The 55,571-nt window shown below is 64.0% G+C and carries 45 protein-coding genes, 3 tRNA genes and 1 riboswitch (1 of these 49 only partly in view); of the genes, 29 read left to right on the top strand and 19 right to left on the bottom strand.

The genetic code is table 11. The features are described 5' to 3' along the window. Window positions 1–334 precede the first annotated feature (334 nt). Entirely contained in the window at window positions 335–2,071 is a 1,737-nt protein-coding gene (gene dauA / locus BGO64_RS11785; protein ID WP_261999457.1) for a C4-dicarboxylic acid transporter DauA, read from the bottom strand. Window positions 2,072–2,538: 467 nt separating this feature from the next. Between dauA and BGO64_RS11780 the strand changes: the two genes are divergently transcribed. The 17 genes from BGO64_RS11780 (at window position 2,539) to BGO64_RS11700 (ending at window position 20,581) form a co-directional block, all read left to right on the top strand. Next, window positions 2,539–2,614 (top strand) — tRNA-Asn (locus BGO64_RS11780). A gap of 3 nt (window positions 2,615–2,617) precedes the next feature. Next, window positions 2,618–2,692, top strand: a tRNA-Asn gene (locus tag BGO64_RS11775). A gap of 2 nt (window positions 2,693–2,694) precedes the next feature. Then, window positions 2,695–2,770: transfer RNA gene (locus BGO64_RS11770), tRNA-Asn, on the top strand. A 237-nt stretch (window positions 2,771–3,007) separates the two neighbouring features. Then, on the top strand, window positions 3,008–4,720 hold the full coding sequence (locus tag BGO64_RS11765) for an acyl-CoA dehydrogenase family protein (protein ID WP_286700713.1): 1,713 nt from the start codon (window positions 3,008–3,010) through the stop codon (window positions 4,718–4,720). Window positions 4,721–5,078: 358 nt separating this feature from the next. After that, window positions 5,079–6,515: a circularly permuted type 2 ATP-grasp protein gene (locus BGO64_RS11760; RefSeq protein ID WP_010674397.1), complete on the top strand. Its 1,437-nt coding sequence runs from the start codon at window positions 5,079–5,081 to the stop codon at window positions 6,513–6,515. Next, a complete protein-coding gene (locus BGO64_RS11755) occupies window positions 6,509–7,435 on the top strand; it encodes an alpha-E domain-containing protein (RefSeq protein WP_039038937.1) in 927 nt (308 codons plus the stop codon). The genes BGO64_RS11760 and BGO64_RS11755 overlap by 7 nt, the downstream gene beginning before the upstream one ends. Further along, a complete protein-coding gene (locus BGO64_RS11750; protein ID WP_010674395.1) occupies window positions 7,432–8,232 on the top strand; it encodes a transglutaminase family protein in 801 nt (266 codons plus the stop codon). Before BGO64_RS11755 ends, BGO64_RS11750 begins: the two co-directional genes overlap by 4 nt. Before the next feature lie 31 nt (window positions 8,233–8,263). Further along, window positions 8,264–8,965, top strand: a complete 702-nt coding sequence (locus BGO64_RS11745; protein WP_048207451.1) for a proteasome-type protease — start codon at window positions 8,264–8,266, stop codon at window positions 8,963–8,965. 82 nt (window positions 8,966–9,047) lie between these two features. Beyond that, a complete protein-coding gene (locus BGO64_RS11740) occupies window positions 9,048–9,533 on the top strand; it encodes a YqhA family protein (RefSeq protein WP_010674393.1) in 486 nt (161 codons plus the stop codon). Window positions 9,534–9,651: 118 nt separating this feature from the next. Next, on the top strand, window positions 9,652–10,101 hold the full coding sequence (locus BGO64_RS11735) for a hypothetical protein (RefSeq protein WP_039038940.1): 450 nt from the start codon (window positions 9,652–9,654) through the stop codon (window positions 10,099–10,101). A gap of 4 nt (window positions 10,102–10,105) precedes the next feature. Continuing rightward, a complete protein-coding gene (locus tag BGO64_RS11730) occupies window positions 10,106–13,066 on the top strand; it encodes a YncE family protein (RefSeq protein WP_286700712.1) in 2,961 nt (986 codons plus the stop codon). Next, complete coding sequence (locus BGO64_RS11725; protein WP_124244849.1) at window positions 13,066–13,905, top strand: FTR1 family iron permease; 840 nt, start codon at window positions 13,066–13,068, stop codon at window positions 13,903–13,905. The genes BGO64_RS11730 and BGO64_RS11725 overlap by 1 nt, the downstream gene beginning before the upstream one ends. 75 nt (window positions 13,906–13,980) lie before the next feature. Further along, window positions 13,981–15,408 (top strand): NAD(P)/FAD-dependent oxidoreductase, encoded by a 1,428-nt coding sequence (locus tag BGO64_RS11720; RefSeq protein WP_286700711.1) that lies wholly within the window; start codon window positions 13,981–13,983, stop codon window positions 15,406–15,408. A gap of 142 nt (window positions 15,409–15,550) precedes the next feature. Next, entirely contained in the window at window positions 15,551–16,111 is a 561-nt protein-coding gene (locus BGO64_RS11715) for a hypothetical protein (RefSeq protein ID WP_286700710.1), read from the top strand. A 200-nt stretch (window positions 16,112–16,311) separates the two neighbouring features. Further along, window positions 16,312–17,574: a hypothetical protein gene (locus BGO64_RS11710; protein WP_286700714.1), complete on the top strand. Its 1,263-nt coding sequence runs from the start codon at window positions 16,312–16,314 to the stop codon at window positions 17,572–17,574. Between the two features lie 69 nt (window positions 17,575–17,643). Next, window positions 17,644–19,332, top strand: a complete 1,689-nt coding sequence (locus BGO64_RS11705; protein WP_286700709.1) for a putative glycosyltransferase family protein — start codon at window positions 17,644–17,646, stop codon at window positions 19,330–19,332. A gap of 52 nt (window positions 19,333–19,384) precedes the next feature. After that, window positions 19,385–20,581, top strand: a complete 1,197-nt coding sequence (locus tag BGO64_RS11700) for a Bcr/CflA family multidrug efflux MFS transporter (RefSeq protein ID WP_010674385.1) — start codon at window positions 19,385–19,387, stop codon at window positions 20,579–20,581. 59 nt (window positions 20,582–20,640) lie between these two features. On the opposite strand, the gene BGO64_RS11695 is transcribed toward BGO64_RS11700, so the two are convergent. From BGO64_RS11695 to BGO64_RS11685, 3 genes are all read right to left on the bottom strand, one after another. Beyond that, window positions 20,641–21,207, bottom strand: coding sequence for a pyridoxamine 5'-phosphate oxidase family protein (locus BGO64_RS11695; RefSeq protein ID WP_219604682.1), 567 nt, complete (start codon window positions 21,205–21,207; stop codon window positions 20,641–20,643). 33 nt (window positions 21,208–21,240) lie between these two features. Beyond that, complete coding sequence (gene nhaD / locus BGO64_RS11690) at window positions 21,241–22,665, bottom strand: sodium:proton antiporter NhaD (protein WP_286700708.1); 1,425 nt, start codon at window positions 22,663–22,665, stop codon at window positions 21,241–21,243. Between the two features lie 135 nt (window positions 22,666–22,800). Beyond that, window positions 22,801–23,274, bottom strand: coding sequence for a DUF4357 domain-containing protein (locus tag BGO64_RS11685; RefSeq protein WP_010674381.1), 474 nt, complete (start codon window positions 23,272–23,274; stop codon window positions 22,801–22,803). 152 nt (window positions 23,275–23,426) lie between these two features. Here BGO64_RS11685 and BGO64_RS11680 point away from each other — a divergent pair, with 152 nt between their 5' ends. The 5 genes from BGO64_RS11680 to BGO64_RS20820 all read left to right on the top strand — a co-directional run bounded on the left by BGO64_RS11680 (window position 23,427) and on the right by BGO64_RS20820 (window position 28,867). Beyond that, complete coding sequence (locus tag BGO64_RS11680) at window positions 23,427–24,107, top strand: ABC transporter ATP-binding protein (RefSeq protein ID WP_286700707.1); 681 nt, start codon at window positions 23,427–23,429, stop codon at window positions 24,105–24,107. A gap of 21 nt (window positions 24,108–24,128) precedes the next feature. Beyond that, window positions 24,129–26,555 (top strand): FtsX-like permease family protein, encoded by a 2,427-nt coding sequence (locus BGO64_RS11675; protein WP_286700706.1) that lies wholly within the window; start codon window positions 24,129–24,131, stop codon window positions 26,553–26,555. Window positions 26,556–26,740: 185 nt separating this feature from the next. Then, window positions 26,741–27,781, top strand: a complete 1,041-nt coding sequence (locus BGO64_RS11670) for a lipocalin-like domain-containing protein (protein WP_286700705.1) — start codon at window positions 26,741–26,743, stop codon at window positions 27,779–27,781. A 243-nt stretch (window positions 27,782–28,024) separates the two neighbouring features. Next, the gene (locus BGO64_RS11665; protein WP_286700704.1) at window positions 28,025–28,612 is read left to right on the top strand and encodes a hypothetical protein; all 588 of its coding nucleotides are present in this window, start codon (window positions 28,025–28,027) and stop codon (window positions 28,610–28,612) included. Window positions 28,613–28,624: 12 nt separating this feature from the next. Next, a complete protein-coding gene (locus BGO64_RS20820) occupies window positions 28,625–28,867 on the top strand; it encodes an HNH endonuclease (RefSeq protein WP_353743881.1) in 243 nt (80 codons plus the stop codon). A gap of 206 nt (window positions 28,868–29,073) precedes the next feature. On the opposite strand, the gene BGO64_RS11660 is transcribed toward BGO64_RS20820, so the two are convergent. From BGO64_RS11660 to BGO64_RS11635, 6 genes are all read right to left on the bottom strand, one after another. Continuing rightward, window positions 29,074–29,631, bottom strand: coding sequence for a hypothetical protein (locus BGO64_RS11660; RefSeq protein WP_069785691.1), 558 nt, complete (start codon window positions 29,629–29,631; stop codon window positions 29,074–29,076). Window positions 29,632–29,765: 134 nt separating this feature from the next. Further along, complete coding sequence (locus BGO64_RS11655; protein WP_286700703.1) at window positions 29,766–32,558, bottom strand: FAD-binding and (Fe-S)-binding domain-containing protein; 2,793 nt, start codon at window positions 32,556–32,558, stop codon at window positions 29,766–29,768. Then, a complete protein-coding gene (locus BGO64_RS11650; RefSeq protein WP_286700702.1) occupies window positions 32,558–33,202 on the bottom strand; it encodes a LutC/YkgG family protein in 645 nt (214 codons plus the stop codon). Before BGO64_RS11650 ends, BGO64_RS11655 begins: the two co-directional genes overlap by 1 nt. A gap of 1 nt (window position 33,203) precedes the next feature. Further along, window positions 33,204–34,640 (bottom strand): LutB/LldF family L-lactate oxidation iron-sulfur protein, encoded by a 1,437-nt coding sequence (locus BGO64_RS11645; RefSeq protein ID WP_286700701.1) that lies wholly within the window; start codon window positions 34,638–34,640, stop codon window positions 33,204–33,206. After that, window positions 34,633–35,454: a (Fe-S)-binding protein gene (locus tag BGO64_RS11640; RefSeq protein ID WP_010674372.1), complete on the bottom strand. Its 822-nt coding sequence runs from the start codon at window positions 35,452–35,454 to the stop codon at window positions 34,633–34,635. Before BGO64_RS11640 ends, BGO64_RS11645 begins: the two co-directional genes overlap by 8 nt. A gap of 12 nt (window positions 35,455–35,466) precedes the next feature. Beyond that, window positions 35,467–37,164 (bottom strand): L-lactate permease, encoded by a 1,698-nt coding sequence (locus BGO64_RS11635; RefSeq protein ID WP_201934893.1) that lies wholly within the window; start codon window positions 37,162–37,164, stop codon window positions 35,467–35,469. Between the two features lie 61 nt (window positions 37,165–37,225). Here BGO64_RS11635 and BGO64_RS11630 point away from each other — a divergent pair, with 61 nt between their 5' ends. Then, window positions 37,226–38,203 (top strand): LysR family transcriptional regulator, encoded by a 978-nt coding sequence (locus tag BGO64_RS11630; RefSeq protein WP_286700700.1) that lies wholly within the window; start codon window positions 37,226–37,228, stop codon window positions 38,201–38,203. 15 nt (window positions 38,204–38,218) lie between these two features. Here the strand turns inward: BGO64_RS11630 and BGO64_RS11625 are convergent, their stop codons facing one another. After that, window positions 38,219–39,013, bottom strand: a complete 795-nt coding sequence (locus BGO64_RS11625; RefSeq protein WP_010674369.1) for an alpha/beta fold hydrolase — start codon at window positions 39,011–39,013, stop codon at window positions 38,219–38,221. Window positions 39,014–39,119: 106 nt separating this feature from the next. On the opposite strand from BGO64_RS11625, the gene BGO64_RS11620 reads away from it, so the two are divergent. Genes BGO64_RS11620 through BGO64_RS11610 form a run of 3 tightly spaced genes read left to right on the top strand, consistent with a single transcriptional unit; the run spans window position 39,120 to window position 40,370 of the window. Further along, a complete protein-coding gene (locus BGO64_RS11620; RefSeq protein ID WP_045525146.1) occupies window positions 39,120–39,491 on the top strand; it encodes an MmcQ/YjbR family DNA-binding protein in 372 nt (123 codons plus the stop codon). 3 nt (window positions 39,492–39,494) lie between these two features. Continuing rightward, entirely contained in the window at window positions 39,495–39,974 is a 480-nt protein-coding gene (locus BGO64_RS11615) for a GNAT family N-acetyltransferase (RefSeq protein WP_286700699.1), read from the top strand. 60 nt (window positions 39,975–40,034) lie between these two features. Next, window positions 40,035–40,370, top strand: a complete 336-nt coding sequence (locus BGO64_RS11610) for a DUF3802 family protein (protein ID WP_010674366.1) — start codon at window positions 40,035–40,037, stop codon at window positions 40,368–40,370. Window positions 40,371–40,673: 303 nt separating this feature from the next. Here BGO64_RS11610 and msrA read toward each other — a convergent pair whose 3' ends face one another. Next, window positions 40,674–41,306: a peptide-methionine (S)-S-oxide reductase MsrA gene (msrA, locus tag BGO64_RS11605; RefSeq protein ID WP_010674365.1), complete on the bottom strand. Its 633-nt coding sequence runs from the start codon at window positions 41,304–41,306 to the stop codon at window positions 40,674–40,676. 252 nt (window positions 41,307–41,558) lie between these two features. On the opposite strand from msrA, the gene argA reads away from it, so the two are divergent. Together argA and lysC are read left to right on the top strand one after the other, a co-directional pair. Then, a complete protein-coding gene (argA, locus tag BGO64_RS11600; protein ID WP_041215931.1) occupies window positions 41,559–42,887 on the top strand; it encodes an amino-acid N-acetyltransferase in 1,329 nt (442 codons plus the stop codon). Between the two features lie 109 nt (window positions 42,888–42,996). Then, window positions 42,997–43,221, top strand: a riboswitch (Lysine riboswitch). Window positions 43,222–43,308: 87 nt separating this feature from the next. Next, window positions 43,309–44,661 (top strand): lysine-sensitive aspartokinase 3, encoded by a 1,353-nt coding sequence (gene lysC, locus BGO64_RS11595; RefSeq protein ID WP_010674363.1) that lies wholly within the window; start codon window positions 43,309–43,311, stop codon window positions 44,659–44,661. A gap of 105 nt (window positions 44,662–44,766) precedes the next feature. On the opposite strand, the gene BGO64_RS11590 is transcribed toward lysC, so the two are convergent. Next, window positions 44,767–45,861 carry a protein kinase family protein gene (locus BGO64_RS11590; RefSeq protein ID WP_010674362.1) on the bottom strand — a complete coding sequence of 365 codons (1,095 nt, stop codon included), beginning with the start codon at window positions 45,859–45,861 and terminating at the stop codon, window positions 44,767–44,769. Between the two features lie 251 nt (window positions 45,862–46,112). On the opposite strand from BGO64_RS11590, the gene BGO64_RS11585 reads away from it, so the two are divergent. Next, the gene (locus BGO64_RS11585; protein WP_286700698.1) at window positions 46,113–48,383 is read left to right on the top strand and encodes an LTA synthase family protein; all 2,271 of its coding nucleotides are present in this window, start codon (window positions 46,113–46,115) and stop codon (window positions 48,381–48,383) included. Between the two features lie 479 nt (window positions 48,384–48,862). On the opposite strand, the gene BGO64_RS11580 is transcribed toward BGO64_RS11585, so the two are convergent. From BGO64_RS11580 to BGO64_RS11555, 6 genes are all read right to left on the bottom strand, one after another. Then, window positions 48,863–49,180, bottom strand: coding sequence for a heavy metal-binding domain-containing protein (locus BGO64_RS11580; RefSeq protein ID WP_286700697.1), 318 nt, complete (start codon window positions 49,178–49,180; stop codon window positions 48,863–48,865). A gap of 379 nt (window positions 49,181–49,559) precedes the next feature. Next, window positions 49,560–50,852 (bottom strand): NAD(P)/FAD-dependent oxidoreductase, encoded by a 1,293-nt coding sequence (locus BGO64_RS11575; RefSeq protein WP_041212859.1) that lies wholly within the window; start codon window positions 50,850–50,852, stop codon window positions 49,560–49,562. Window positions 50,853–50,926: 74 nt separating this feature from the next. Next, a complete protein-coding gene (gene ycfP / locus BGO64_RS11570) occupies window positions 50,927–51,466 on the bottom strand; it encodes an alpha/beta hydrolase YcfP (RefSeq protein WP_005331594.1) in 540 nt (179 codons plus the stop codon). A gap of 184 nt (window positions 51,467–51,650) precedes the next feature. After that, window positions 51,651–53,459 carry a M3 family oligoendopeptidase gene (locus tag BGO64_RS11565; RefSeq protein WP_286700696.1) on the bottom strand — a complete coding sequence of 603 codons (1,809 nt, stop codon included), beginning with the start codon at window positions 53,457–53,459 and terminating at the stop codon, window positions 51,651–51,653. A 78-nt stretch (window positions 53,460–53,537) separates the two neighbouring features. Further along, window positions 53,538–55,328, bottom strand: coding sequence for a M3 family oligoendopeptidase (locus BGO64_RS11560; RefSeq protein ID WP_286700695.1), 1,791 nt, complete (start codon window positions 55,326–55,328; stop codon window positions 53,538–53,540). Window positions 55,329–55,497: 169 nt separating this feature from the next. Next, window positions 55,498–55,571: the end of a DUF808 domain-containing protein gene (locus tag BGO64_RS11555; RefSeq protein ID WP_286700694.1), read on the bottom strand. The gene runs 838 nt beyond the window's last position; the window shows 74 of its 912 coding nt (coding positions 839–912); its start codon lies off the right edge, out of view — the gene reads right to left on this strand; its stop codon occupies window positions 55,498–55,500.

The raw sequence follows: 55,571 nt of genomic DNA, 5'->3' as shown, positions 1-55,571 counted from the left end.
CCTCGATACGTTGCCGTATACACACTTTCCAGGCGTGCTCCTTCAGCCACTCGGACACCTCACCAAATTTTTACTTCTTTGAAGTGGCTTTCGGAGCACGTAAACGTACATCTTGCCGACTTCGTCGGTGGGCAGCCACTCGGACACCGCACCCAATTTTGGTCTGTGCTTTAACGTGTTCAGCCAACACGAATTCGCTGCGCCGTTGCGCTGGAACGGGGCGTAATGTAAGGGATAGGCGCGAGGCGGTCAATGCAATTTTTTATCTTTTGCCACTGTTTGCTCAATAAGCGAACCAAGTGACTAAAAATATGCCATTTCCTATCCCTTTCCATCAATTTTCAACCGCTTCGTGCAAATGTTCTCCTCGAATTGCCTCTTCCAGCGAGCCGTAGAACTCCAGCTCTCCCGCCACCGGACGCACCTTGGCCCGCGCCAGGGTCTTGAGGGGCTGGAATTGCAATTCAGCCACCTTGAGACGGACCCCCGCCTTGGCCATGCGTTTTGCGAACTGCTGGAAGGCGGTGAGACCGCCAGCATCCAGGATGGAGACCGCCTCCATTTGCAGGATCAACTCCTTGTGGTCCTTCACCTGGGCAAGCAACTCGTCAAAGACCCGCTCGGCGGCGGCAAAGAACAGTGGCCCGTTGATCTTGTAGACAAGGGTCGAGGGGGACACCTCGCTGGCATAGCGCTTGTGATCCGCCAGGTTGTGCAGCCTGGTCATCTTGGCTATCTCGCGCATGAACAGCAAAGAGGCCAGGATCACCCCGAAGGTGATGGCGATGACCATGTCGAAGATGACGGTCAGCGACAGGCAGACCAGCAGCACCAGTACATCGGATTTGGGCGCCCGGCGCACCAGATCCACCACCTTGTGGGCCTCGCTCATGTTCCAGGCCACCAGCAGCAACAGGGCCGCCATGGCAGAGAGCGGCAACCAGGAGAGCCAGGGAGCCAGCACCAGGATCGCGGCCAGTACCACCAGCGCATGGACAATACCGGAAATGGGCGAGGTGGCACCGGCCCGCACGTTGGCGGCGGAGCGCGCGATGGCGGCCGTCGCCGTGATGCCACCGAAGAAGGGGGCCAGGATGTTGCCAAGGCCCTGCCCCACCAGCTCGCCGTTGGAGCTGTGCTTGCGACCCGTCATGCCATCGAGCACCACGGCGCAGAGCAGGGATTCGATGGCCCCCAGCATGGCCATGGAGAAGGCGGCGGGCAGCAGCCGCTCGATGGCGGCGAGGTTCCACTCCACCGGAGCCCCGTCCGGCCCCGGCAGCGCCCAGGGCATCACCAGCGTCGGCGCGATGGGGGGAATACCCATGCCCTGGGTTCCATCGGCCAGGGTATAGCTGAACTTGCTGCCGATGGTGGCGACGTCCACCCCGAACTGGTGCAGACCAAACCCGAGCCCCACCCCCACCAGCACCGCGGGCAGATGGCCGGGTACCGGCAGGCGCAATCTCGGCCAGAGCAGCAGCACCGCCAGGGTTGCCACACCCACCAGGGTGTCTCCCCACTGCCAGCTTGACAGGGCATGAGCCAGCGCCTGCACCTTGCCCAGATAGGTTTCCGGCATCTCCAGGACCTGCAGGCCGAAGAAATCCTTGATCTGCAGGGTGGCGATGACGATGGCGATACCACCGGTGAACCCCAGGGTCACCGAGGGGGGAATGTACTCGATGAGGCGCCCGAGACGCGCCATGCCCATGGCCACAAGGAAACAGCCCGAGATGAGGGTGGCCATCAACAGGCCGCCCACGCCAAATTGCTGGGCCACCGGGTAGAGGATCACCACGAAGGCGGCAGTGGGGCCCGAAATGGAGAAGCGGGATCCCCCGGTCACGGCGATGACGATGCCGGCGATGATGGCGGTATAAAGCCCGTGCTGGGGCGGCACCCCACTGGCGATGGCCAGCGCCATGGCAAGGGGAATGGCGATGATGCCGACCGTGATGCCGGCGATGAGGTCGCGGCCAAAGCGCGCCACGCTGTAGGGTTCGTCAATGCAGGATTGGCGCAATGCGATGGCCAGCTTCACGCCTTGTAAGGAAGCTTGATTGTGCATGTCTAGGGTAATACCAGAAGAGGGAGACAAAGGCCGGGGTGAACCGGCACCCGATCATCATCAAGGGCCGGCAGAGCTGTCGACGCGGCGATGGTATCGAAGGCAACCATACCCGACCCGGCCAGATAATTCGATGGGCGGGATCAAGAAATGGCCATGAGCGCGCAATATTGTCGGTGACACCCCGAATATCAACGCCGTTTCCCGCCACGGCAGGTTTCCCCGGGCACGGTACTCTGCGGATGAACGACACCACGCCTCCTCCTGGCAGTATGCGGGAATCAGGATACCAAGCAGGCACAACCCGACCGAAGGCGCGATCTCAAGCTCCTGATTGTGCTGAAAATAGTCCGCGCTGCCCAAGTTTTGGGCAAACGGGCCAAAAAGCCATTTTTTACGCCGACAGGCGGGTTGACACCCAGGAGATGGGCCATTAATATCCGCCCCGTCTCGACGAGACAGGCTATTCCTCCTTAGTTCAGTCGGTAGAACGGCGGACTGTTAATCCGTATGTCACTGGTTCAAGTCCAGTAGGAGGAGCCAATTCCCTCGTAGTTCAGTCGGTAGAACGGCGGACTGTTAATCCGTATGTCACTGGTTCAAGTCCAGTAGGAGGAGCCAATTCCCTCGTAGTTCAGTCGGTAGAACGGCGGACTGTTAATCCGTATGTCACAGGTTCAAGTCCTGTCGAGGGAGCCACATTTTAAAGCCCAGCCTTTTGGCTGGGCTTTTTCATATCTGCTCTTCCGGGCCTGTCCACGGCCCCCCTGCCCGATGGCGCGCCAAACCGCCACCTGCTTGCTTTCCTGATTCCCCATGGCCTTCGATGACGACCCTTACTCATCACCAGGCTCGTCACCAGGGTGTCACAGAGATCCCAAAGACTATGATTGATTCAAAAAGGACCATTTGGATCTATCCAGTCAAGGAGCCATCATGTCACACCCTGCTTCACTGGCCAGTCGCCTGCATGCCCTGGCACTCAACGACACCCTGTTCCCCGATCTCCATCATCTCGAGAAGGCACAACGGACCCGGGCCATCTACCGGATTTTCCACACTGTCGCCAGCACGGCTGCACTCGGGCAAGAGGATATCGTTGACGACCTGGCCCCCCTCCTCACCCTGATGGAGTCTCCCTGCCTGACCCGGCAAGGGGGGCTCTGCCCCTTGCTGGCCAGTCATTACAATCTCTATCTCGGCACGCTGCTGGAACTGGGGGATCGGCACCATCCGGAGATCATCGGTCAGATTGAGGAGGCTCTGGCCCTGCGCACTCACGGGCTCTATCTGGTCACCGAGCTCGGTTGTGGCAACAATGCCATGAGCATGGCAACCGAAGTCCGCTACGACTGTGCCACTGACGGCTTTATCCTCCATACGCCCCATCGGCATGCCGCCAAGTTCATGCCCTACATCGCCCTGGAAGGGCAACCCAAGAGCAGCGTGGTGATGGCCAGATTGTGGGTCGACGAGCAAGACTGCGGCATTCATCCCTTTCTGGTGCCCTGCCGGGACGCCCGTGGCGCACTGTGTCAGGGGGTCAGCGTCTCCAGCCCGGACGTGCTCGACCTCCCCTACTTCGACGTGGTGGATCACGCCATCATCACCTTCGAGCAGGTGGCGCTCCCCCGCTGGGCATGGCTCAGGGGTCATGAGCACGACATCAGTGCAGGGGGCGTCTTTCACTCTCGTCTTGCCAGCCAACGCGACATTTTCTTCAGCTCCCTGCGCCGTGTTGAGTGGGGAAAACTGGTGCTGACCGCCTCCCTGATCCCCGGCTTGAAACTGAGCCTCGCACTGGCCATTCACTACGCGCAGCAACGACCGCTTCACGCCCACAACGGGCGGGTCATACCGCTGGCGCACCATGCCCTGCACCGCCGGATACTGACTCGTGCCTATGTGACGGGGCTGGCCGCCATGGCGCTGTATGAAGGGATAAAGCAACGACATTTGCCGGATGGGCGGCACTCCTCCCGCTTTCAGACAGACGCTGGCCTGGTCAAGGCCGTCGCCGTCGAACTGATGCGAACCTCCCTGCAACATTGCATGCAGCGGTGTGGTGCCCAGGGAAAATTCCTGCGAAATCGCATCGCCCCTACCCTGCAACTGTGCGATCTGGTCGGCACCGCCGAGGGAGACAGCATGCCCGTCCTGATGAAGGTGGCGAAGGATATTCTGGCCTGGCCTGATGAATCCCTGGATGACGACACCCCCCTGGGCCAACTGCTGCTGCGGATGCGCCGACAGATGAATCAACAACTGGCCGACGCGACGGACAAACTGGCCACCTGGCACGACCTCGGCTGCGAGACGGCCCGCCTCGGCTGGCTTGCTGGCAACCTGGAAGCCTTGCGTCACCTGGGGAGCAGGGACGACATCCGCACGGCCTGCCGGGAGCAGCTCATGCTCGATTATGCTCCCCAGCTCCTGCACCACGGGCTTTGCAGCCCCGCCGAGATTGCCGCCCTGCCCGCACGCCAGGAAGCCACGCTGGATCATGTCTGGGAACATCACGCCGCCCGCGTGCCGGACGAGTTTGACGTTCGTGACCTCATGGCCGCGACGCCGCTGGGCAGCCCGGACCTGGCTTCGGCCTGGTTTGCCCTGGCCCCGTCCCTGCATGATCCCCATCCAGAAGGTTGAACGTTGGGGCCAGCAGGCCGCCCCTCCACTCCCGATGCCTGAATCCCCCCAAGCCCGGCCATCGGCCGGGTTCTTTCTTATCCCCCTGCCCCACCTCGGGGCAAGGGCGCTCGCCTTCCGCCCCCGCATCCCTATGCGTCCGTCCCTTGCCCTCATGGCCTGTTGCCACAAGATGGCGCAGGCTTACCCTCTATGGGGTACCACTCTGGTGCGCCCTGCCTTGCCCCGTGATGATATAAAAGTCATCCATATGATTTTTCAATAAAAAATTACTGACACTGGCTTCGATAGCGACTCAATTGGCTGGCACAGCCCTTGCACTTTGTGATGTACGCAGGGACGTCACAAGGAGTTGCCTATGCTGCCCATCAAGCCCCCCGGACCCGGTTGTTACGACGAGATGCTGCTCACCGACAACCAGTTTCGCGATCATTACCACGCCTACCTCTCGTGGCTGCACCAGACCGACGAGAAGAGCATAGAGCGCAAGCGTGAAGAGGCCGACCTGCTGTTTCGCCGGGTCGGCATCACCTTCAACGTCTACGGAGACGGGGACGGCGCCGAGCGCCTCATCCCGTTCGACAGCATTCCCCGCATCATTCCCGCCCGGGAGTGGCAACATCTGGACAAGGGGATCCGCCAGCGCGTCACCGCCCTCAATGCCTTTCTGCACGATATCTATCACGATCAGCGCATCCTGAAGGCGGGGGTGATCCCGGCCGCCCAGATCCTCACCAATGCCCAGTACCAGCCCTGCATGCAGGGGGTCGACCTGCACCGGGACACCTATGTCCACATCACCGGGGTCGACATCATCCGCAACCACGACGGTGAGTACTATGTGCTGGAGGACAACCTGCGCACCCCCTCCGGGGTCTCCTACATGCTGGAGAACCGCAAGATGATGATGCGCCTCTTCCCGGAGCTGTTTCACAACCAGCCCATCGCACCGGTGGAGCGCTACCCGGCCCTGTTGCTGCAGACCCTGCGCGAGAGCAGCCCGGTGGACAACCCCTGCGTGGTGGTGATGACTCCAGGACGCTTCAACAGCGCCTACTTCGAGCACAGCTTCCTCGCCCAGCAGATGGGGGTGGAGCTGGTGGAGAGCGCGGATCTGGTGGTCAAGGATGGTCAGGTGCTGATGCGCACCACCACGGGGCTGAAAAGGGTGGATGTCATCTATCGCCGCATCGACGACGACTTCCTCGATCCCCTCGCCTTCAACCCGGACTCCCTCATCGGCGTGCCCGGGCTGCTCTCGGTCTACCGCGCCGGCGGCGTGGTGCTGGCCAATGCCATCGGCACCGGGGTGGCGGATGACAAGTCCATCTACCCCTATGTGCCGGAGATGATCCGCTTCTATCTGGGGGAAGATCCCATTCTCAACAACGTGCCCACCTGGCAGTGCCGCGAGCCGGCTGCCCTCTCCCACGTGCTGGCCAATCTGGAGGAGCTGGTGGTCAAGGAGGTCCATGGCGCCGGCGGCTACGGCATGCTTATCGGCCCCTGCGCCAGTCGCGAGGAGCTGGCCCGTTTTCGCGAGCTGCTCAAGGCGCGGCCGGACAACTACATCGCCCAGCCGACCCTCTCCCTCTCCACCTGCCCGACCTTCGTCGACGCCGGCATCGCCCCTCGCCACATCGATCTGCGCCCCTTCGTTCTCACGGGGCAGGAGCTGCGCCTGGTACCGGGCGGCCTGACCCGGGTCGCCCTCACCGAAGGCTCCCTGGTGGTCAACTCCTCCCAGGGTGGTGGCACCAAGGACACCTGGGTCATGGAGGGCAGCCCATGCTGAGCCGCACCGCAAGCGAACTTTACTGGATGTCCCGCCATCTGGAGCGGGCGGAGAACACGGCGCGCATGCTGGACGTCACCCAGACCATGTCGCTGATGCCCTCCATCGACGCCGATCACAGCGAGCTGGTGGCGCCTCTCACCATCAGCGGCACTCACGAGCCCTTCCTGGCCCGCTACGGCCAGGTGAACATGGAGAACCTGCTGCAATTTTTCTGCTTCGACGAGGAGAACCCGAGCAGCATCTTCAGTTGTCTGCGCATGGCCAGGGACAACGCCCACGCCGTGCGGGGCAAGATCCCCGGTGAGGTGTGGGAGAGCATCAACGCCGCCTGGATAGAGATCCGCCGGCGCCGCCAGGCGGGCCTCTCCAGCGGCCAGGCCCAGGAGTTCTTCGACTGGATCAAGGAGCGCTCCCACCAGTTTCGCGGCGCCACCTATGGCACCATCATGCGCGGTGACGTGCTCTGGTTCCTGCGCCTTGGCACCTTCATCGAGCGGGCCGACAACACGGCGCGCATCCTGACCGTGAAGTATCAGGTGATCCGGGAGGACGAGGACAGCGTGCGCGAGTTCTACCGCTGGAACGCCCTGTTGCGGTCAGTGGGTGCTTACGAGGCCCACCAGACTCTCTACAAGACACTCTCCCATGCCTCCATCGCCGAGCTGCTGATCCTGCGCAATGAAGTGCCGCGTTCCCTGCGGGCCTGTCTCGACGAGATGGAGCTGATCCTGGCCCAGATCGAGGGCAACGCCGGTCAGACGCCCCGGCGCCTGACCACCATACTCAACGCCCATCTGACCTATGGCGCCATCGACGATGTCTTTGCCCTCGGCATGCAGGCGTACCTGAGTGATTTCCTCAGCGACATCGGCGCCATCGGCCAGAGCATCCACGCCGCCTACCTGGAGGTATTATGAGACTCATCATCGATCACCAGACCCGCTACCACTATGCCGACGTGGTGCGCCGCAGTACCCAGTACCTGCGCCTGACCCCCCACAGCACGGCCCGCCAGCAGATCCTCTCCTGGGAGCTGGAGCTACCGGGGGAGGCCACCTGTACCACGGACGGTTACGGCAACATACTGCACGTGCTGAGCCTGGAGTCCCCCCACGAGGGGATCCTGATCCGCGCCCACGGGGAGGTGGAGATCTGCGACGACGCCCCGGAAGATGAGGAGTCCTCCCTCATCTCTCCCCTGAGCTACCTGAGGCCCACCCCCCTCACCAGACCGACCCCGGCCCTGCAGGATCTCGCGAAGGCCTGCCTGCCAGAGGAGCCGACCCTGGCCGACTTGCAGAGCCTGATGGCACGCATCCTGGTGCTGATGCCCTATCAGCCCGGCAGCACGGATGCCACCTTCAGCGCCGACGAGGCCCTCGCGTCGGGCAGCGGCGTCTGCCAGGACCACACCCATGTCTTCCTGACCTGCTGCCGCCACGCCGGCCTGCCGGCCCGGTACGTGAGCGGTTACCTCTACAGCCAGGACAACAGCCACGTGGCGATGCACGCCTGGGCCGAGGTGTGGATCGAGGAGCGCTGGCACACGTTCGACGTCACCAACCTCACCAGCTCCACCAGCGAGCACCTCAAGCTCGCAGTCGGCATGGATTATCTGGATGCCTGTCCGGTGCGCGGCGTGCGCTATGGCGGCGGGTGCGAACAGTTGCAGAGCCAGGCGCAGGTGACCCGCCTGGATGGACAGCAGCAATGAAGACCGGGAGAGTCCTGGCGGGAGTGCGGTCATGACCTATTGCGTCGCCATGTGCCTGCAAGACGGCATGGTGTTTGCGTCCGATTCGCGCACCAATGCGGGGGTGGATCACATCGCCACCTTTCGCAAATTGCACCTCTTCACCCGGGAGGACAGGGTGATAGTGCTGCAAAGCGCGGGCAATCTGGCCACCACCCAGAGCGTCATCAGCCTGCTGACGGAGGGGCAGGAGCTCCTTGCCCTCCCCAGCCTCTACGAGGCTGCCGCCCTCATCGGCCAGACCATACGCACCGTCATCAGCCGGGATGGGGGTCAGCAGCAGGGCCATATCAACTTCGGCTGCAACATCCTGCTGGGGGGGCAGATCCGGGGGGAGCGCCACCGCCTGTTCCATATCTACCCGGAGGGCAACTTCATCGAGGCGAGCGCCGACACCCCCTATTTCCAGATTGGTGAGAGCAAGTACGGCAAGCCCATCATCGATCGCATCATCCACCATGAGACGCCGCTTCAAACCGCCCTGCAGTGCGCCCTCATCTCCATCGACTCGACCCTGCGCAGCAATCTGTCGGTGGGCTTGCCCCTGGATGCCCTGGTCTATCACGAGGGCAGCTTCTCGGCGACGAACCAGCACCGCATCACCGAACAGAACCCCCATTTCGTGGCGCTGCGAAAGGCCTGGAGCGAGGGGTTGCAGCAGTTGTTCCAGGGCCTTCCCACCTTCCCCCTCTAGGCCGGGCGGGAAGCGCCAAGGCGCTTTCCCGCTCCTTTCTTTCCGGATATTCTGGCTGCCTTCCTTTTCGATGGAGTTTCCCATGCGCCGCTTCAACGTCATGCTCAACGGCAGCCGGTTGATGATGTTCCCCTTCTATGTCTGCATCCTTATCTGTGTCGCCCTCCTGATGGTGAAGTTCGCCATGCAGCTCTATGTGCTGTGCCGCGATATCATCGACATCCACTATCTGGACCTCATCACGGGGGTACTCACCCTGGTGGACTTCGTGCTGGTGGCCCAGATGCTGATCCTGGTGGCCATCTGCGGCTACGTGCAGTTCATCAAGACCCCGGAGCAGCGAGCAGCCCTTGGCGACAACTGGCTCAGCAAGATCAACTTCGCGTCCCTCAAACTCATCGTCATCAACTCCCTGGTGACCATCGCCGGCATCGAGGTGCTCAAAGCCTTCCTCGACGACGGCACCGGCAACGAGATCGAGATGAAGTGGTCGGTCATCGTCTTCCTCGCCTTCTCCACCGCGGCACTTATCTATGCGGTGACCGAGCGGCTGGCGGAGCACAAATAGGGCCCGGCGCCATTCAGGGTCTATTCATCAAGAGCCGAATTGATAACTCTTTTCATTACCCTTACTGCATTGTAAACTTGCTCGCCCCGGGCTGAACCGCCCGGGAGCTGGAGCACCCATGACGAGTCTTTCCCTCTCACCACGACACTGCTGGCAGTGGCTGGCCTATCACCATCAGGCGGCCGAGGGTGCCCTTTATCTGATGTTTTTCTCCGGTCTGCTGCTGTGGGAACCCCTGACGCCGACCTGGTCCCTGGCGCGCTGGAACCTGTTTTTGCACGTCGCCCTCTCGCTCACCCTGTTCCCCTTGCTGTTTGGCGCCTTCTGGCTTTCCCATCGCAGCCTGCTGCGCAAGAGCCGCAAGCCTTTTCTGCGCACCACCGGGCGCATCATCGAAGCCTTGCTGCTGATCTGTCTGGCCAGCGGACTGGTGCTGGTGCTGCACGGTACCCCGGGGGATAGCCTCGGCAACCTTGCCAGCTGGGCCCACTGGCTGAGCGCGCTCGCGTTGACGCCCCTGGTGCTGCGCCACGCCTGGCGCTGGACCATCTTGAAATGGCGCACCTGATCTTATGTTGAAGTTGTTGTTATCCCTGATGTTGGCCGCCCTGCTGCTGGGGACCGCCTCGGCCCGGGAGATGGGCGCCGCCATGATTGCCTATGACGAGGGGAGCGCCCCGCGCCTCGTCACCGCCAACCAGAGTGCCGGCTCCGTCACCCTGCTTGAGCGCGATAGCGGCAAGCGACTCAAAGAGGCACAACTAGGTGGCGACCTGCGCCAGCTGGCCCGCGCCGATGACGACACCCTGCTGGTCACCGATTACAGCGGCGATCGCCTGCTGCTCTTGGAGGATGATCTCACCCTGGACAAGGCGATCCCCACCGACCATAGACCCTATGGCGTCATCTTCGATCCCAAGCGTCAGTGGTTCTGGGTCACGCTGTTCGAGGGAGGGCGCCTTCAGGCTTATGACAGGGCGGGCAACCTCCAGCTGGATGCAAAAACCGCCGAGACTCCCCGCGGGCTGGCACTGACCGACGACGATCGCCTGCTGCTCACCCACGCCATGACAGGCCAGCTCGCCATCTATGATCTCGCCAAACTTGAGAAGGGCGCTACCCTCCCCAAGCCCAAGCTCATCACCCTGGCGGAAACCCACAGCGATACCCCGAGCGACTCCCAGGGCTTGCCGCGCCTGCTGGACGGCATCGCCCTCTCCCCCGATGGCAGCGAAGCCTGGCTGCCCCACGTGCTCTGGAGTTTCGACCACCCCTTCCAGTTTCAGAGCACCGTCTTCCCGGCCGTCTCCATCATCGATCTCGATGAAGAGAAGGAGCGGGTCGATGAAAGAAAACAGCTCTTCTTGCAGATCAACCTGCCCAGCGTCGGCAACCGCAGCCAGATCGTCTCCAACCCGTTCGCGGCGCGCTTCGCCGCCGATGGCAAGCGGGTCTACCTGACCCTGGCGGGTTCCGAAGACTTGCTGGTGTTCGACCTGTCGCGCAGCGGCAAGCAGAACAGCAACCGCCACCGCCGCAAGAAGTTTCAGGGGGGCGCCAAGGCGACCCAGCTATTGCGTCACCTGCCGGGCCAGAATCCGCGCGATCTGCTGATCGATGGCGACCATATCCTGGTCCACAACGTCATGGGGCAGGATCTCACCCGTCTCAATAGCGGCGGCAGCGGCCCGTTTGCCCGGGTCACCGTCGATGTGCCCCACTTCGCCAAGCTGGTAGAGACGGATCCCCGCCCCAAAGCACTCAAGCGCGGTGAACGATTGTTCAACCTGGGTAATACTGCCGCCAATAGCCGCTTCCCCATGGCGGGGGACAACTGGATGAGCTGCAACTCCTGCCATCTGGACGGGTTCAACTTCACCAACCGCTATCTGATGGCGGCCCATCGCCAGAAGAGCGGCGACAACGCCATCAACGGCCACGCCAACCTCGCCAACATGGTGGCGGGGGACTTTATCGGCGAATACCTGCGCATGACCCAGCAGACCCAGGGCGGCATGGGCCATGACACCCGCGATGGGGCCGATGCGGTCGACCCCGCGAGGCCCCAGCCCGAGGTGCAGGCGATGATGGAGGATCTGCACGCTTTCGTGACCAGTGACGGCAACCTCCCCTATCTGGCCAACTGGCTGCGGCTCGATGCCCCGCGCAGGGATCCTGCCAAGGCGCCGACCACTCATCCGAAGGAGTGGCTCAACTCCGCCTCCTGCCAGAACTGCCACCAACAGGCGTTCCAGGACTGGAGTGAGAGCAACCACCGGCTGATGGGCAACTCCCACCCCTACTACAAGGTGGTGCAGGCGCTGGCCCGCGAAACCGAAGGGGAGGCCTTCGGCCAGTGGTGCCAGGGCTGTCACATGCCCCAGCAGGTGATGAACGGTCAGACTGATCTGCCCAAGGGCTCTCACATGTTCGAGCAGGGTGGGGCTTCGCTCATTGCGGCCCACCAGAAAGGCGAGCCCGTGGTGGAGGAAGGGACCGGCTGTGTGCTCTGTCATCGCATCACCAAGCTCGAGGATGCCGGCGGCAACAGCGCCTTTACCGTGAATCTGAAAGACCGCGAGAGCTATGTGTTCGAGGATGCCGCCGGCGGCAGCCTCCAGCACTGGCTGGCAGAGCGGCAGATCAACGCCCGCCCCGCCATGCACAAGGCCTCCTACCAGAAGGATTTCTACCGGGACGCGGCCCTGTGCAAATCGTGCCACAACGAGTTCGCCCCGGGCACCGGCGCCAATATCGTCAACACCTGGGATGAGTGGGAAAAATCCAGCTTCGCCAAAGCCGAAGATCCCGCCAAACGGCGCACCTGCATCGACTGCCACATGAATCCTACACCTGGCAACGGCGGCGCGCCGGTGGCGGGCCAGTCCACCGAAAACGGCACAGTAAAAGAACGACTCTATCGCCACAACTTTACCGGCGCCCAGCACCAGCTGGTGGGGCTGAGAAGTGCAACCCTTGAGCAGGAGAGCCTGGCGCTGCTGCGCTCCAGCGCGACCCTCTCGGCCCGCATGGAAAACCAGAGTGGCCAACCCGCGCTGGTAGTGAGAGTCGCCAATACCGGCGCAGGCCATGCCCTGCCCACCGGGGTCGCCGATTTCCGTGAACTCTGGCTGGAGCTGACCGTCACCGACGCCAGCGGCAAGCGGGTGCTTGAAAGCGGCCAGCCGGTGAACGGCGCCGTCCCTGAGGATGCGCGGCTATTTAGAAAAGTGTTTGGCGATGCCGAGGGCAAGCCGGTGGGGCTCAAGTTCTGGCGTTACGCCAAGCTCCTTGAAGATACCCGCATCCCGGCCGATGGCTGGCGCGATGAAGCCTGGCCGCTACCCGCAGATGCCCGGGGGCCCTTCAAGGCCGATATCAGACTCAATTTCCGCACCTACCCCAAGTGGGTCAATGATGCGGTGCGCGCCGCCGAGCCGAGCTTGCCGGAGCCACCCATAGTGCAACTCAATCGGCTGCAACTGACCCTGCAGCCCCTCCCCCTCACGCCCGATACGGAGCCTCAATCCTGATGTTCGCAAGTTTTCTCATTACCCTGCGCGAGGGGCTGGAAGCCTTCCTGCTGGTCGGCATCTGCCTCTCCTACCTCGCCAAGCTGGGGGCAAGCCGCTACAACAAGTTCATCTATCTGGGGGTGGGCCTAGGTCTCGTCGCCTCCCTTGTCGTCGCCTTCCTGTTCCAGGTGGTGGTGAGCCAGTTCGAGAGCGAACGTTACAACCACCTCTTGATGGCGGGGATCCTGATCTTCGCCACCCTGGTGCTCACTTATATGGCTATCTGGATGCAAAAACAGGCCAAATCCCAGGTGGGGGCCATGACGGCGCGCATCGATGCCGCCATCGACGGTGGCAACCTGTTTGGTCTGGTGCTGCTCGCCTTCCTGGCGGTGATGCGCGAAGGCTTTGAAACCGTGCTCTTCTTCTCGGCCCTGGTTTACTCCGGGCAAGGGGTGGATCTGCACCAGGGGCTGATGGGCGCGCTGGCGGGGCTGCTGGTCTCTGTGGTGCTGGTGTGGGGGCTGCTGCGCTCCACCCGCAAGGTGGCGCTGGCCCCCTTCTTCCGCTGGACCGGCCTGCTCATCATCATCATCGCCGCAGGCTTGCTCTCGTCCGCCGTCAACATGTTGCAGGCAGCGGACGTCATCACCTTCTGGACCACGCCGGTCTTCAACATCAGCCACATCCTCGACGATCAGGGGGTATTCGGCACCTTCCTGCGCGCCCTGTTTGGCTACAACGCCTCACCGGCCGGCCTGCAGTTGCTGACCTGGGCCTGCTACCTCATGATCTTTGTCACCCTCTGGCATCGCAGCTATCGCCCCCAGGGGAGCGCCGCCCCGACCAGGGGCTGAGCCCGGGGATCACACTCTGTTCGGGAGCCGCGCACAGGCGGGCTCCCCCAGCTATCACGCCGTTTCGGAACACTCATGAACGACAACAACAACAAGAAGCACATTGCGGTGCTGGGCGCCGGCCCTGCCGGTCTGATGGCCGCCTGGCGCCTGCGCCAGGCCGGTTTTGCGGTCACCCTGTTCGAGCAGGAGCCGGTCGTCGGCGGCATGTGCGCCACCCAGACCTTCAAGGGGCGCGACGGGGAGTATCGCTTCGACTACGGCGGCCACCGCTTCATCACCAAGAACCCCGAGCTGCTCGCCTTTATCGACGAGCTGATGGGAGACGACCTGCTCCACGCCGAGCGAAAGAGCGTCATCCGCTTTGGCGGGCGTACCTATGACTACCCCTTGAACCTGCCCAACCTGCTCAAGACGGCGCCGCTGGCCCTGATGGCCGGGGCGGTGAAGGATCTGCTGCTGTTGCCCTTTGCCAAGAAACCCACCGATTTTGCCAAGGCGAGTTTTGCCGAGTGGATCCAGAGCCACTTCGGCCGTACCCTCTACCGCCAGTTCTTCGAGGGCTACACCGGCAAGTTGTGGGGCATCAACCCGGACCAGCTCTCCGCCGACTGGGCTGGCCAGCGCATCAGCCTGATCGATCTCAAAGACGTGGCGCGCCGCCTGCTGCCAAGGCGCAACGGCAGCATGTCGGTGCGCACCTATGCCCGCAAATACCGCTATCCCAAATATGGCTTCGGCCAGATTTTCACCACCCTGGGGGAGCGGTTGGTGGCCGAAGGGGCCCTGCTCAAAACCGGCGCCACCATCACCCGCCTCGAGCAGGCTGATGGCCGCATCGAACGGGTGTATTGGTCACAAGATAACGTTGAACAGAGCGAGCGCTTTGATCAGGTGATCTCCACCCTGCCGCTGCCGCTTACCTGCCAGCATCTGGGCTTGCCGTGCGATCTGCACTACCGGTCGCTTCGCTTCGTCAATATGCCTCTCAAACAGGAGAACCTGTCGGACAACACCTGGCAGTACCTCTCCGACCCCCATATTCTGGCGACCCGTTTGCAGGAGCCGCGCCGGCGCAGCCCCTTTATGGCGCCACAGGGCCAAACCTCGGTGATGCTGGAGATCCCCTGCAACCCGGGCGATGCCACCTGGCAGGCACCGCTCTCTGATCTGCGCGGCCGGGTCACCGCCGATCTGGCGAGCCTCGGCGTCGATACCCAGAAGCTCGGCGATGAGACATTCGAAGCGCGCAGTGAATACGCCTATCCGCTGATGGATCTGGGTTATCAGGCCCGCCGCAACGACGCCATCAAGGCGCTGATGCCGATAAGCAACCTCATCATGACCGGCCGTCAGGGGACATTCCGCTACATCTTCACCGACACCGCCATGGAGATGGGGATGATGGCCGCCGACATGGTGATCGACGGGGTGGACAGACGCCACGCCATCTTCAATCATCGCAACGAAAATACCGTCATTGAAACCCAGAGCGTGGCGTGAGCACGATGACTGGTGTTCAACAGGCAGACAGACGCCGCAACACCTTCAATCATCGCAACGAAAATACCGTGATCGAGACCCAGAGCGTGGCCTGAGTGCCGCGCCATGGGCATAACCTCTTGGCATAAGTAAGGAGAACAGGATGACCATCCGCCCGGGTTTACTCGCCCTCACCCTGCTGCTGACCCTGAGCGGGCAGGCGCAGGCTTACTCCTACGCCGCCGCCGGCAAGGAGCCGCTGATCGATGCCCGCGAGGCACTGCTGGGCGCAGCCACTGACGGCAAGGATGCCAGCGCCACCTTGAGCGAGATTGCCGAGGAGCTGACCTATCTGGAACAGCACCACAAGGTCGAGCTGCAAGCACCGCTGGCAGCCGCCATCAAGGCCAAAGACGCCGCAGCCACCGCCGCCCTGCTCAACCGGGCCTACAAGGCGGAGATCGAGCGCCGCCTCGAGGGGGCCAGCCAGAACCTTGGCGACTACCAGACCGCCAAGGTGCTGGTGGTCAAGAGCAAGCGCTTCTTGGATTTGATCCTCCCCTCCCTGAATGAAGGAGATCGCAAGGCCGCCGAACAGGCGCTGGCCAAGGTGCTCGATGCCATCGGCAACCCGGGAGTGTTCGGGGTGGGTGCCAAACCTGCCGATGCCGCTGCCTTTAGCGATGCCGAAAAAGCGCTGATGGCCGTGCTGGCACCGCTTTGATGGCCACCAGCCCATCATTGCGCCAATTCGTTGTGACAAACGGTGGGTTTCGCTGCACTCTCCCCACCCTACGCACGGCCTGCCGATAGATGCACCCGGACGCCGGTTTGCCCCCTTCTCCCCTTGCGGGAGAAGGGCTGGGGATGAGGGGGAAGGCAACGTATCGGCGTTGGCCTTCCACCAGCTCAATCACCATGTGGCTGCTTACCCTGCTGCAACTGGCCTGGCTTGGCTGGCTGCTGACCTTCCCGGTAGCGCTCGATTCCGACGATGCCCTCAACTTTGCCCACGGGGTGGTGCGCTTCAGCGTGCTGGAGTTCTCCCCCCACTTTCCGGGCTACCCCGCCTTTATCTGGCTGGCGCGGCTGATCAATCTGGCGGTGGACGAGCCGGCCCGCGCGGTGCAGTGGGCCAGCCTCTTGGGGAGCAGCTTGCTGGCGCCGCTCGCCGCCTTCCTCGCGGCCAGATTGTGGCAGCGGCCCAGCCTGCTGGCGCCTGTCTGGCTGCTGGTATTGGCCCTGCCGCTCACCCCGACCCTGGCCCTCTCCGGCCTGTCCGACGGGCCTGCGCTGGCCGCCTGGCTGGGCGCGCTCCTGGCTTTGCAACAGCGCAAGATAGCGCTGGCGGGTCTGCTGTTGGGCCTCATGCTGGCGCTGCGCCCCTCCTACTTCGTGCTGGCCCTGCTGCCCCTTTGGCTGGGGATGGCGCAGCAGGGCACGCGCGTCAGGTTTCTGCTCCCCATCGCGCTGGTGGGGCTAGCCTGCCTGCTGTTTGTCTGGCAGGCCGATGGCTGGGCCTATTTTGGCGAGGGGCGGCGCTTTACCGACGGCCACTTTACCCTGTGGGGCAACACGGCGGCGGCCCACGGGGATCGACTGCTGAGCTGGGCCCGTACCTTCCACGAGCAGCTGACCCCGCTCTGGCCCCTGTTGATGGGAGCCTTGCTGGTACTGCCACTCTGGCAACGCTCAAAGGATCACAATCCAGCCCCCTCCGTGCTCTGGACGCTCTACTGGCTCGCCCTGCTGCTCTGGACCCTGTTTGGCCAGAATCCGGACAATCCCCGCCATCTCGCGCCCATCACCCTGCTCGGTATCGTGCTGCTGGCAGGCTGGCTGCCACGCCGGGGCGAGCTGACAGCCATGCTGGGAGCCCTGTTGTTGCTGCTCTGCACCCTCACCCCACCGGTGGCACCAGCCATGACCCGGGCCGCCAGACTGGCCGAACAAACGTGCCCGGCGCTGGTGACCCAGTGGGGAGTGAGGCTGCTTAGGGAAACCACAACCCTGCCCGTCACCGACGGCTGGTACCGGGGGGATGCCGCCCTTGCGCTCACCCAGGGGGCCTGCCGCCTCAGCCGCCGCCCCCTGGGGGCAGAGGCGCTACCAGGCCCTTATGACACCCTCTGGTTTTCCCCCCGCTTTCACGCCGAACCCGGCCTCTGGCTCGCCCTGCCCCGCTGAACCGGGCACTTGCGAGGGCATCGCACGACTCGTCTACACTCACAGCCGGGTCTGTCAGGAACCAGTGCAATGGAAAGAAACACGAGCGGAACCAGGGAGGGGATCCGGGTCGCGCTGGCCCTGTTGCTGGCCTGCGCCCTGCTGATGCTGCCGCTCTGGTGGCAGGGGGGCAGCCAGGGACACGATCTGTTTCATCACCTGCTCTCCGGCCACTACTTTGCCCGCCAGCTCTGGCAGGGGGAGCTCTATCCCCGCTGGCTGATGGCCATGAACGGCGGCTTCGGCAGCCCCACCTTCTTCTTCTATCCCCCGCTCCCCTACTACGTCAGCGCCCTCTTTGCCGGGCCCGGTGCCCACCCCCAGCAGGCCACCTACCCTTTACTTGGCAGCGCCACCCTGGCCCTGCTGCTCTCCGGGGTGTTTGCCTATCTGTGGCTGCGTGCCACCACGCCCCCTGGCCGGGCCCTGGCCGCCAGCCTGCTCTATCTGGCGCTGCCCTATCATGTCGCCATGGATCTCTATGCCCGCTTCGCCCTGGCGGAGTTCTGGGCCTTCGCCTGGGCTCCCCTTATCCTGCTGGGGCAGGATCTCGCCCACCGCGGACGACCTCAGGGGTTGCCCCTGCTGATCCTGGGGCTGGCGCTGCTGGCCTTCTCCCACCTCCCCAGCCTCTTGCTCATGATGGGGCTGGTCACCTTGCGCGCCTTCTGGTTCGCCAGACGCACCCGCACTCTGACGCCCTGCTGGCAAGCCCTCGGCGCCCAGGGTGTGGGGCTTTGCATGGCAGCCGCCCTGCTGCTGCCCGCCCTGGCGGATCAGGGGGCCATCTCCATGGAGCTGATGCGCGGCGGCATGTTCGACTACAGGCGCAACTTTCTCGACCGCCTGCCCAGCGCTTGGGAGGACTGGCGTTTTCGCGGTCACCTGGCGTGGCAGAGCATGCTGACCCTGGCCCTGCTGCTCATCGCCTGGGCCGCCGCCCGGGAGCCGCGCCACCCCGAGCTGCTGTGCTGGGGGGCGATCGGCGTCGTCGCCTTCCTGATGATGCTGCCCCCGAGCCAGCCTCTCTGGAGCCTGCTTCCCCCCTTGCAGCGGGTGCAGTTTCCCTGGCGGCTCAACCTGGTGCTCGCCCTTGCCACGGTCGCCGTGGTGGCGCTCGGCACCCAGCCCCATCGTCTCTGGCAGTGGCTCTGGTGGGGAGTATTTCTGCTGACCCTCCTCTCCACCCTGGCCTATGTGCGTCACGCCCCCCTCACCCAGGCCCCCGAACGGGAGGCCATGGCATTCGAGTTCGACAGCAAGCGCAGTGCCCGGGAATACAGGCCAAGGCAGGTGCCGGGGGGCATGTTCGCCCCGACCCTGCTCGCCTGGAAGGAGGAGTTCCAGCCGCCTGTCAGCGCCGAACCGCCAGGCGCAAGCTGGAGCCTGACCCGCTGGCAACCCCGCGCCCTGGCGCTGGAGGTCAAGGCCCGGGTACCGACCCGGCTGGTCCTGCACCAATACCATTACCCCGGCTGGGAGGCCCGCCTCGACGAGCACCTGACGCTGACGGTGAGCGCCAATCGCCAGGGGTTGATGCAACTCTGGGTTCCGGCGGGCCACCACAGCCTCACCCTGACCCTGGCGGCACGCTGGCCGGAGCGCACCGGCAATGCCCTCTCCCTGCTCGGATGGCTTGCCTGGCTCTGGCTGCTCTGGCGCCACACCAGACAAAAGGGCATCGGGCAGGATGCACCTGATCGCGCCCGCCAAAACTGATAGACTCAACACCTGCCTCTTAACCCGGCCCAGCCCACGACTCGGATACCCTATGCCCCAAGCCAGCTCCCTCTCCCCCCGTTTCCTCTTCATCCTGCTCGGTGCCCTGGCGGGCCTGACTCCCCTCGCGGTGGACATGTATCTGCCCGCCATTCCCGCCATCGCCCGGGATCTGGCTACCAGCATCGACGGCGCCCAGCTCACCATCAGCGCCTTCCTGGGGGGCTTTGCCATCGGCCAGCTCTTTTACGGGCCGCTCGCCGACAGCTTCGGCAGAAAGCCGGTGATCCTGGCGGGCCTGACGATGTTTGCCGTGGCCTCCGTGGGCTGCGCCATGGCGGACTCCCTGCCTGAGCTCCTCGCCTGGCGCATGTTGCAGGCCGCAGGGGGCGCCGCGGGTTCCGTGGTGGTCAACGCCCTGCTGCGCGACCTGTTCGAGAAGGATGCGTTTTCCCGCGCCATGTCCTTCGTCATCCTGGTGATGACCCTCGCCCCCCTGGTGGCCCCCGTGGTGGGGGGGTACATCAGTGCTCACAGTGACTGGCGGGTCATCTTCTGGCTGCTGGTGGCCATCAGCCTGCTCATCTGCCTGGTAATGCAGTGGAAAATTGAGGAAACCCTCAAACCCGAGCACAAGCAACCCCTGCGACTCGGGCAGGTGCTTCGCAACTACTGGGGGGTGCTCTCCCACCGTGGTGCCATGGGCTATGTGCTGTGCGGCGCCCTGTCGAGCTCCGGCATGTTCGCCTTCCTGAGCGCCTCCCCCTATGTCTACATCGAGTATTTCAAGGTGCCGACCGAGCACTACGGCTGGCTCTTTGGCCTCAATATCCTGCTGATGATGGTGGTCACCTTCGCCAACAGCCGGCTGGTGAAAGGGGTGGGTGCCGAGCGCATGCTGCGATACGGCCTGACCGTGCTGCCGCTCGCCGGGGCCCTGCTCATCTACAACGCCTGGAGCCAGACCGGGGGCCTGTGGGGTATCGTCATCCCGGTGGTGCTCTTCGTCGGCCACATCAGCCTGGTGGGGGCCAACGCCATGACCGGCCTGATGGGCCACTTTCCCCAGTCCGCAGGCACCGCCTCGGCGCTGGCGGGTACCCTGCGCTTTGGCCTTGGGGCCCTGGTGGGGGTGCTGGTCAACCTCAATCCCCCCGAATCGCCGCTCCCCATGGCCATCGCCATCGCCGGTTGCGGCCTGGGGTCGGCCCTCAGTTACTGGCTGCTGAGCGGCAAGCGCGTCCCCTGATGCCCTGCAATGAAAAAGCCCTGTCCATGGACAGGGCTTTTTGCATCGGGGCGCAGGCCTCAGTCATCGGCCTGCAACCCGCTGCGCGCCAGGATCTCGCTCTCCAGCCCATCCAGGCTTAGCTGGTTCTTCTTGCGCCAGTAGGCCTCTATCCCCTCCCGGCCCTGACGGGCCGACCAGTTGGCAAGATCCTCCCTGTCTCCCTGATAGTCAAACAGAGGCACCGACATGCCGCACGACGTCTGAACCCGTTCAATGTCCAGCAGGAAGATCTGGCGAGCCGCGACGCTTGGGGGGAACAGCGCCAGCAACGACGGCCACTGCGGATCAGTGCGGTGCAGCACCCGTGCCTGGCCATAGGCTCGCAGAATAAGCGGCGCCCCCTCGAAGGCGCAGAACATCACCGTCATGCGCGGCTGTTGCAGCACCTGGGCCGCGGACTCGTTGCCGCTGCCGGTCAGGTTGAGCCAGGCCAGGGTGTGGGCATCGAGGACGCGCAGCGAATCCCCGCCCTTGGGGGAGAGATTGACCGATCCCTTCGCGGCTGCCGTGCCGACGAAGAAGATCTTCTGCCCCTCGATAAAGGTGACATGGCGCGGCAAAAGCGCCTCGAACAGTTGTCCCATCCTGCCTCTCCCTGGTGCCTGGAACCGGATTCCCTAAAACAGGGCGCTGTTGAGCCACAGGTGCGCCCCTATGCCGACCATATAACCAAGCAAAATGGCAGGCAACCACTTGAGGTGCCCGACGAAGGTATACATGCCCCTGGCCTGCCCCATCAGGGCCACCCCGGCGGCGGAGCCGACCGAAAGCAGACTGCCCCCCACCCCGGTGGTCAATGTCACCAGCAGCCACTGCCCCGTGCTCATCTGCGGCTCCATGGAGAGCACGGCGAACATCACCGGAATGTTGTCGATCAGGGCGGAGAGCAGGCCGATGGTGACGTTGGCCAGGGTCGGATCGCCACCGTCATAGAGGAAATGGGAGGCAAGCGCCAGATACCCCATAAACCCGAGGCCGCCGACGCACATCACCACCCCGTAGAAGAAGAGCAGGGTGTCCCACTCCGCCTTGGCAATCTTGTTGAACACATCGAACGGCACCACCGAGCCCAGACGCAGCAGCCTGGCCTCGTCCCCGGTGCGCTCATACAGCGCCCGTGCCCGGGCCAGGGTGACGGGCTGGGTCTTTCGCAGATAGAAACTGAAGAATTGCAGGTAGCCCAGCCCCATCATCATGCCGAGCACGGGGGGCAACCCCAGGAAATGATGGCAGGCGACGGCGGTCACTATGGTGAGCACAAAGAGCAGCACGATGACAACGGCGCCGCGCCTTGGCACCACCATCTCGCCCGGCATGGCGGACACCAGACGGGGCACCATCAGGCTCATCAGGGTGGCCGGCACCAGGAAGTTGAGCAGGGCGGGGATGAAGAGCAGCAAGAACTGCTGGAACGGCACCTTGCCCGCCTGCCACACCATCAGGGTGGTGATGTCGCCAAAGGGGCTGAAGGCGCCGCCCGCATTGGCTGCCACGACGATGTTGATGCAGGCCAGGTTGATGAAGCGGCGCTCCCCGTTGACCACGTTGAGCACCACTGAGCACATCAGCAGCGCCGTGGTGAGGTTGTCCACCACGGGGGAGATGAAAAAGGCGAGAAAACCGGTGAGCCAGAAGAGCGTACGCAGGCTGAATCCCGCCTGCACCAGGCGTACCCGCAGCACGGCGAACAGCAGCCTGTCCTCCATGGCGTTTACATAGGTCATGGCCACCAGCAAGAAGAGCATCAGCTCGGCATACTCCAGCAGGTTGTGGCGAAAACCGGCCTGAACCAGCTCGCTGTGCCCCTGCCCCGTATAGACCAGGCCGATGGCTATCCAGATGATGCCGGCGGCCACCAGCACCGGCTTGGACTTTCGCAGCTTCAGGTACTCCTCGGCCATCACCAGGGCATAAGCCAGGGCGAAGATGGCGAGGGCGAAGAGCCCGACCCCGCTGTGGGTCAGATCGAGGGGGACGTTGCCCGCAGCGGCGGGGGCACTGAGCAGGGCCGCCCCGGGCACGAGGCGAAGGAGTCCAGACATGGCGGCATCTCCTGGCAGGCGTCTGGCATTGAGGCTAGCAGCGCAAAGGGAAGCCGCTCTCTTTGTCATCCTGATGAGCGGCCCGCCGCGGGCACTCAGGCAAACATGAGCGAGGCCCGTTGCCGGGCCCCGTCATCAGGAGGTCTTCTTGCCAAAACCCGATTGCTTGAGGGTGTAGCCTGCGCTGTTTTGCCAGGCATCCAGCCCGCTTCGGTTGTTGCCCGCCACCAGGCTCGCGGCCAGGCTCGGACTGTTGAAGAGCTGATCGGCGGTAAAGATGAAGCCCCCTTCGGGGTGGGGAACGAGCACCCCCTTGCCCAGCAGCTCCTGGCGCAGCTCGATCACCGCCTCGCGCAGGGAGGCCGCATCCTCGCCGTTGGCGGTGGAGCCCGCCTGGACCATGAAACCGGGGTTTTGCCGCTTGCCCACCGGATAACCATGGGCCTCTGCCCCCTTGCCGTTGAAGTGGTAGAGCTCGCGCTCCCCCGGCTTGTTGTCGGAGAGGGCCTTTTGCAGGGTCATCAGCTCGTTGTAGATATCGATGGGGACCACGGCAGCCTGCTTGACGCCCTTGCTGTCGACGATAAAACTGACTTGCTTGTGTAACATCCTTGCTCATCCTGTGACCCATGGAAGGCCCTATTCTAACCACCTCAGGCAAGCGGGATCCAGCGAGGATCCCCATCCCTTTTGCAGGCGCGATCACTAACTGGCATAGTGACGGACATTGTGAAAGCCATTGACCATCAAACGGTTATCCCATGCTTAGCCTGCGCAACCTCAGTAAACGCTTCGCCAACGGCGGCGAGACGCTCCCCCTGTTTGAGGGGCTGGATCTCGCCCTCACCCCGGGGGAAACCTGCCTGCTGCTGGGGCAAAGCGGCTGTGGCAAGTCCACCCTGCTCAACCTCATCGCCGGTCTCATCGCCCCGGACGAGGGGGAGATCTGGCTGGAAGAGACCCGCCTCGACACCCTGCCGACAGACGAGCGGGCCCGCCTGCGTGGCCGCCATTTCGGCATCGTCTATCAGGATTTCAACCTGCTGCCGACCCTGACCGTGGCCGAGAACCTCGCCCTGCCCCTTCAGATAAACAACCTGCCCCAGGACGATGGGCGCCTCGATGCCCTGCTCGCGAGCCTTGGCATGAGCCACAAACGCCACGCCTGGCCGGAACAGCTCTCCGGCGGCCAGCGCCAGCGGGTGGCGCTGGCCCGCGCCCTCATTCATCAGCCCCGTTGGCTGCTCGCCGACGAACCCACCGGGAGCCTTGATGAACACAACGCCGAGCAGGTGATGGCCCTGATGATGAGCGCGGTGCGCGATACCGGCGCCGGTCTCTTGCTGGTGAGCCACAACCCGGGCTATGGCGACCTGGCGGATCGGGTGCTGCGCCTTGAAGGGGGGCAACTGGTCGAGCTCAAGGGGCGCCGCCATGGCTGACGTCTGCCGGGGGGCCTGCTGATGTTGCCGCTCAAGGCGCTGCTGCGCCTCTATCGCGCTCACCCCTGGCTGCTCTTGATGAGCCTGGCCGGACTCACCCTCGGGGTCACCCTGGTGGTGGCCATCGAGCTCTTGAACCACAGCGCCCGCACCAACTTCGTCGCTGCCCGCAGCCAGCTCGCCGGGGAAGCCAACTACCGCCTGGCCCCCCAGGGTGGCCTGGATGAGCAAGTCTACGTGAGGCTGGTGCGAAGCCAGCCGAACCTTGACGCCATGCCAGAGCTTCACGCCTGGCTCAAGGACGAGCAGGGGCGCAGCTTCCAGTTGCTGGGGATGGATCTCTTCAACCCCGGCCCCCTGCGCCGCCTCTTTGGCGATGCGCCAGACAGCCAACCCGATGTCTCGTTGAATCGCGCCGACAGCGTCTGGCTGGCCGCCCCCGAGGCCAGACGCCTTGACTGGCAACCGGGCCAGTCGCGAACCTTTGTGCTGGGGGATGAGGGGCAACGCCCCCTGACCCTGACCCTGGCGGGCACCTTCGAGCCCGGCGCCGTCCCCATGGAGCGGCTGCTGGTGACCGACATCGGCCTCGCCCAGCCCCTGCTTGGCAAGGAAGGCAGACTGGATCGCATCGTCTTCAAGCTGAGCGATGCGCAGGCCAATACCTTGCAAAGAGCCTTGCAGGCCGTGCAGGGAGCCGAGTTCCCCGCTCAGCCCTTATGGCTCGAGCCCATCAGCCCGGCCCTCGATGCCAGCCAGCTCGGGGATGCGCTGGCGCTGAACCTCACCGCCCTCTCCCTGCTCGCCATGGCGGTGGGATTGTTTTTGGTGTTCAACGCCCAGCGCTTCGTGCAGAGCGTGCGCCGCCCCCTGCTCGCCCAGCTCATCATCCTCGGGATGCCGCCGCGCCGGGTGCTGCGCTGGCTGACCCTGGAGATCCTGATCCTCGCCACCCTCGGCACTCTGCTCGGGCTGTTGCTCGGAAGCCTGTTGGCCCTCGCCCTGATGGGGCAGCTCACCCAGGCGCTGGCCGATCTCTATGGCCCCAACCCCATCGACCTGCTGCGTCTCTCCCCCACCAGCCTTGGCAAGGCGCTGGTGATTGGCCTTCTGGGGATGCTTGCCGCCAACCTGCCCGGCTGGTGGCAACTGCAGCGCCAATCCCCCCTTGCGCTGCGAGAGGGCAACAGTCGCCCACCGGCTCACCCCTGGCAACGCCGGGGGCTTGCCATCGCCATTTTGCTGCTGTGCACCCTGTGTCTGTGGCAACCCGCCACTGGCCTTGGCGGCGCCCTCTTCGTGGCCGGGGGCTGGCTGCTCGCCATGGCCCTCCTGCTGCCCGATGCCCTGCGTTGGTTGCTGGGGCGGCTGCGTGCACGCGGCCCCCTCACCGCCCGGCTCGGGGTGGCCGAAACCCTCTATCACCTGGATCGCACCGCCATCGCGGTGATGGCGCTGCAACTGGCCATCGCCGCAGCCATCGGCATCGGGGTCATGGTGTCGAGCTTTCGCTCGAGCGTGGAGATCTGGCTCGGCCAGCGTCTGGCCGCCGATCTCTACGTCACCGCCCCCAAGGGGGTGGCCGGCAGCAGGGGCGCCCTCGGCGAGCAGACCCTCAACACCATCCTCGCCGCGCCGGATGTGCGCGCCGCCTCCCGCCGCGCCGTGCTCCCCGCCCGCTGGCAGGGGCAGCCCATCGAGTGGGCGCAGATGGACTTTATCCCCGAGCTCAAAGCCGCCTATCCCCTGCTGGCCGGGCGCTGGCCCGCCGCTCCCGACGAGGTGCTGGCGAGCGAACCGCTGACGGTACGCCTCGGGGTCAGGGTGGGCCAGCGCCTCGAGGTAACCAGTGAGGGGACACCAAGGGCTTTCACCGTCACCGGCGTCTATCAGGATTACGGCAGCGACAAGGGGCAGATACTGCACGCCTTCGAAGGGGGCAAGGTGCAATCCCTTGCCCTCTTCAGCCCGGCCCCCGAGCGCCTTGGCGACAGGCTCAGGAGCCAGTTTGGCGAGCAGGTGAACCTGTTGCCCGCCCCCGCCATCCACGCCGCCGCCCTCAGGGTGTTCGATCAGACCTTCGTGGTGACCGAGCTATTGAAGTTGCTCATTCTGGGGATCGCCTTCGTCGGCATCGGCTCGGCCTTCATGGTGCTGGGGCTGGCCCGGCGCGGCGAGTTGCAGACCCTGCAGAGCCTTGGCCTGAGCCCCCGCCACTGCCGCCGGCTGCTGGTATGGCAGGGGGCGGGCCTCGGGCTGCTCACCGCGCTCCTGGCACTGCCGGTGGGCTATGGCCTTGCCTGGGTGCTGATTGAGGTGGTCAACCCCCGCGCCTTCGGCTGGCGGCTGGCCTTCGAGGCCGCCCCCCTGCACGCCGTCACGGCGCTTCTGCTGGCGCCGGTGTGCGGGGCGCTGGCCTCCTGGTACGCCGCAAGGAGAGTGGTATGACATATTGGTTGGCGCTCTGGCTCGGCCATGGCTTGACGTTCCCATTGACCAGATCTCTGTCACCGCACTTGATTCAGCGCAGAGAAGCGCACAGAGCTGCCGCGAACCATCCCCTCTCCCTTCGGGAGAGGGCCAGGGTGAGGGGAATCTTGTCCTCTTTACGGTCCCTGTGGCTTGCAGCCCGCTTGATCCCGCTTGTTGCCATAAGCGGCCACGCGCAGGCCAGCGATCTGGGGAGCATCCTCGGCGGTGGTAGCGATCACTTCAAAAAGGCTCTGCCGGGTCAATCCATCCTCCTGCCCACGGATCACGCTGCCCACCCCGACTACCGCTCCGAATGGTGGTATCTCACCGGCAACCTCAAAGACGAGCAAGGGCGCGGCTACGGCATGCAGTGGACCCTGTTTCGCCAAGGCATCGAGCAGGGGATCACATCGGAGAACCCCTGGCTCACCCCCCAGCTCTGGTTGGCCCAGTTCGCCATCACGGATGTGAGCAAAGGCCGCCACCAGCAGGACGAGCGCACCAGCCGCCAGGGGCCAGGGCTCGCCGGTGCCAGCGGCGGTGAGTATTGGCTGAAAGAGTGGGTCTTGGCCTCTCAAGGAGAAGCGCTCTTTCCCGCCACCCTCAAGGTGCAGAGCAAGGGGGGGGATCTTGATGTGCAGGTGAGCGCCACCAAGCCTGCGGTGCTGCAAGGCAAAGCGGGTTACAGCGAGAAGAGCCCGGGCAACGCCTCCTTCTACTACTCCTACCCGCGCCTGACCATCAGCGGCACCCTGACCCTGGATGGCGAGACCCGCAACGTCAGCGGTGAGGGGTGGTTTGATCACGAGTGGAGCAGCTCGGTATTGGCCCAGTGGCAATCGGGCTGGGACTGGTTTTCGCTGCAATTTGACGATGGCCGCGAGCTGATGCTGTTTCGCCTGCGCACCAAGGCAGGGCGCACCGAGCCTGAAAACCGCTACGGCATCCTGATTGAACGCGATGGCAGCAGCCGGGTGCTGAACCCAGACCACATCCACCTCACCCCCGGCAAGACCTGGCGCGGCCCCAAGGGGCAAGCCTACCCCATCGAGTGGCAGCTGGAAGCCGCCGATTTGAACCTGACGATCCGCGCCCGCCAAGCCAATCAGGCCATGACCGGTCGCTTCGACTACTGGGAAGGGGCGGTCTTAGTCTTGGGAGACGCAAAAGGCGTTGGCTATCTGGAAATGACGGGGTATTGAAACCTTGAAATCTGTTTCGCTTCAAGAAATTATCCATTCCCCACATCCTGAGGTGCATTTTAACTCAGTAGAGATGACAGGTTATGATAAAGCCTCCATCTGCTCCTTGTTAATTTATCAACCTTTTGTAAAAGAACTCAATGCACACTTTCTATCATATTTTGCCAAAATAAAGTTCTGTATCACATTCTAATGTTAATGTTTTACGCATTATGATTTATTCAACAACAAGTTGAGGACAAAATGAAAGTTGAGGATTTAAAACCCAAAGAACGCCTGCGTGTTATGGACCTAGTTTCTGAGGCGGGTATTGACGTAAGTGATTGGGCAAATTTCAAAGGTGGTGAGGGAAAGGCTGCATCTAACCCGAAGTATTGCTATGAATGGTCTTACGAGAACACGAATAAAAGTATAATCGTGTTAAACCTTTGGTATGAAGACATTAAATTTTTAAATGGCAGCATTGTCCAGAGTTTGAACATGCGAAAGGTCGCCCAAAATGTCACAACTTCGCCACAATCAAGGCGAGCGATAAAAATGGATTTTTCCCTCCAAAAAGCAGCGCGTCTAAATTGGCCACTAAGGGTAATCATCTGTGATGGAGTCCAACACGAGCAAACAACGGGCCGTGTGAAGTCTACTGCAGAAACGCGCCTTCTTGATTCTGAACTTTGGTACGTTCAGTCTTATGATTCTGACAGCGGCGATTGCCTCCTTATTCGCAGTCAACCCGAGCCAAAATATGTTGACCAGTTCCAGCATTTGGAGTTACCCGAAGGTGAAGGGAAAAGAAAGGAAGTCACTGGAATGATCTTTCAACGGGACCCCTAAATCAGGAATTATGTGTTGACCAGGGCCAGGGGACTGTGTGAATGGTGTGGTGCCAAAGGCTTCGAGACACGGTCAGGCTCTATTTATCTGGAAACCCACCATATACAGCCACTCTCAGAGGGTGGAAGCGATGCAATCACTAATGTAATTGCACTCTGCCCGAGTCATCATCGTGAAGCTCACTTCGGTAACAAGGCTGATGACTTAAGAAGTAATTTTTTAAAATGCATCATGAAAACAAGCACTCAAATGTAATCAACGGATAGATTAAATATACCGTAGGCTCGATTTAGCCACGCCAATCGAGCCTACTATATAACCCTAAACCGAAGTCCTGTATTGAACCTCACCCAACTCTGTATAACTTATTATCAGCATCTTCCATTAAATAACTCACGCATCGACCATCTGGCTAGATACAGTCGTCAACACCGGTCAATTGAAGTGCTCCAGCATGTCGATTACAACCCCCTTTCACTCTCTGCCTTGATGGCGCCCAGTATCCGGCGCCGGATCAGGCCGCTGACGGGGCGGATCAGATACCAGTAAGGTGCGAACTTGAGGCGGCAGGCCAGATCCGGGCAGAACACCCTTGTCTGGGTGGTCAACCGGGTGGTGCCGTTTGGCTGGCGGCTGGCCGAAAACCCCAGGGCGAGCTTTGCGACGCCTGGCGCCGCAAAGTCCAGATACGCCTGACTGTCCGCCATAGTCACCAGACCAAAGTCCGGCCTCCAGAACCGGCCGACAAGGCCGTAGAGCAGCGTGTTGTCGTCCTGGCTGTCGAGCGGCACGAATCTGTCCAAGCCAAAGGGAGGCGGGCTGGCGCTCTGTTGGCGGCCAAGAAGATGCCCAAGGCGCATCGGCACTTCCCGCAAGCCGATCAGGTGGCGAAAGGCCGGATCCGCTTCCGGTCGATAGTTGGCCGCCGCCTGGATGACGGTGTGCGGGTCGGCGGCAATATCGCGGGCGTGCTCTTCACAGAAGTGATAGGCAGGCAGATAGTGGTTTAGCGGCGTCATCAATCCTTCCTTGCCATCGTTCGTATCAGTATCGGCCCCTTTCATAGCACGTAGCACCAGACAAGTCCCGTTTTTAAGCCACCTTGTTCACCCCATTGAAAACGGCAGGATAGTTATCCTGCCGTTTTTTTCCCCTATCTCGCCGCCTGATCCACCAGATAGAGGATGCTGTGATAGGGAATGCCGGCGTGCTGGCTAAGCCCCATTTCACAGGTGCGGCTGTTGCTGAATCCCTGACGGCAATCGCTGGGGACCTGGGCGGGCAGGCTGGCAAGCGCCGCGGCGTTGAGCTCCGGGGTCATCAGCCCCTTGTCACCGGCAAAGCCGCAGCACTGGATATGCTCAGGAACTATCACCTCGCGGGCACAGGCGCGGGCCACCGCCAGCATGCTCTCCCCCAACCCCATGCGTCGGCTGCTGCAGGTGATATGGAGCATGACGGTCTCATCGATGGGGGCCAGCTCAAGGTGGGGCAGCAGGTGTTCCAGCACAAAGGTAGCGGGCTCGAACACCCGAAGGCCCTTGCCGAGCGCCCCCGAGAGCAGTCGCTGCACACAGGGGCTGGTATCGAGCAGCACGGGCCAGCGCCCCTGCTCGCTTGCCTGCCACAGCGCCGCCGCCAGCTCACTGCGCTTGGCCGCAGCCACCTCGCTCATACCCTTGCTGTCATAGGGCATGCCGCAGCAGAGCCCCTCAATTCTCGCCGGCACGATGACCCGGCAGCCCGCTTTATTGAGAAGTGATTGCACCACGTCCGGCAGTGACGGGGCCTCCTCCTGCTGGCCGAACACCCGGCTGGCGCAGGACGGCAGATAGACCACAGCGCGCTCGCATGAACCGTCATTGCTCCCCTCCCCTTGCGGCCACCGATAGCGGCTCGGCCCCGGCAGGGTGGGCAGCCAGGCGGGTGTGCGCTGGCCGCTCAGATGGCGAACCCCGTTCACCAATCGCGCCAGCGCTTTGTCTCCCAGAAGCTTGCCGGCAATGGATTTGAGGCCCAACGCACTGCGGGCGGTGCGGGTAACGCCGGCGAAGTGATCGGCGCTCCAGCGGGCGATGGGCACGAAGCGCTGATATTTGTCTGTGCGCAGCTTCTTGATCAGGCTGCCGGTGTTGATGCCCACCGGGCAGCGATCGGCGCACAGCCCGGTGGCGGCACAGGTCTCAATCCCTTGATAGTCAAACAGCCGGGCAAGATCCCCTGCCACTTCACCGCTGCGACCACGGCGTGACAACTCCCGATAGAGCACGATGCGCTGGCGCGGCGACAGCGACAGCGTGCGCGAGGGGCAGACGGCCTCGCAAAAGCCGCACTCGATGCAAGGGTCGACGATGGCATCGCTCGCCGGCATGGGCTTGAGATGGGCCAGGTGGGCCTTGGGGTCATCGTTGATGATGACGCCGGGATTGAGCAGGCCATCGGGGTCCAGCAGCGCCTTGATGCGGCGCATCAGCGCCATCCCCTCCGACCCCCATTCCAGCTCCACATAGGGGGCCATGTTGCGGCCGGTGCCGTGCTCGGCCTTGAGGGACCCGCCAAAGCGCACGGCGACGAGCTCGGCCACCGCATCCATAAAGGCGCCGTAGCGGGCCACCTGGGCCGGATCGTCAAAGCCCTGGGTAAAGACGAAGTGCAGGTTCCCCTCCAGCGCGTGGCCGAAGATGATGGCTTCACCGTATTCGAAGCGATCGAACAGGGCTTGCAGCCCCGCTACCCCTTCGGCCAGACGCTCGATGGGAAAGGCGACATCCTCGATGATGACGGTGGTGCCGGTGGTGCGCACCGCCCCCACCGCCGGGAAGAGCCCCTTGCGAATGGCCCAGAGGCCGGCGCTGTCGGTAGTAAAAGGCACAGAGGCGACCTGGGCGAACTCGGCCGCCATGGCCGTCACCTGCTCGCAGCGATCGACCAGCTCCTCTTTCGATTCCCCATGCACCTCCACAAGCAGGGCGCAGGCAGCCAGGTCCAGCGCCTTGATAAAGTCCGGCAAGCCGGGCTTGCCCGCCACCGAGCGAAGGGAGCGCCCATCCATCAGCTCCACCGCCGCCACCGGGGCGCTTTTCAGGCGCGAGGTGGCCAGACACGCCTGCTCGGCGTCCCGGAACACCAGCAGGGCCGAGGCCTTGTGGGGGTATTCGGGCACGGTATCGAGCACCACCTCGGCGATAAAGCCGAGGGTCCCCTCCGAGCCAATCATCAGGTGGGTGAGGATATCGACGGGATCCTCATGGTCGAGCAGGGCGTTGATGGCGTAGCCGGTGGTGTTCTTGAGCCGGTACTTGTGGCGGATCTTGGCGGCAAGTTCAGTATTCGCCAGCACCTCGGCGCGCAGGGCGGCAAGCCCCGTGAGCAGCTCCGGGCGCCTGGCCGCCAAGGCGGCGCGGCTGTGGGGATCACCGCTCTCCAGTACGGTGCCATCGGCCAGCAGCAACGTCATGGCGTGCAGGGTGTGATAGCTGTTGTGGGCGGTGCCGCAGCACATGCCGCTCGCGTTGTTGGCGGCGATGCCGCCGAGCTTGCAGGCGTTGATGGAGGCGGGATCCGGCCCAATCTTGCGCCCCAGAGGCGCCAGATAGCGGTTGGCATCGGCGCCGATCACCCCGGGTTGCAGGGCGATGCGGGCCCCCTCGTCCAGAATGCGGTGGCCGCGCCAGCTATCGGTCAGGGTGATGAGCACCGATTCGCTCAGGGCCTGGCCCGAGAGGCTGGTGCCGGCGGCGCGAAAGGTACACGGCAGGCCCAATTCGCGGCACACCGACAGCACGAAGCGCACTTCATCCAAAGAGTCGAGGCGCACGATGCGCTCGGGCACCAGGCGGTAGAAGCTCGCGTCCGTGCCGTGGGCGAGGCGCAAATCCGGGTCGCTCACCAGGCGCTCCGGCGGGATGCGCGAGAGCACGGCGGCGTCAAATTCATTCCAGCGCATCAGCAATCCTCCACCAGCACTACCAACAGGCGGCTCGGGCCGTGGGCACCGTAGGCCAGGGTCTGCTGGATGTCGGCAGTCTTGGAGGGGCCGGACACCAGCAGCAGGTTGGTGGGCATGGCCTGCTGCCAGCGCCCGGCGTCCACCAGCCCCGCCAGGTTGTCGGCGATGGTGGAGGCCGCCAGCAGGGCGATATTGCAGGGGGGCACCAAGGAGAGAGTGCGCGGCTCACCGTTATCCGGCAGCAACACCAGAGTGCCGGTATCGGCGATGGCCCCCGCGCAGTGGATGATGCCCGCCTGACAGACGTCGAACAGCGCGTCCTTCCAGCTCGCGAACTCGCCAGAGGGGGTCAACACAGATCGCCCGGCGCAGGCGGCCGCGACCGCTTTCTGCCAACGGCCGCCCTGGCCACAAGCCAGATGCGTTATTGCTTCTCTATCCAGCCAAGCGGTCAGCTCCCGGGCCAGTGTTTCCTTCTTGACGGTGAGGATCTCGGCGTGGCTGGCGGTGATCATGCCAAGGAAACGCTCGCGCCGCGCGCCGTCATCGGCCCCGCGCCAGGGCTGCCAGCCATGGGGGGCGTGGGCAATGGGGGTGGCGGCACCGCGCAGGCGGCTTAATATGGCCTCTTTGCTCGACATCTCAGGACTCCTTCTTCTTCTGGCGCAGCAGGGCGTGCAGGCTCTGGGGGGCGGGTTTGGGGGCCTCGCGGCACTGGGTCCAGGGGCCCAGGTGTTTGGGCATCAAGCCCCGCAAGCGACCGGCCACACCGGTTGCGGCGTGGTAGAGGCGCGGGTGGGTGGCGGCGAAGGCAAAGCCCTGCATGGCGAGGGTCTCGAGCCGGCTCCTGGCCGCCCCCTGCCCCGCCAGCGGTTCGTGGCCGGGCTGTGCGTCGTGCTTGGCCTCCCGGCGCAGGCGCTGCAACAGGTCGGGAATGGGGATGCGCACCGGGCACACCTCGCCGCAGGCACCGCACAGGCTGGAGGCCGTCACCAGATCGCTCGTACTCTCCAGCCCCAGCAGGTGGGGGGAGATGATTTTGCCGATGGGCCCCGGGTAGATGGTGCCGTAGGCATGGCCGCCGATGCGGGTGTAGACCGGGCAGTGGTTCATGCAGGCGCCGCAGCGGATGCACTGCAATGTCTTGCGCAGCTCTACGTCCCGATAAGCCTGGCTGCGGCCGTTGTCGAGCAGCACCAGGTGCACCTCGTCCGGGCCGTCCAGCTCCCCTGCCCGGCGCGGGCCGCTGATGACGTTGAAGTAAGTCGTGATGGCCTGTCCGGTGGCCGAGCGGGTCAGGGCGCTGTAAAGGGGCGGCACGTCGGATAGGCACTCCACCACCTTCTCGATGCCGGTGATGGCCACGTGCACTTTCGGCACAGTGGTGCACATGCGCCCGTTGCCCTCGTTCTCGACGAGGCACAGGCTGCCGGTCTCCGCCACCGCGAAGTTGACCCCCGACAGCCCCATGCCGGCGCGGCGAAACTCTTCGCGCAGGGCCCGCCGCCCGGTCTGGATCAGGGCGTCCACGTCCGTGGTGGGGGTGAAGCCTTCCAGGTTGCTTGCGAAGGTGTCGCTCACCTCCTGCTTGTTCTTGTGGATGGCGGGCATGATGATGTGGGACGGGGTGTCGCTGTCGAGCTGGACGATAAACTCCCCCATGTCGCTCTCAAGGCAGCGGATGCCGTGGCGCGCCATCTCGTGGTTGAAGCCTATCTCCTCGCTCACCATGGACTTGCCCTTGACGATGCTGCTCACCCCGTGTTGCTGGGCGATGCGAAGGATGATGGCGTTGGCCTCGGCCGGCGTCTGGGCCCAGTGCACCCGGATGCCGTTGCGCTCGCAGTTGGCTTCGAGCTGCTCCAGCAGGTCCGGCAGACGCGAGAGACAGCGCTGGCGAATTTGCTCCGCCGCATCGCGCACCGCCGTCTCCTCGGCGGGGTCAGCGAAAGCATCCCGGCGCTTGCCGCGCAGGTAATCCATGGCGCCGCGAAAGTTCTGGCGCAGCACGGGGTCGGCCAGGGCCGCCTCGGCCTGGGGATGGAAGCGGCGCGGCGAATACTTGGCGTGATCAGACATGGGGCTGGGCCTCTTTGGTATGAGCCAAATCGCTAACAGCGGCGCCGTTATGAGCTATTTCGTCACTGTCGGGGCGGCTGTGGGCGAGCAGGAAACTCGCCAGGTGGGTGGCAGGCAAGATCCTGCCCTGATAGGCCAGGGATCCCTTGATGTTCAAGAGGCACCCCCAGTCGGCGCTCACCAGGGTGTCGGCGCCGGTGGCCAGCAGGTGGCGGGTCTTGTCCTCCACCATGGCCTGGCTGATGTGGGGGTGGCGCACCGAGAAGGTGCCGCCAAAGCCGCAGCACTCGCTCTCGTAGGCCTGTTCATGCAAGGTGACGCCATCGAGCTGCCCCAGCAGGCTGCGGGCCGTGGTGTGTACCTGCATCTCGCGCCGGGCCGAGCAGGAGGTGTGCATGACGATGCTCGCCTCCCCCACCCCGTGCCAGCGCACCCGGCAGATCCGGGCCAGAAACTCGGTGAGCTCGAACACCCGATCGCAAAAATCGGCCACCTCGGGGCTCTCGGGGAAGAGGCGGCGGTAGTGGTGGTGCATCATGCCGCCGCAGGAGCCCGACAGCACCACCACCGGCCAGGGCTCGGGGAAGAGCGCCATCTGGCTTTGCGCCACCTTGCGCGCCTCCTCCTCGTGACCCGAGGTGTAGGCCGGCTGCCCGCAGCAGGTCTGTTTCTCGACAAAGTGCACCCTTATCCCTTCCCGCTCGATCAGGGCGATGGCATCGAGCCCCGCCACCGGGTCGAACAGGTCCACCAGACAGGTGGCGTAGAGATAGACATCGGCCGGCTTGGCCGGGTAGACCCGCATTACCTTCATCACTTGCTCTCCTTACTTGAGCTGCAGCAGTGCGTCCGAGATGTGGAAGCTGTACATGAGCGCCAGCCCGATAAGGCCGGTGACCAGCAGGTAGTAGAGGGTCGGCAGCGCCGTCTTGCGCAGCGTCGCCCCCTCACGGCCGAGCAGCCCCACGGTGGCCGAGGCCGCCACCACGTTGTGAATGGCGATCATGTTGCCCGCAGCGGCGCCAACTGCCTGCAGGGCCAGCATGGCGGCGGTGGAGACCCCCAGGGTCTGGGCCACTTCAAACTGGAACTGGCTGAACATCATGTTCGATACCGTGTTGGAGCCGGCGATGAAGGCCCCCAGCGCACCTATGGTGGCGCTGAGCGCCGGGAAGAACTCCCCCACCAGCCCGGCGGCAAAATTGGCGGTGGTCACCGGCATGCTGGCGAGATCCGCCCCGTTGACCCCGGAGTTGATGAAGATACGCACCATGGGCACGGTGAAAATAAGCACGAAGCCGGCGCCGATCAGGGTGCGGCTGGACTCCCCCAGCGCCCGACCGAAGGGGGCGAGGGAGCGCGACTGCAGCCAGGTGGCGAGCAGGGCGCAGAGCACCAGCAGGCCACCCGGCAGGTAGAGCGGCTCAATGGAGGCGCTGACCCCCTTCTCCCCCAAAAGGTCCGTGAAGGCGAGGCTCACCGACAGGAGGCTTGCCTTGAACTCCGGGCTCACCCGGCTCGCCACCAGCAGGAGCGCCAGTGCCACATAGGGGAGCCAGGCCAGCATGAGCGACATGGGGCGACCAGCGGCCTCTTTGAGATCGAGCTTCAAGGAGCCCAGCCACTCGGCGGGCCACTCGTTCTCGGGGGCGAAATCCCAGGAGTTCTTGGGCACCAGAAAACCGGCTCGCGCCGCCGTCACCACCAGGGCCAGCCCCACCAGACCGCCGATGAGGGACGGGAACTCGGGGCCGAGCAGCATGCCGGTGAGGGCATAGGGGACGGTGAAGGCGAGCCCGGCGAAAATCGCAAACGGCAGGATGGAGAGCCCCTCGGTCCAGCTGCGGTTGCGGCCGAAGAAGCGGGTCAGCATCATCACCATCAGCACCGGCATCAGGGTGCCGACGGTGGCGTGAATGAGGGCCACGTTGGTGGTCACCTGTTGCAGGTAGACCTCCCAGCTGCTGCCACCGGCGCTCAGGGTCTGGCCGATGGCCTGGTTATCCAGCCCCTTGTTGATGCCCACCAGGATGGGGGTGCCCACCGCGCCGAACGATACCGGGGTGGACTGGATCATCATGCCGAGCAGCACGGCGGCGAGCGCCGGGAAGCCGATGGCCACCAGCAGCGGCGCGGCGATGGCGGCCGGGGTGCCAAAGCCCGAGGCCCCTTCGATAAAGGCGCCGAAGCACCAGGCGATGATGATGGCCTGGATGCGCCGATCCGGCGAGATGTTGGTGAAACCGCCGCGAATGGCGGTGATGGCACCGGTGTGTTTGAGGGTGTTGAGCATCAGGATGGCGCCGAACACGATCCAGAGCACGGTCACCGTGATCACCAGCCCCTGCAGGGTGGAGGCGAAGACCCGGGTCGGGCTCATCTGCCAGCCCCACAGGGCAATGAACACGGTCAACAGGAAGGCGACGGGCATGGCGCGCTTGGCGGGCCAGTTGAGGCCGACCAGCAGCACGGCGGCCACCAGGATCGGCGAGAAGGCCACCAGGGCCAGCAGGGTGTCTGTCATCATTGCGTCCTTGTCCAGAGGGGTGCAGAGGCGCACCTTGTTGTTGTTTTGTTAAGCGGACGTGACCTTACCCTGTTCCTTTTTCGCGATATATGGAAATAATGAACAACATTCGTTCCAAAAGTTGATCAATATGGCCAGTACCGACGACCTCATCCTCTTCGCCCAGGTGGTGGAGGCATGCTCCTTCAGCAAGGTGGCTGAACAAAATTCCCTGACAAATTCAGTGGTTAGCAAGCGGATCGGGCGTCTTGAGGAGGAGCTCGGGGTGCAGCTGCTCTATCGCACCACCCGCCGGCTCACCCTGAGCGAGGCGGGCAAGGCGCTCTATCAGGGTGCCAAAAATGTGAAGGCCGCCGCACTGGATGCCTTCGACGCGGTGGCGGGATTTGGTGAAAAGGTGAGCGGTCATGTGCGGATGTCGGTGCCCACCATCTCCGGCGAGCTCTTGCTCGCCGATGCGGTGGCCGATTTTTGCCAGCAGCACCCGGGGCTCACGGTGGAGATGTCCCTGGACAACCGCTTCGTCAACCTGGTGGAAGAGGGGTTCGATCTGGTCATTCGCACCGGTTATCTGGATGACTCGAGTCTGATTGCCCGCCACATTCTCGACTCCCAGTGGGTCATCTGCGCCGCCCCCGCCTATGTGCGCCGCTTCGGGGCGCCGCGGGAGCCGTCAGACTTGCTCACCCACAACTGCCTGCGCTACGCCTACCAGAGCACGGGGGCCTCGGAGTGGGCCTTCAAGGGGGAAGAGGGCAACTATCTGGTGTCGGTGTCGGGGAGCTTTTCAACCGACAACGCCGGTGCCCTTCGCAAGGCGGCGCTGGGGGGGCGCGGCATCGTCTATGTGCCACGCTGTCTGGTCTATCACGATCTGATGAACGGCGAGCTGGTGGATCTCTTCCCCGATCAGGTGGGCAAGAAGCTCGGCATCTACGCCGTCTACCCCTTCACCCGCCAGCCGCCGCGCAAGATAAGGCTGCTCATCGAGCACATCCGCCAGCGCTATCTGGAGATTGGCCACTACTTCATCTGAGGCCCTTGTCGGGTCTCAGAGGGCGGATGACGCCGCCTGACGGGAGAGAAACGCCAGGGACTGGCGGTTGAAGTGATCCGGCTGCTCCACGTTGCAGACGTGGCCGCACTTTTCGATGATTTCGAGGCGGCTGTAAGGGTCGCGGGCCACCTGCTCGCGCACCGGGGCGAGGAACATGTGATCCTCCTCCCCCATCACGTAGAGGGTGGGAATGGGCAGGGCCCGCTCGCGAAAGTAGCGCATCAGGGGGTTCACCTCGGTGGCGAGACGGAACCAGCGCTTGAACTCCTTCTGGCAGAGCTTGCGAGCCTCGCGCACGAAGAGGTTGCGGGACTCCTGATGGTGCTGGCGCGGCATGATGATGAAGGCGAACAGGCGGTAGAGCCACATGTAGGGCAGGAAGTGCTGGCCGAGGCGGCCAAGCTGCACCAGCACCCGGGAGCGGATGTCGAGACGCAGGATGGCGCCGCCGAGCACCATGCTCTTGACCCGCTCGGGGCGAAGCTCCGCCAGGTGGCGGATGAGGATGGTGCCAAGGGAGATGCCGACAAAATGGGCGTGGGGGATGCGCAGGTGATCCAGCAGGCGCAGGATGTCCTCGGTCACGGCCCGAAAGCTGTAGTGCCCCTTTACCACCTGCTGCAGCTGGTTGGACTGGCCGTGACCGCGAAGGTCCAGCAGCAGCACGTTGAAGTGCTCCCGGTAGGCCCGCAACTGCTTGAACCAGATGGAGGAGCTGCCGCCCGCACCGTGCACGAACACCACCCAATCCCGATCGGGACCCAGTTCAAAGGTCTTGTGGTACAACATCTCATGGGCTCCCGGGGTGATGGGGGGTATACTCGGCGCGCATATTAACAGAAGGCTCACCCCGGTGAACATGCTTCCACCATGATCGGACCAGCCTGGAGTCCCCATGACCCTCGTTCAATTGCGTGAATTTTTGCTCAGCCAGCCCGGCGCCACCGAGGACACCCCCTTCGGCCCGGAGATCCTGGTCTACCGCATCGCCGGCAAGATGTTTGCCCTGGTGGACTGGCAGGCGGAGCCCCTCTCCATCAACCTGAAGTGCGAACCCGAGCTCGCCCTGCTGCTGCGGGAGATCCACCCCGAGGTGAAACCGGGCTGGCACATGAACAAGCAGCACTGGAACACGGTGACACTGAGTGAAGGCCTGTCTGACGATCTCTGGCAGGGCTGGATAGTCCACTCCTATGAGCGGGTGGTGGCGGGTCTGCCCAGGGCGAAGCGGCCCCAGCCCCCCCGCGCGACCATCAGGGAGGGTTGACCCATGCCGTCTCCTTCTTCTCCCCGCATCGTCCCCCTCGAGGAGGCGCACATACCAAGGCTGCTGGATCTGTTCGAGCAGTCGGTACGCCGCCTGGGGCCTGCACACTACAGCCCGGATCAGGTGGAGCAGTGGGCCAGGGGCGCCCATCACCCGGGGCTTGCCAGCCAGTTGCGCGAGCACCATGGCTGGGTCATCGAGCAAGACGATGTGCCCCTTGGCTTTGCCACCCTGAGCGATGACGGTCATCTCAGCCTGCTCTACGTGAGCCCGGATCATCCGCGCCAGGGGCTCGGTACCCTGCTGCTGGAGCGGGTGCTGGCAGCCGCCAACCAGATGGGGCTTGGCAGCCTCACCACGGAGGCGAGCGCCTTCAGCCTCGCTCTCTTCCTGCGTCACGGCTTCCTGTTGACCGGATTGGAGACGGTGGAGCGCGGCGGTGTCCAATTTATCCGCCATCGGCTCCACTGCCGCTTGCCATGACGGGTTCAGCCACTAAAATACGCACCATTTCCCCAAGGCAATGAAGAAAGGGCAGCCATCATGGTGGTAGAGAGCGACGGTTACATTGCGCTGATCGAGTATCTGGTAGAGAGTCTGGGTCTGTTCGAGAGCCAGCAACAAGGCGGCGGCGCCCAGACCATCGAGGATCTGGTGAGCAGCCGGGTGGCCGACAACCTGATGGCCATCTGCGAGCAGAACCCCCAGCTCGACCCCAAGGTGCGCTTCCTGATCATGCAGGAGGCCGATGCCGTGGTCGCCGACCTGGAAGAGGTGCTCTCCGCCGTCTGGTTGTCCGCCCCCAGCGAAGCCCAGCAAGCCTTCCTCATCGAGTTCATCGACCTCATCAAGAACCTGTTCGACAGCACCATCAGCTGACCCCTCCCCTGCCGTGACGGCAAGGGGACGAGATGCAATGAGGCGAGGAGTGAGGCGGGACGCCCAATGAAAAGGGCCGCCTCATCGGGCAGCCCTGCTTGCTAGCATTGTCAATTCATCGCGCTTGTCAGAGTAATGAATTTCGGGGCAAAAAAATGTGTCTGGTCTTGGCAACCATCCGTGGTCGCTACCCTGTTGGTCAGCCAGGGTTCAGTTTAGTTCCCCACCTGACGCATTTTTTTCAATTATTTTTCATCACAATGACACGGGGGCCTGATGGCCCCCGTGGTATGCAATGACGCCTCAGCGATTCAGGCTGGGAGGCAGGCAGACGCCGATGCCCCCCAGGCCGCAATACCCCTCGGGATTCTTCTCCAGATATTGCTGGTGATAATCCTCGGCGTAATAGAAGGGGGCCAGCGGCAGGATGCGGGTGGTGATGGTTCGCCCGTCACCGCTCGCCGTCATGGCCTGCTGGTAGGCAGCCAGACTCTGCTGGGCAATCGCCTCCTGGGTGTCGTCCCCGACGAAGATGACGGAGCGATACTGGGTGCCGATGTCGCCACCCTGGCGCATCCCCTGGGCCGGATCATGGTGTTCCCAGAACAGCTTGACGAGATCCCCATAGCTGATGACCTTGGGATCGAACACCACCTGCACCGTCTCGGCGTGGCCGGTCAGGCCGCTGCACACCTCCTTGTAGGTGGGATTGGGGGTCAGCCCCCCCTGATACCCGGCGGCGGTGGAATAGACCCCGGGCTGCTGCCAGAACAGACGCTCCACACCCCAGAAACAGCCCATGCCGAACCAGGCAAGCTCCATCCCCTCGGGCCAGGGCCCCTGGGTCGGGTGGCCGTTTACTGCGTGCACCTGGCCAATCTCCAGCGCTTCCCGCCGTCCCGGCAGCGCCTCTGCCGGTGAAATAATCTGCTCCATATGCCCTGTCCTTGTATAAAACCCCGCGCAATGCGGCTGACGAAAAGGAACACCGAAGATATCAGGTTATAAGCCCGGATCAACCAGGGAGCGGCCCCCGGGGCGACCCTCCCGCTCTCGCCTGCGTCTTCCCCTCCCCACCCGCACTGGTCAAAATGGCGACAAAAAAACATCAAGTCGATATTTAGTCTTGATTTGTGAATTTATTTTCATATATTGAGCGAATTGCTGCTTTTTTATGGAATGAAACACGTGCGTGAACGCGAACCCAGCCTGGTCCATGCCTTTCGGCAATCCACCCCCTATGTCAATGTGCACCGGGGTGCAACCTTCGTCCTGATGATCGGCGGGGAAGCCATTTGTCACCCCAATTTCGCCAACATCGTCAGCGACATCGCCCTGCTGCAGACCTTGGGGATCCGCCTGGTACTGGTGTTTGGTTCGCGTCCGCAAAATGACGAGGCCCTGGCCCGTGCCGGCATCCAGGCCCAGTATCACAAGCGGATCCGGGTCACCGACGATGCCAGTTTCGCCATCATCAAGCAGGTGTGCGGCGGTCTGCAATACGACATCACCGCCCAGCTCTCCATGGGCCTCGCCAACACCCCCATGCAGGGGGCCCGCATCAGCGTGGTGAGCGGCAACTTCGTCACCGCCCAGCCGCTGGGTGTGGATGACGGCATCGACTTCTGCCACAGCGGCCGGGTGCGTCGCATCGATGTGGAGGGGATCACCCGCCAGCTGGATCAGCACGGCCTGGTGCTCATCTCCCCCATCGGCTGCTCGGTCACCGGCGAGAGCTTCAACCTGAGCTCGGAAGAGGTAGCCCGCCGGGTGGCGGTGGATCTCAAAGCCGACAAGCTCATCTGCTTCAGCAGCACCCAGGGGGTCATGGACAGGCACGGGGAGGCCATCTCCGAGCTCTTCCCCGAGCAGGCCGAAGAGCTGCTGGTGGCGCTGGAGCAGGCGGGGGAAGAGATGTCAGGCACCGCCCGCTACCTGCGCGCGGCCATCGCCTCCTGCCGGGGTGGCGTGCCCCGCTCCCACCTGGTGAGCTATCAGGACGACGGCGCCATGCTGCAGGAGCTGTTCAGCCGCGAGGGGCTGGGTACCCAGATCGTGCGCGAAAGCGCCGAGCGGGCCCGGGCCGCCACCATTGAGGACATCGGCGGCATCCTGGATCTCATCCGTCCGCTGGAGGAGGAAGGGATCCTGGTGCGCCGCTCCCGGGAGCAGCTGGAGATGGAGATAGACAAGTTCACCATCATCGAGCGGGACGGCCTCATCATCGGCTGTGCGGCGCTCTATTGCTTTATGGAAGAAGCCATGGCCGAGATGGCCTGCGTCGCCATCCACCCGGAGTATCGCAACTCCAACCGGGGGGACACCCTGATCGCCAAGGTGGCCGAGCGGGCCAAGCGGCTCGGCATCCGTCGCCTGTTCGTGCTCACCACCCGCTCCATCCACTGGTTCCGGGAGCGGGGCTTCGATCCCCTGGAAGTCGAAGATCTGCCGGTGGAGCGCCAGCGCTTCTACAACTGGCAGCGTCGCTCCAAGGTTTTGTCCAAGACCATTTCGTAACTGATTGATCTTGTGCCTGGTTACCGTCAATTTTGTTCTTTTTTACGAACTCGATTGACAGTGCAATCCAGACCAAGGTATTTGTACATGCACGCCACCTGTCACAGGTGGCACCAGAAGAGGAGCGCTGCCCAGGCAGCCCAGGGGAGGACACCAGTGTCCGGTGAACTTGGGTCAGGGGGAGCAGCGCCGAGACGAGGCGAGTGACTGGACACCGCCACGTCGGCTGCGGGGGCTGAATCCCCCGGGTTGTCATCGGTAGTGGTCATCCCACACCGCGCCCCACCTGGGGCGGGTACGGGATGGGCTCTGCAGGTGGAGTGCTTCTGGCCGGGATCCTCGCGTTTTCCTGCCATTTTTTGCCTCCTCCTCTCTATTTGCCCGATGAAACCGGATTTTCACCTTGAGACAGGAGTATGCAATGAACCCGATCAATGTCGCCAAGTTTGGCGGAACCAGCGTCGCCAATGCCGCGGCCATGAACCACTGCGCCGACGTGGTGCTGGCCAATCCGGCGACCCGGGTGGTGGTGCTGAGCGCCAGCGCCGGCGTCACCAACCTGCTGGTGAGCCTGGCTCAGGGTGAACTGGACGAAGCCGGACAGGATGCCCAGCTTGCCAGGCTTGCCGACATCCAGCTGGCCATTCTGGCCGCCCTTGGCAACCCGAGCGACGTGAGCGCCCTCATCCATGCCCAGCTCGGCGACATTCGCACCATGGCCCGTCAGGCCAGTCAGCACACCGACGCCGAACTCGCCGATCGCCTCATCGCCTGCGGCGAGCTGATGTCCACCCGTCTCTTTACCGAACTCCTGCACCAGCGCGGGGTCAAGGCCCAGTGGCAGGATGCGCGCCAACTGCTGCGCACCGACAGCCGCTTTGGCAAGGCTACCGTGGATCTCGCGGCGACCCGCGCCCTCTGCCAGCAGGCGGTGGGCCCGTTGCTGGGTGACAGCCTGGTCATCACCCAGGGCTTCATCGGTGCCGACGGCGATGGTCGCACCACCACCCTCGGCCGTGGCGGCTCCGACTACAGCGCGGCCCTCCTGGCCGAGGCACTGGACGCAGGCAGCATCGAGATCTGGACCGACGTGCCCGGCATCTACACCACGGATCCCCGCCTGGTCACCCGCGCCCGCCCCATCCCCGAAATCAGCTTCGTGGAGGCGGCGGAGATGGCCACCTTCGGCGCCAAGGTGCTGCACCCGGCCACCCTGCAACCCGCGCTGCGCCAGGACATCCCTGTGTTCGTGGGCTCCGCCAAGGACCCCGCCGCCGGTGGCACCTGGATCCGCGCCACCACCCGCAGCAACCCGCTGTTCCGGGCCGTGGCCCTGCGCCGCCAGCAGGTGCTGGTGACCCTGCACAGCCTCAACATGTTCCACGCCTACGGCTTCCTGGCCGAGGTGTTCGGCATCCTGGCCCGTCACCGCATCTCGGTGGATCTCATCACCACCTCCGAGGTGAGCGTCTCCCTGACCCTGGATCACACCGGCAGCCAGAGCAACGGCGAACCCATCCTGAACGACAAGGTGCTGGCGGAGCTCGGCCAGCTGTGCAAGGTCGAAGTGGAGACCGGTTTCGCCCTGGTGGCGCTCATCGGCAACCGCATGAGCGAGGCGGCCGGGGTAGGCAGCCAGGTGTTCGACGCCATCCGCGAGCACAACATCCGGATGATCTGCTACGGCGCCAGCGCCCACAACCTCTGCTTCCTCGTCAAAGAGGACGAGGCAGGCCACATCGTCAACTGCCTGCACCGGGAACTGCTCGACTGAGTCGCCCCGGCGCTGGCACACAACGAGCCTCTTCCGCCCCATCACACTTCCCCACTCAGCAAAGAGGGGCGCCGCGGCGCCCCTCTTGTCACTCTTCTTCCACCATCAGCTGGTGACCAGGGTAGCCCGGGTGGGCAGCAGATTGGCCCGGATCTGCTCGCGCAGCCCTCCCAGCCGTTGCAGCAACCCGGCCTGACCGAGCCCCGCTTCGTCAGGGGCCAGATTGTCCACCAGGGCCGGGAAGTGCTCCCGTACCGCCTGCTCCAGCCAGTCGAGGCGGCGCAGGGTGAGCGGGCCGCAGCTCTTGCCGCTGAGATCGTCCAGGATGTCGAGCCGATGGCTGCGGTACATGTCGCGCCACCAGTTGGCCGCCAGCGCCTCGTCGCTTGCCAGCGCCGCACTCCACTCCCCCACCAGTCCCTGCATCCGCGCCAGCACGGGGGCGCTCGCCCCCTCCCGCGACAGGTATTGCAGCTCTCCCCTGGCCCAGGCGAGGCAGAGCTCGCGCCAGCGGCGAAACAGCGGCAAGGGATCCGCCTCGTCCAGCCAGAGCCCGGAGAGGGTGCGGGTTTCCAGCCGCTCAGGCACATGGAAGTCGGGATCGGTGAGGCCGTTGGAATTGAACTCGTGCAGGGGATCGAAGGGCCACATGTAGCCAAAATCGAACACCGAGATATGCTGGCCGTCATCCAGCAGGTTGCCCGGGCTCGGATCCCAGTCAAACCAGCCCCAGCGGGCCAGCTCCGCCTCCACCGCCAGCATCTGCGCCAGGTTGCGCTCGCAGAGCGTGCGCACCGGCTCCCCCCGCAGCCAGGGGGAGACCAGCACCCCGGCCCGGGCGGAGCCGAAACTGGTGCAGACCACGTTGGAGAGGATGGTGGGATGCAGCTCCCGCAGGCTCTCTATCTCCCGACGCCGCTCCAGCTCGGTGAGAAAGGCGGTCTTGCCGTCCACATTGGCCACCAGAGAGTCCTGGCGGCAGCGTTTCAGGCACCAGTGGTGCCCCTCCACCTTGAGATGGAACACCTCGGCGGTGAGCCCGTGACCGTAGACCTTGACGACGTCCGGGTGATCCTCGGTCAGCCGGACGAGCTGGGGCAGCGGCAGGGGGCAGTCCCGCTCCCGCCCGATCCGGATCTCTTCTTTGCTCTCCAGCATCTGGAGCAATCTGGCCTGACGCGCCGCAACTTTGGGATTCATACATGTACCTCCAACCGTTACTGAGAGACTAAACAGCGCCCCCCTCCCAGACCAGCAGCAAAGGCTCATGATGACGCTTTCATCACAGAATGAGTGCCCCTGGCGGATCGGGATCACAAATTGCCTCACTGTGCTCATCACGGAATATTCATCTTGTTGTCATTAAATTGACATCAAGGAACAAGCCACGCACCATCGGGTCAAAATAGAGGCAGTCGTCGCTGCCATGACCGCTCCAAGGATGAGCCCTTATGAATGCCCCCGTCACCGGCCACCGCCCCGCCTCCCAGCCCCTGGCCGGGCTGTTGCTGGGTCTGCTGACCGCCCTGCTGCTGCTGACCCTCGCCCTGCCGCTGCTCAACCCCGTCAGCTGGCTCGGGCGTGCCGCCCCCCTCATTCTGGGCCCGGCGGATCAGCCCATCGCGACCCTCCATCGCTACAGCCTGCTCTACAAAAGTGACAACCGGGGCTTCTATCTGGTGGTGCGCAGCCAGTGGCAACTGCTCAAACCCCTGCAGGAGGGGGACAAGGTGCGGGTGGAGCTGCTCAACGACAAAGGGGTGCGCATCGATCAGCTGAGCCAGGCGGTGGACAAGCGCCAGAAGTGCCGCAAGGAGCGCTGCACCCTGAGCCTCAACAGCGCCCTGCGCGCCCCCGACGACGCCCTGGACAGCCGCTACCAGCTGCGCATCGGGCTGCTGCTGGCAGACAGGCCGGAGAGCGCCGAATACAGCCAGATCCTCCAGACCCTGCCGGAGCGCGGTTTCAACCTCCTCTACCTGATGACCAGCCTGCTGCTGGTGCTGCTGGTGAGCGCCGCCGTGCTCAAGACCCTGCTGCCGCGGCTGCGCCGAAGCTACCGCGCCCGGGTGGCAGGCAGCCTGCTGCTCGGCAACCTCACCTTCGTGCTGCTCCACGGCTTCGTGGTGTTCAAGCTGGGGGAATTCCTGTTCTGGTCGGGCTTTCGGCCCGAGCACTACTACCTCGCCTGGGGCAGCATGGTGCTGGGCTGGAGCCTCTGCGCCCTCGCAGGCTTCAGCCTCTATATGGGGCTGCTCTTCACCGCCCTCTCGGGCATCGGGCTGCTCGCCAACTTCATGAAGATCGCCATCTACGGGGTGCCGCTGGGGGGGGACGATCTGGGCAACCTGCTGGCCCTGCTGCACATCCTGCTCGATCAGCACCCTGTGGTGCCGGTGCTCGTCGTGCTGGGGCTCCTCTTTCTGGTGTGGCGCTTCGCCCTCTCCCGCTGGATCCTGCGGGGCTTGCTGCGCACCGCCGCCGCCACCGCCGCCTTCTTTGCCCTCTGCGTGTTCGCCACCCAGACCGGCAACAAGCTGCTCGGGGCCAACATCCGCTATGTGGACAGGGCGGTGAACTACCACAGGGACATCATCCGTGCCGGCCCCGGCCTCTACCTGTTCAACCTGGTGGACGAGATGCTGCAAAGCGGCAACGTGTTTCGCTACCCCTTGCAGATCAACGAGCGCACCCCGGAGCTGAGCCTGCCCGCCCAGCCCAGGGCTCCCCGCTTCGATCTGGTGATCGTGCTGCAATACGAGTCGCTCTGGCTTGACTGGCAGGGCCGTCTCTGCGCCCCCGCCCCCACCTTGAGCCTGCCCGCCAGCGTGGCCCAATGGCGCAAGACCATTCACTCCCCCACCACGGGCGGCATGACGGTACTGGCGGAGTTCGAGATGAACACCGGCCTGCCGGTGGGCCTGCTCAAACAGGGGGTGGTGCCCTACTACTACCTCTCGGACAAGGTGCCCGGCCTTGCGCGCAGCGCAGCCCAGAGCGGCTACCAGACCCTGTTCGCCCACCCCTATGTGGAGAAGTTCTGGGGCCGCGCCAAGGCGATCCCGGCCCTCGGCTATCAGGAGCGCTGGTTCGATACCCGCTTCACCGCCCTCGAGCACAAGGGGCTCTACATCTCCGACGATGCCCTCATCGATCACCTGCTCAAACGCAGCAACCAGGACGATCAGCCCCTGTTCGCCTACGCGGTCACCATGCAGGGGCACGGCCCCTTCGACGGGGATCGCTACCGGGCCCAGCAGCGCAGCGGCGCCTGCCCGGATCAGAGCCCGGCGGATACCCAGTTGCTCAACACCTACTACACCGGGGTGGTGGATGCCATGGCCTCCCTGGAGCGGCTGCTCAAGACCCTGGACAACTCCGGCAAGCGCTACCTGGTGGTGGCCTTCGGGGACCACCAGCCCTTCCTGATGTCGGCGGGCAAGGGTATCCACGGCGCCAAACCGCCACGGGATGCCAGCTACCAGATCCCCATGATGGCCTTCACCCGGGCCGGGGACGGGCTGGATCTCGCCCGCCAGTTCGACCCGGTGCGCCAGCTCTACCAGATGGGCCAGGCCACAAGGCAGCTGCTGGCGGGGGACCTCACCCCCATCCGTGACCAACCCCTGCTCCACCCGGTGCTCGGGGAGGAGAAAGGCTTCGACCCCTCCCCCCTGGTGCCGCAGATCCGCGCCAGCTTCCGGCCCGATGCATTGCCCTGATCGATTGAGACACGAGGGACACAGATCCTTGCAACACCTTCCGGGCCGATGCCCTGCCCTGATCCGCAGCGAACTAGCAGACGACAAAGAGGTCGCCCGGGCGACCTCTTTTTATGGGCGGGATGCGAGTACAGTGCCGCCTGCACCTCGCCATGTTCGTCCCGACCTGGGCTCTGCGACCCCTGACAGGTCATTTTTTGTTTAGATATATCAAACGATAACTCATTATCGAATAGCAAAATTGAACAACATTGCCGACCTTCAGGCCCTGTGCCCCCCCATGTTCACGCACCTTCTCCGGGCCGGGCCATTTTCTCCCTCATTCCCGGCCAGACCAGAGCCATCGGAGCGTTCGATACGTTCAGGCCTTGAGCCCCACTCACTTGCGCCCACCTTTGCGCGTCACCCCCAACAAAAAGCCGACCTCGGGGTCGGCTTGTGACGGGGCGTTTGGCCATGCAGGGCCGGACGCTGGCGGGCTAGATCACCACGGCGGTGCCGCTGATGTTGACCATCAGCATGCTGCCATTCTGGCCCACCACCTCGTAGTCGATGTCGATGCCCACCACGGCGTTGGCCCCCAGCGCCTGGGCACGCTCCTTGAGCTCCTCGAAGGCGATCTCCCGGGCCCGGGCCAGCTCTTTTTCGTAGGCGCCGGAGCGACCGCCGATGATGTCGCGGATGCCGGCGAACAGATCCTTGAAGATGTTGGCGCCGAGGATGGCTTCGCCCACGACGATGCCGCGGTACTCGCGAATGGTCTTGCCTTCCAGGGTGGGGGTGGTTGAGAGGATCATGAGGTCTCCTGTGAGTTGGGCTGGGTGCGCGAAGCACCGTTGCCGTCATGGTAGCAAGGCGTTTGCCAAAGCATAAGCCCGGCGTGGCCAGGGGCTTCAAGCACAGCGCCCGCCAGGTTCATCAAGGTGCCATCCATACGGCCTGTGTCGTGCCACTTTCCCCCGCAAAGCGACCTTGGGCACCGGTGCTGGGGAGAGGGCTTCCGGGCCACGATGAAAGCGGGGCCTTGATGATGCAGACACGACTGCAGTTGCCTAGGCCCTCTGCGTCTTCGCCCTCAACTACGGCAGACGTTTCTAGCGTCGCCCCGCATCGGCCATAAAAAAAGGAGAGGCAAGCCTCTCCTTTTTGATGTTCGCAGCGGCAGCCGCCATGCACTCAGTGCAGCTTCATGCTCGGGCGCAGCACCCGGTTGATGCGGCCCACCAGCATGATGAGGCCGGTCTTGATGTAGCCGTGCAGGGCCACCTGGTGCATCCGGTAGAGGGAGATGTAGACGATGCGGGCGATGTAGCCCTCCACCATCATGGAGCCGCGCATCAGGTTGCCCATCAGGCTGCCCACGGTGGAGAAGCGGCTCAAGGAGACCAGGGAGCCGTGATCGTGATAGCGGTAGGGCTTCATCTCGCCGCCATTCATCTTGGCCAGGATGTTCTTGAACGCCTGGGTCGCCATCTGGTGGGCGGACTGGGCGCGGGGCGGCACGAACTTGCCGTCCGGCTGCGGGCAGGCGGCGCAGTCGCCGATGACGAAGATGTTCTCGTCCCGGGTAGTCTGCAGGGTCTCGTGGACCACCAGCTGGTTGATGCGGTTGGTTTCCAGGCCCGCGATCTCCTTCATGAAGTCCGGCGCCTTGATGCCCGCGGCCCACACCATAAGGTCTGCTTCAATCAGCTCCCCATCCTTGGTGTGCAGGCCCTCGGCGGTGGCCTCGGTGATCATGGTGGCGGTGCGCACGTCCACGCCCAGCTTCACCAGCTCCTGATGGGCGGAGCCGCTGATGCGCTCCGGCAGGGCCGGCAGGATGCGGGGGCCCGCTTCCACCAGGGTCACCTTGAGGCTGTCGGTGGTGAGGTTCTTGAAGCCGTAGGCGTAGAGCTGCTCCACCGCGTTGTAGAGCTCGGCGGAGAGCTCGACGCCGGTGGCGCCGCCGCCGACGATGGCGATCTTCACCTTGTCACCGGGCTGGTATTCGGTGGCGAACTGCAGGAAGCGGTTCATCATGCTGTTGTAGAAGCGGTGCGCCTGAGAGGGGCTGTCCAGGAAGATGCAGTGATCCTTGATGCCCTTGGTGTTGAAGTCGTTGGAGACCGAGCCGATGGCCATCACCAGAATGTCGTAAGCCACTTCCCGCTCGTTGACCACCAGAGCGCCGCTCTCGTCGTGGATGGGGGCCAGCACGATGCGTTTCTCGTCGCGCTTGATGTCGGTCAGGCTGCCGAGCTGGAATTCGAAGCCGTGGTTCTTGGCGTGGGACTGGTAGCTCAGGGCATCGATGCCCGCATCCATGGAGCCGGTGGCCACTTCGTGCAGCAGGGGCTTCCACAGGTGGGTGCGATTGCGATCCACCAGGGTGATCCTGGCCTTGTTCTTCTTGCCCAGCTTGCGGCCCAGGCTGGTCGCAAGCTCGAGACCACCGGCGCCACCGCCTACAACGACAATATTCATCATGATGATTTTCCTTGGTTCCTCAAAACGAAAGGGAGCCATTGGCTCCCTAAAACGAAATCGGTTGACGTGATGGCTCAGGCTTCTTTGAAGGCCTTCATCCGTTGCAGATGGTGCGAGATGTTCTTGAACTTATGGGTCTCGCGCTCATCCCATACGATGTCGTAATAGTTCTTCAATTCACGTTCAGTGTCCCGATTATCGCGGATTTCATCCTGAACGGAAAGGATGCACAGGCAGTTTCCTGAATTTTTATTACGAAATTCGGTTACACACTTGGTGCCGATGTCCTCGTACTCCTCCGGCCTGTCGATCTTGCCCTGCATGTTCTCTTCCGGGTGCAGATTGGGGTTGAAGACCACCTGCTTGATGCCGCACAGAAACCCGATCCGCTCGCTCCAGTAGCCACCCAGGCCCACGCCGCAGATGAGGGGTTTGGGATCGGTGCTCATGTCGAGCTGCTTCTTCACTTCCTTGAGCAGGTGGCTCATGTCGTGGCGGGGGTGAACCGTGCTGTAGTGCACGAAACGCACATCATCATCGATAAACTGCAACTGCAGCACTTTTTCATGATTGCCGGGGCTGGTGGCATCAAAGCCATGCAGATAGATGATCATGGACAAGACCTCAAAAACTGTGTCGGTTCTATCGAAACTACCCCAGCGACAGGGCCTTGCGCCACCAAAACATCCCACTTTCTTGCTTTGGATCACGCCCCTTCGGGCCACCAAACCGCGCGCCGGGGCCGCTGTGGCAGCGCCATGCCCCGGCGGGACATGGCGCAAACCGGGTCTGGCGAGGTTAACTGCCGCACTGGGCGAAGCGCGCCACCGCCGCTTCCACCAGGGCCAGGCTCCCCTGCCAGAAGGCGGGTTTTCGAATGTCCTGCCCCAAATGCCGTTCGACCAGTTCTTCGGCGCTCATGCGACCTGTGTCTCGCAGCAGAGCGCGGTAGGCCTTCGCCACCCCCGCCTCCCCTGCGGCCTGGCGGCTCATCAGCTGCTGATAGACCCCGAGGCTGAACAGATAGCCAAAGAGGTAGGGGTAGTTGTAAAAACCGAAGCCCGCGATGGAGAAGTGCGCCTTGGCGGCCCAGAACAGGGGGTGATAGCGGTCAAGGCTCTGCTCGTACCAGCGCCCCCAGGCCTCGTCGGTGAGCCCCTTGAGCCGGGCCGACGACACATAGCCCTGCTCGCGCTCGGCCACCAGGGCCCGCTCGAAGTCGAAGCGGGCCGGGATGTTGACCAGGAAGGTGGCGGCGCCATCGGCATCCGCCCAGGCAATGGCCAGACGCTCCTCGGCGCTTCGGGCCTGCTCGTAGAGGGCGCTGCGCACCAGGGTCTCGGCGAAGATGGAGGCGGTTTCCGCCAGGGTCATAGGGTAGCTGCGCTGGCTCATGGGCAAGTCGCGGATGAGCCAGTTGTGCCAGGCGTGACCGAGCTCGTGGGCCAGCGTGATGACGTTGTCCATGGTGCCCGCATAGGTGATGAAGACCCGCGGCTCCACCGGCTCGGCAAACTTGGTGCAATAGGCCCCGGTGCGCCGGTTGGGGGTGGGGGCGGCATCAATCCAGCCGCGCTCGGCCATCATGCGGGCAAAGTCCCCCATCTCGGGGTCAAAGCGCGCGAAGGCCAGGGCGATGATGTCGACCGCTTCCTCGAAGGGGATCTCCCGGCGGCTGGCGGCAGGGGGCGGCGCAAAGAGATCCTCCGGCCCCAGCACCTCGAGGCCGAGGTGACCGGCCATCAGCCCCAGGGCCCGCTGGCCCAGATGGCGGGCCTGCCAGGTCTCCGCCATCAGGGTATCCAGGGTCGCCCGCTCGATGTGGCTCTGGTGGCAGGAGAGATCCAGGGCATCGAGGCGCCGGTGTTTGCCGCGCTGGCGCGAGAGCTCCAGGCGCCAGCCGTTGAGGGCGTTGAGGATGGCTGCCACCGTCTCCTGCTCCCCCTCCCAGCCGGCGCTGATGGCATCGAAGGCCTCTTTGCGCAGGGCACGATCCGGGCTGGAGAGCAGGTTGCTCGCCTCCGCCAACCCCATCTCGCGACCCGCGATCACCAGCCTTATCTTGCCCACCAGATCGTTGTAGAGGTTGCCCCAGGCGTGCAGGCCGTCGGTGCCAAGGCCGATGACCAGCTGCTCCGCCTCCACCGGCAGCCGCTGATCCTGCAGGCGACGCTCGTGGCGCAGCCGGTACCCCTCCTCCCCGAGCAGGGGGTCGGCCATCAGTTGCTCAAACTCGGGCGCAGGCAACCCCAGCATCAGATCTTCGATGGGGGCAAGCGTCTTGAACAGGTCCGCATTGAGGGCACGGGCCCGGGAGGCAACCTGCTTGGCGAGGGGATCCCGGGCGTCCTGGCTCCCCTTGCAGGCGGCCAGCACGGCGATGTTCCAGCCGATGTCGCGAATGCGCCGGGCCCGCAGGCGTACCTCCCTGAGGAAGTCCTGCAAGGCGCCTGGGGTGCGAGGCACCTGGGCCAGTCCCTCGATAAAACCGCTCAGCTCGGCCAGGCTCGCGCGGGCCAGGCTCATGTCCGCCTCGAGGACACAGCTGTCGAGGGAGGGGTAAATGTGATCATTTTGCCACTGCTGTGGATAGACTCGTTGTTGCATCGAACGCTCATCGTCAGGGACGGGCCTGGCCCGTCGTGAAATCCAGGTGGCCAGAGCCACCACCTTCGCGGGCAGGCTTCACACCAGCCGCTCGAGGCGCACCACCGCCTCTTCCACATAGCGCAGGCTCTCCTGCCAGAACCCGGGTTCGCGGATGTCGACCCCCAGGTGCTTCTCCACCAGCGCCTCGGCGCTCATGCGGCCGGTATCTCGCAGCAGGGCGCGATAGGCGGGCACAAACTCGCCCCCGGCCCGCGCATGCTGGGCATAGAGCCCCAGGCTGAAGAGATAGCCAAACAGATAGGGGTAGTTGTAAAACCCGGACTCGGCGATGGAGAAGTGACCCTTGCTGGCCCAGAACAGCTCGTCATACTGGCTGAGGGCGTCACCATAGCACTGCTGCTGCGCCGATTTCATCATCTCCCGCATCTGGCTCGCCCCCACGTAACCCGCCTCCCGCGCCGTCACCAGGGCGCGCTCGAAGGCAAAGCGGGCGGGGATGTCGAGGAGCAGGCTCGCGGCCCGCTCCCCGTCCAGCCAGGCGATGGCCCGGCGCTGCTCCACCTTGTCGGTGGCGGCCAGCAGGGCATCGCGCACCAGGATCTCGGCAAAGAGGGAGGCGGTCTCCGCCAGCGTCTTGGGGTAGCCCCGCTGTTCGAAGGGAAGATCCCGCAGCAACCAGCTGTGCCAGGCGTGACCGAGCTCATGGGCCAGGGTGATGACGTTGTCCATGGTCCCCTCGAAGGTGAGGAAGACCCTTGGCTCGGGTGGATCGGCATACTCGGTGCAATAGGCGCCACTTCGCCTGTGCTCGCTCGGGGCGGCATCGATCCACCCCTTGTCGGCCATCATGCGGACAAACGCCCCCATCTCGGGATCGAAGGCGGCAAAGGCCTCCATCACCAGATTCAGCGCCTGCTCGAAGCCGAACTTGCCGTGTACGGCCTGGGGCGCCGGGGCAAAGAGATCCCAGGGGGCGAAGTCGGTGATCTGCTGGGCACAGGCCATGGCACGCAAGGCGCGGCGCCCGAGCTCCCTGTGCTCCTCGGCAGCCGCCATCAGGGTCTCCAGGGTCGCGCCCGTGATGTGCTCCTGATGGCAGGTGACCTCGAGGGCATCCAGCCTGCGCCCCTTGCCGCGCTGGCGGCCGAGCTCGTTGCGCCAGCCGTTGATGGCGTTGAGAATGGCGGCCACCGTCTCCTGCTCCGCCTCCCAGGCGTCCTGGATGGCGTGCCAGGCGCTGGCGCGCCGCGCCCTGTCCGGGTGGGCGAGCAGGTTGTCCGCCTGGGCAAGCCCCATGGGCATCCCCTCCACCACCGGCAGCAGCCGCCCCACCAGGTTGTCGTAGAGATCCCCCCACCCCTGCAGGCCGTCCACCGCCAACCCCTCGATGAGCTGCTCGCTCTCGAGCGAAAGCCACTGATCCTGCAGCGCTCTGTCGTGATGGATCTGGTAGGCCAGCTCGAAGAGCTCGGGGTCTTGCAGCAGGGTGCGCACCAGTGACTCGGGGGCACGAACCCAGAACAGGTCCACCGGCTTGCTGCGCTGGGCCAGGGTCGCCTCCAGCTGCTGGCCCCGGGAGAGCAGTACCCGGGCCTCCTCGTCGCGCCCGTTCTGGCTCAGCCGGTTGTAACCATAGACCTGGCTGTTCCAGGCCAGGGTCTTCACCCCGCTGACCTCGCGGCGGATGGCCCGCAGCAGGTGGCGCAGGGCATTGGCATCCGCAACGGGATGGGCGGGATCCGGCAGGTCCGCCAGGAGGGCGTCAAGCCGGGTGAGGGCGCGGGCAGCCTCCTGGAAGGCGGCCTCGATGGCAGGATCGTCGGGGGCGGCATAGATGTGATCATCTCGCCAAACGGGTGGTTTCATGGTTGTCCTTGTCTGTTTGCGTCCATATCGGGTCACCCCGCCTCTGCGGGCGGGTGAAACCGGATAGTACGAAGGGGGCCAGGCACTTGCCTAGCCCCCATTCGAGGCAACCAGCAGAAGAGCGGCCCCGGGTGCGACGGCCCCTGTCGGCCCTCCCCCGACAAGCGACCTATTTGGCGGGCTGAAGCTTGCTCACCAGGGTCATGGCCACCACCAGCACCAGCCCTGCCACCACGCCTGCCA

Origin of the sequence: Aeromonas sp. 62-46, assembly GCF_001898585.1 — a bacterium.
In the GTDB taxonomy this organism is placed as follows: Bacteria; Pseudomonadota; Gammaproteobacteria; order Enterobacterales; family Aeromonadaceae; genus Aeromonas; species Aeromonas caviae.
Note: the sequence above shows the minus strand (reverse complement) of the source record. Positions and strands in the feature narration are given on the sequence as shown.

What these genes read in the sequence shown, in the direction of transcription:
- dauA (WP_261999457.1), bottom strand. Translation starts at nt 2,071, where the DNA reads ATGCACAATCAAGCTTCCTTACAAGGCGTGAAGCTGGCCATCGCATTG.
- BGO64_RS11765 (WP_286700713.1), top strand. Translation starts at nt 3,008, where the DNA reads ATGTCACACCCTGCTTCACTGGCCAGTCGCCTGCATGCCCTGGCACTC.
- BGO64_RS11760 (WP_010674397.1), top strand. Translation starts at nt 5,079, where the DNA reads ATGCTGCCCATCAAGCCCCCCGGACCCGGTTGTTACGACGAGATGCTG.
- BGO64_RS11755 (WP_039038937.1), top strand. Translation starts at nt 6,509, where the DNA reads ATGCTGAGCCGCACCGCAAGCGAACTTTACTGGATGTCCCGCCATCTG.
- BGO64_RS11750 (WP_010674395.1), top strand. Translation starts at nt 7,432, where the DNA reads ATGAGACTCATCATCGATCACCAGACCCGCTACCACTATGCCGACGTG.
- BGO64_RS11745 (WP_048207451.1), top strand. Translation starts at nt 8,264, where the DNA reads ATGACCTATTGCGTCGCCATGTGCCTGCAAGACGGCATGGTGTTTGCG.
- BGO64_RS11740 (WP_010674393.1), top strand. Translation starts at nt 9,048, where the DNA reads ATGCGCCGCTTCAACGTCATGCTCAACGGCAGCCGGTTGATGATGTTC.
- BGO64_RS11735 (WP_039038940.1), top strand. Translation starts at nt 9,652, where the DNA reads ATGACGAGTCTTTCCCTCTCACCACGACACTGCTGGCAGTGGCTGGCC.
- BGO64_RS11730 (WP_286700712.1), top strand. Translation starts at nt 10,106, where the DNA reads ATGTTGAAGTTGTTGTTATCCCTGATGTTGGCCGCCCTGCTGCTGGGG.
- BGO64_RS11725 (WP_124244849.1), top strand. Translation starts at nt 13,066, where the DNA reads ATGTTCGCAAGTTTTCTCATTACCCTGCGCGAGGGGCTGGAAGCCTTC.
- BGO64_RS11720 (WP_286700711.1), top strand. Translation starts at nt 13,981, where the DNA reads ATGAACGACAACAACAACAAGAAGCACATTGCGGTGCTGGGCGCCGGC.
- BGO64_RS11715 (WP_286700710.1), top strand. Translation starts at nt 15,551, where the DNA reads ATGACCATCCGCCCGGGTTTACTCGCCCTCACCCTGCTGCTGACCCTG.
- BGO64_RS11705 (WP_286700709.1), top strand. Translation starts at nt 17,644, where the DNA reads ATGGAAAGAAACACGAGCGGAACCAGGGAGGGGATCCGGGTCGCGCTG.
- BGO64_RS11700 (WP_010674385.1), top strand. Translation starts at nt 19,385, where the DNA reads ATGCCCCAAGCCAGCTCCCTCTCCCCCCGTTTCCTCTTCATCCTGCTC.
- BGO64_RS11695 (WP_219604682.1), bottom strand. Translation starts at nt 21,207, where the DNA reads ATGGGACAACTGTTCGAGGCGCTTTTGCCGCGCCATGTCACCTTTATC.
- nhaD (WP_286700708.1), bottom strand. Translation starts at nt 22,665, where the DNA reads ATGTCTGGACTCCTTCGCCTCGTGCCCGGGGCGGCCCTGCTCAGTGCC.
- BGO64_RS11685 (WP_010674381.1), bottom strand. Translation starts at nt 23,274, where the DNA reads ATGTTACACAAGCAAGTCAGTTTTATCGTCGACAGCAAGGGCGTCAAG.
- BGO64_RS11680 (WP_286700707.1), top strand. Translation starts at nt 23,427, where the DNA reads ATGCTTAGCCTGCGCAACCTCAGTAAACGCTTCGCCAACGGCGGCGAG.
- BGO64_RS11675 (WP_286700706.1), top strand. Translation starts at nt 24,129, where the DNA reads ATGTTGCCGCTCAAGGCGCTGCTGCGCCTCTATCGCGCTCACCCCTGG.
- BGO64_RS11665 (WP_286700704.1), top strand. Translation starts at nt 28,025, where the DNA reads ATGAAAGTTGAGGATTTAAAACCCAAAGAACGCCTGCGTGTTATGGAC.
- BGO64_RS11660 (WP_069785691.1), bottom strand. Translation starts at nt 29,631, where the DNA reads ATGACGCCGCTAAACCACTATCTGCCTGCCTATCACTTCTGTGAAGAG.
- BGO64_RS11655 (WP_286700703.1), bottom strand. Translation starts at nt 32,558, where the DNA reads ATGCGCTGGAATGAATTTGACGCCGCCGTGCTCTCGCGCATCCCGCCG.
- BGO64_RS11650 (WP_286700702.1), bottom strand. Translation starts at nt 33,202, where the DNA reads ATGTCGAGCAAAGAGGCCATATTAAGCCGCCTGCGCGGTGCCGCCACC.
- BGO64_RS11645 (WP_286700701.1), bottom strand. Translation starts at nt 34,640, where the DNA reads ATGTCTGATCACGCCAAGTATTCGCCGCGCCGCTTCCATCCCCAGGCC.
- BGO64_RS11640 (WP_010674372.1), bottom strand. Translation starts at nt 35,454, where the DNA reads ATGAAGGTAATGCGGGTCTACCCGGCCAAGCCGGCCGATGTCTATCTC.
- BGO64_RS11635 (WP_201934893.1), bottom strand. Translation starts at nt 37,164, where the DNA reads ATGACAGACACCCTGCTGGCCCTGGTGGCCTTCTCGCCGATCCTGGTG.
- BGO64_RS11625 (WP_010674369.1), bottom strand. Translation starts at nt 39,013, where the DNA reads ATGTTGTACCACAAGACCTTTGAACTGGGTCCCGATCGGGATTGGGTG.
- BGO64_RS11620 (WP_045525146.1), top strand. Translation starts at nt 39,120, where the DNA reads ATGACCCTCGTTCAATTGCGTGAATTTTTGCTCAGCCAGCCCGGCGCC.
- BGO64_RS11615 (WP_286700699.1), top strand. Translation starts at nt 39,495, where the DNA reads ATGCCGTCTCCTTCTTCTCCCCGCATCGTCCCCCTCGAGGAGGCGCAC.
- BGO64_RS11610 (WP_010674366.1), top strand. Translation starts at nt 40,035, where the DNA reads ATGGTGGTAGAGAGCGACGGTTACATTGCGCTGATCGAGTATCTGGTA.
- msrA (WP_010674365.1), bottom strand. Translation starts at nt 41,306, where the DNA reads ATGGAGCAGATTATTTCACCGGCAGAGGCGCTGCCGGGACGGCGGGAA.
- lysC (WP_010674363.1), top strand. Translation starts at nt 43,309, where the DNA reads ATGAACCCGATCAATGTCGCCAAGTTTGGCGGAACCAGCGTCGCCAAT.
- BGO64_RS11590 (WP_010674362.1), bottom strand. Translation starts at nt 45,861, where the DNA reads ATGAATCCCAAAGTTGCGGCGCGTCAGGCCAGATTGCTCCAGATGCTG.
- BGO64_RS11585 (WP_286700698.1), top strand. Translation starts at nt 46,113, where the DNA reads ATGAATGCCCCCGTCACCGGCCACCGCCCCGCCTCCCAGCCCCTGGCC.
- BGO64_RS11580 (WP_286700697.1), bottom strand. Translation starts at nt 49,180, where the DNA reads ATGATCCTCTCAACCACCCCCACCCTGGAAGGCAAGACCATTCGCGAG.
- BGO64_RS11575 (WP_041212859.1), bottom strand. Translation starts at nt 50,852, where the DNA reads ATGATGAATATTGTCGTTGTAGGCGGTGGCGCCGGTGGTCTCGAGCTT.
- ycfP (WP_005331594.1), bottom strand. Translation starts at nt 51,466, where the DNA reads ATGATCATCTATCTGCATGGCTTTGATGCCACCAGCCCCGGCAATCAT.
- BGO64_RS11565 (WP_286700696.1), bottom strand. Translation starts at nt 53,459, where the DNA reads ATGCAACAACGAGTCTATCCACAGCAGTGGCAAAATGATCACATTTAC.
- BGO64_RS11560 (WP_286700695.1), bottom strand. Translation starts at nt 55,328, where the DNA reads ATGAAACCACCCGTTTGGCGAGATGATCACATCTATGCCGCCCCCGAC.